Origin of the sequence: Vibrio sp. 661 (genome assembly GCF_033339315.1) — a bacterium.
Lineage (GTDB): Bacteria > Pseudomonadota > Gammaproteobacteria > Enterobacterales > Vibrionaceae > Vibrio > Vibrio alginolyticus.
In genome coordinates, this window is sequence record NZ_JAWOUJ010000007.1 from 57,672 (window position 1) to 115,342 (window position 57,671).

A 57,671-nucleotide genomic window follows, 5' to 3' on the forward strand; every position below is an offset into this window, starting at 1 on the left:
GAGAAAATTCGTACCCTTATTGGTGAAGACCTTGTCGACATTCACAATGTGAAAGAGACACCGTTATCACTAATGGCGGACTACGACTTATTACTCCTTGGCATCTCAACTTGGGATTTTGGTGAAATTCAAGAAGATTGGAACGCGATTTGGCAAGACATCGCGACCACACCACTGAAAGGCAAAGTTGTAGCGCTGTTTGGTCTGGGTGACCAAGAAGGTTACGGAGAGTGGTATTTAGATGCGATGGGCTTACTTCACGATGAATTACAAGCCACAGGCGCAACCTTTATCGGTTACTGGCCAAATGAAGGCTACGAATTTGAAGCATCGAAAGCACTGATCGAAGATGGCAGCAAGTTTGTTGGACTTGCGTTAGATGAAGACTCACAGTACGAACTGAGTGATGAACGCATCGAAAAATGGTGTGAACAAGTTCTTGTGGAATTCCACGACACGCTTTAATAGCGCAAACACGTCATCATTAAAAAGTAAAAAGCCCGATGAAGTAATTCATCGGGCTTTTTATTATCTTGATAACGCGAAGTGATTACGCGGTTTCTTGTGCTAGTTCTGGGCGAGGTTTCGCGATGAAGAACATGCACACGATAGCCGCAAATGTTGGAAGCACCCAACCCATGCCGACTTCGAATAGTGGCAACATGTTAAACGCAGAAACATCAATACCCGATACTTTTGCCGCATCAACCAACGCAAACAACAGAGATACAAGCAGTACCGCGCGGTAAGCAAAACGTGGATTTGGCAGTTTGCTGCGCACAAATGTTAGTGCAACCAACGCAATCGCCACAGGGTACAGCGCAAACAATACTGGCACTGACAGAGAAATCAGCTGTGCAAGACCAACGTTTGCAACCAATGCACAAACAGAACCATTAATCAGTACCCATTGCTTGTATGACAGTGGTGTTTTCGAGCTGAAGAAATCTGAACACGCAGAAATCAAGCCAATCGCGGTTGTCAGACACGCTAGCAATACGATGACAGACAGAACGATTTGACCGTATGGACCAAACAACGCTTGAACGTATTGGCTAAGCACTAGGCCACCATTATCAGCACCAGCAGCAACCGTTGCACTCGTCGCACCTAAGTAAAATAGTGAGATGTAAACAAACGCAAGACCAGCAGCAGCAATACAACCTGCATAGATCAGATATTTAGTAGTTGCAGAGCGCTCAGTAATGCCTTTACCGCGCAGTGCATCAACCATCAGCATACCAAACATCAATGACGCGAACGTATCCATTGTGTTGTAGCCTTCTAAGAAGCCTTTGGTCAGAGGCTGCGTTAGGTATTCACCGTGCGCGCCAATCATATCGCCCTGAGGATCAAGGAAGACAGCGACAGCAAGAATGATCAAACCAACGAACAATGCTGGTGTCAGTACTTTACCGATAAGATCGATCAAACGGCCTTGGAACCATGAGAACATCATCGCTGCGATAAAGAAGATCACTGAGAACGCTGTCAGATGCGTTTGTGATGCCTCAAGGAAGAAAGGTTTCACCGCCATCTCGTAAGCCACTAGGCCAGTACGAGGCGCAGCAAACGCAGGACCAATGATGATGAAAATCAGTGCAGCCATAAGAACTGCCGCTTTTTTCGGAAGATCTTGCGTCAAGTGATCCCAAGAACCACCAGCAACAGCAATAGCAACGATAGTAATAAGAGGTAGACCTACCGCTGTTAGCAAGAAACCAAACATAGCTGGCATTAAGTTTTCACCCGCTAGCTGACCCGCTAGAGGAGGAAAGATAATATTGCCCGCACCTAAAAAGAACGCAAATAGCATAAAGCCTACTGCGATAATATCTGTTAGTTTTAACGTCTGCTTCACAGATAACCCTTGTCTTTTAATTAATGAATGTTGTGTATGCGTAGACCACTTTTTGTATACCTAAAGTCAATAAGTACACGTGGTTCAATCTATAAAATTTTCGCCGCATAATGACGAAAGACTCATCATTTGGCAACCTTTAAGAAAAAAACACCATATTAATTTAGTTTTCAAACTTAAAAGCAGTGGATATAACCAGATCCAAATAACAGACCAGTTCTTTATCTCGATCAATTAACAATACAATTTAATAACCAACAAAACAACAATCTATACAATTAATAAACAATAGAGCAATCCACTTAATTATTGAGCAAATATAAAACAATCATGAAGAACAAAAAACTGAAAACTAAAGGCTTCAATTTTAAGCAATTTTGTATTGAGGGCGGCGAGAGTGGTATGCCAGTCAGCACAGATGGGGTAATGCTTGGTGCTTGGATTCAAAGCCCTAACGACGCTAAAATTCTCGATATTGGCACTGGCACTGGCCTGCTTGCCCTGATGTGTGCTCAACGCTTTACAGAAGCTCAAATAACCGCGGTCGATATCGAATTAACAGCCGTTGCTGCCGCGCAAAAAAATATGGCCCAGTCTCCTTGGTCAGATCGTGTAAGTGTGCATCACACCGACATACTGCACTTTACGCCGACACATCCATTCCAACGCATCATTTGTAACCCGCCCTACTTCAACAGCGGCGAGCAATCGAAACACAGTCAACGTGCAACCGCGAGGCACACTGATACGCTAGGCCATAACGCATTGCTACAGCGTTGCTATCATTTGCTTGATGACGAAGGGAGAGCTAGTTTTGTGTTGCCAATCACCGAAGGCGAGCAGTTCATTGAGCTAGCATTAAACCAAGGTTGGTATCTATCGAGGATCTGTCGTGTGCAACCATCAGAAAAGAAACCAGTACACCGATTGTTATTTGAACTGTCAAAACGACCTTGCGATTCGCAAACGTCACATTTAATTATCCGTTCAAATGACCGCTATAGTGATGATTTCATCCAGTTAACTCGCGAGTTTTATCTTAAGATGTGAAATAACATGTGATCCTTATCACCAATCACTTTATAATGTGCGACCTTTTTGTATTCTATGCTGTTGTGGCGAACCATTAACCAAGCTTTGCTTGTGGAGAACTCATTGTGATCAGAACCTTTGCTGAACTTGATCTAGACCAAAACCTACTTGAAGCCATTGAAGAGATGGGTTACGAACGCCCAACAAAAATTCAGGCAGAAGCGATTCCACAAGCGTTGGACGGTCGTGACATTCTAGCGTCAGCGCCAACAGGAACTGGTAAAACGGCCGCCTTCGTCCTGCCAGCATTGCAATACTTGCAAGACTTCCCTCGTCGTAAGCCTGGGCCTGCGCGTATTTTGATCCTAACGCCTACTCGCGAACTGGCGATGCAAATTGCCGATCAAGCACGTGCTTTGGCAAAAAATACCAAACTCAACATTTTCACCATCACTGGTGGTGTTCAGTACCAAGAGCACGCCGACATCCTTGCAACAACACAAGACATTGTGGTTGCGACACCTGGCCGTTTAAAAGAATACATTGATGCAGAACGTTTTGATTGTCGTGCAATCGAATGGTTAATCCTTGATGAAGCAGACCGTATGCTAGATATGGGTTTTGCTCCTACTGTCGATCGCCTATCTAACGAATGTCGCTGGCGTAAGCAAACCCTTCTGTTCTCAGCAACGTTAGAAGGGAAAGGCGTAGAAGGCTTTACCGCTGATCTGTTGAATGATCCAGCAGAGATCGATGCAAAATCACCTTTGCGTGAGCGTAAGAAAATTGCTCAGTGGTATCACCGAGCTGATGATGCTGAACACAAACTAGAATTACTAAAACACATTATTACTCAGCAAGCTGAGCGCACTATCGTCTTTTTAAAGACTCGTGAGCGTTTGGCTGAGCTACGAGCGCAGCTTGAAAGTGCACAGATTCCATGTTCTTGGATTCAAGGTGAAATGCCGCAAGATCGTCGTAACAATGCAATTTCTCGCTTCCGCGATGGAACTGTGAACGTGCTGCTCGCGACGGACGTTGCTGCGCGTGGTATCGATCTTCCGGATGTATCACACGTTATCAACTACGACATGCCGCGCACGGCTGATGTTTACCTTCACCGTATCGGCCGTACGGCTCGCGCGGGTAAAAAAGGTAACGCTATCTCAATCGTAGAAGCACACGACCAACCAATGATGGATCGCGTTGCGCGCTACGTGAAGGAAGACATCAAAGAGCGTTTCGTGAAAGAGATGCGTCCTAAACACAAAAAGCCTGTGTTTAAGAAGAAAAAGAAAAAAGACGACAAGAAAAAAGTAGCGAAAAAGAAAACCGCTAAGAAGAAGTAACCTTGTTGGGGCGAAGTAGCTCAAGCTAAAAAATAACAAAGGGTTGGCAATGCCAACCCTTTTTCGTTTGTGCTGATAGAGATTAACGTAGACTACGTCTCAATCAGCTTTATTTTTGCTCTTCGCGTTTAAATACTAACTCTGTTGGCGTCGATTCATCTTCCACAAAGTAGTAACCCGCCGTATCAAACTTAGTCAGGTCTGCCACGCTCTCAACACGGTTTTCAATGATGTAACGCGCCATCATACCGCGCGCTTTCTTCGCGTAAAAACTGATGACCTTGTATTGACCATTCTTACAATCTTTGAAAACTGGCGTGATCACTTGCGCATCTAAATTCTTTGGCTTAACCGCTTTAAAGTATTCATTTGATGCAAGGTTGATAAGGACATTATCACCTTGAGCAGAAATCGCTTCGTTAAGCTTGTCCGTAATAACATTGCCCCAAAACTGGTACAAGTTCGTACCTTTGTCGTTTGCAAGCTTGGTACCCATTTCAAGACGGTATGGCTGCATCAAATCAAGTGGTTTTAGTAAACCATAAAGACCCGATAGCATACGCAGATGATCTTGAGCATATTCGAAGTCCGCTTCAGATAAACTTTCGGCGTCTAGCCCTGTGTAAACGTCACCTTTAAATGCAAGAATGGCTTGTCGTGAGTTTTCAGTGGTAAACGTTTCACTCCACTCTTGGAATCGACCCACATTTAAATCGGCAATCTTGTCGCTCACTTTCATTAAAGAGGCAACATCAGCAGGAGTCAGTTTGCGGCAAACATCGATAAGCTCTTTTGAGTATTCGACCAACTCAGGTTGAGTAAATTTTTCTGTCGCTAACGGAGACTCGTAATCAAGAGTCTTCGCTGGAGAAACTACGATAAGCATGACTTTCCCTTCTCTAATTTTGTTTTTAATAGGGTACAAAAAAAGCCATGCATTGTCTGCATGGCTTTTTACATCGTACTAATAGCTTTCAACTATGAGTGATAGCTCACTTAGTCTTTTTTATCGTTGTACCAAATGCCTTCTTCAAGCTGAGATTTCAGCTCTGGGAAATCATTCGCATCAAATGTTGGCACTTTGCCTTCACCAAGCTGGCGGTTGTAATCTTTGGCCAGTTTAATCACGATGCCAGATAGCAAGATGATCGCCACCAAGTTGACTATCGCCATCAGACCCATAGAGACATCAGCAAGCGACCATACGACTGGTAACGAAGCTAGTGCACCAAACATCACCATACCAAGAACAATAACGCGGAAAATGCTTAAGCCCGCTTTATGATTGTGCTCTAGGAAGATTAAGTTCGTTTCAGCATACGAGTAGTTTGCAATGATTGAAGTAAACGCAAAGAAGAAGATTGCCACAGCAACAAAGATGCCGCCCCAATCGCCAACTTGTGAGCTCAATGCACGCTGAGTTAGCTCGATACCCGTCACTTCTGTTGCTTGACCGACATACTCACCAGACATCAGGATGATAGCCACTGTTGCAGAACAGATAACGATCGTATCCATGAACACGCCTAGCATCTGTACGTAACCTTGAGACGCTGGGTGTGGTGGGTAAGGTGTTGCTGAAGCTGCCGCGTTAGGTGCAGAACCCATACCTGCTTCATTCGAGAATAGACCGCGCTTGATACCGTTAATCATTGCCTGTGCAATTGCGTAGCCAAGACCACCTGCTGCTGCTTCTTGCAGACCAAATGCACTCTTAAAGATAAGCATCAATACATCAGGTAATTTCTCTAGGTTAGAGAACATGATGAACAGCGCTAGGGCTAGATAAAGTAGTGCCATGATCGGAACGATCATCTCAGCAACTCTTGCGATACGCTTGATGCCACCGAAAATAACAATTGCAGACAGTAAAACAACGGCAATACCGACATACAGGTTATTCCAACCAAATGCGTTGCTCATTGCATTGGCAATTGAGTTAGCTTGTACGGCGTTGAATACCAAACCAAAAGCGATGATTAGGAAAACTGAGAACAACACGCCCATCCAACGCATGCCCAGGCCTTTTTCCATGTAGTAGGCAGGGCCACCACGGTAGTTGCCATCATCATCTTTGGTTTTGTATAACTGCGCCAGTGTGCTCTCAGCAAACGATGTTGCCATACCAAGCATTGCAATCAGCCACATCCAGAAGATCGCACCAGGACCACCCGCAGTCAATGCAACTGCAACGCCCGCCATGTTACCTGTACCAACACGTGCAGCAAGACTAGTACAAAGCGCTTGGAAAGAGGAAATACCAGCTTTGTCTGCTTTACGGCTGTTCTTAAGAACAGAGAACATGTGGCCGAAATGGCGGAACTGAATGAACCCTAATCGAACGGTGAAGTAAATACCAACACCAACAAGAAGATAAACCAGAATCGAGCCCCAGAGGAGATCGTTCATCAAATTGATTAAGTCTGTCATGTGTACCTCAAAGTGAGTTGCGCCAGTCTATGCGTCCTAGCCATCCACCAAATTGCCTGCTAAGTGTCAAAGTGTGCTTAGCTTTTTAAGTAATGTTTATGGGCAATCTAGAATCGTAAACGTCGCTTCATGCATCCATTTTACGTACCAGCGTATTTTTTGACGGGCGGATAATGCAACCTAGGAGCGCAAAAATCAATATGCAACAACAAGAATAACATTGTTATTTTTCACTATAAAGTCACCAAAAAATAACATAAATAGAAGACTTAACACTCAAACTGCGCAACATTTCAATTACCAAACACCAACATAAATAATTATTCTTCATTAAATGGAATGGTAAACCGTATAAACAAGAACAAGCTAGTATTCACAAGGTGTTACATAAATTTACGCTAGTGACTTACCATCTAATTGAACACTATTTCATCAAACTGATTTTATGCAACTTTAACCTTTGCGCAGTGCACCCATTCATCAAATCGAATTAACATAGAAAATCTCTCTATTTAAACGTTTTTTTGAGATCGTTTGTGCATTTTTTATCCACATCGTTGCAATAAAAAGTGTGATTTTGAGAATATTTTTGCACGAAAATGTCATGCTACCGACACAAATGCGAAATATATCATGGTTATTCTCACGGCTATTGTGGTACTAAAAAAAACTCCACAAGGACTGGTTACAACAGTTTAGCTTAAGAAAGGTAAAGGTGGCTTATGGAAGGCTTTCAACTAGATGACATTTTTAATCTGGATACTACCTCAACAACCAAATCTCGTGCCAAACCAGTAAAGCGAAAGTGGCGTGAAATAGAAGAGATGAACGACAGACGCAATTTGCTTAAAGAGCTGCGCGAACTTGATGTTTGTACCGATTATAACTTGGAAGACATTAAACTCTAATTCAAACAAAAGGCACCTTACAGGTGCCTTTTGTTTTTTGTTTACAGTGACCGTAAACACCGTGAGTTTATGTACCAAGGTTTAAGTATGAATACCATTATTACTCAATGAGAATCTTCCGTACTTTTTGCCGAGAAATATGCACACTAAATTTTCGGTTGATTCCCAATAAATAAGAAATGTATCTCACAAACCCGAGAGACGGCTTTCGCTCGCTCAGGTTTCATCACTCAGGCTTAAACATACTCAGTATCACTTTGACGAACACGTTCGGCCAACTGCTTATAACGATCAGCAATCGTGTCACCAAACACAGGATCATCCTCACTGACGCTCCATAAGCTCTCGACATGCTGCCAATCTTCTGTGGTAAATAACTCTTCAATGAGAGGCAAAATTTTTCGCTCTTCTAGCTCCAAGTGGTGCCTTTGCGATTCTATGAAATCTTCTAGGTGAGCGACAAACATGTCTTGTGGCACAACAGCATCCTGAAGGATCATCTCTATCACGGATGAAAACTCTCTGGTTTTACTCGCTAACTCTAGATGTTCTTTCTCTAAATTTTCCATGGTTTGTTGCTTACCATAGTGTTCAAGAAAGTGGTGATAGAGGATATCTTCTTTCGGGTGGTGTACTTTCTCCGAATGATTAGAGAGGTAATCAACAATCTCGCTTACTAACGCATAGTTGATTACACGTTCTTTTTTTATCTCATTAAGCTTATGGCGCAGTATCGCCAACAGACGAACCATATAACCATGTTCGCGTCGAATTCTTTCGATCATCATAGCGTCTCTCCTTAACACCTACTTTTAGTAAGTGTACATGAGAAATTTACTATCAGCCTCGAGCGTGCTCAAAAAAACAGCGATCATACCACCCATGATCGCTGTCTCTTCATTTATACCGTTAATGGCAAATGCCAGTTAATTGGTGCTTTTTCTTGTGATGTAAGCAACTGGTTTGCTTGAGAGAAATGCTTACAACCGAAAAAGCCTCGATGTGCAGAAAGTGGCGATGGGTGTGGGGCAGCTAACACATGGTGCTTGTTGCGATCGATAAAGCGCCCTTTCTTCTGCGCGTGTGACCCCCACAGCAAGAACACTACACCTTCTTGATGCTGATTAATGGCTTCAATCACTCGGTCAGTAAACGTTTCCCAACCTGTCTTTGAATGTGAATGCGCTTTACCTTGCTCCACCGTTAATACCGTATTGAGTAACAATACGCCTTGTTCAGCCCAGCTTTGCAAAAAACCATGTTGAGGGATTTGGAAACCTTCAATATCTTGCGCCAGCTCTTTATACATATTAACCAGTGACGGTGGCGTTTTAATGCCAGGCAGTACAGAGAAACACAGGCCATGCGCCTGATTTGGGCCGTGGTATGGGTCTTGTCCTAGAATCACGACCTTAACGTCTTTGAACTCGGTAAAACGAAACGCGTTAAAGACATCTTTTGCGGGAGGAAAAATAGCTTTGCCTGCGGCGCGTTCGGCTTCAACAAAATTCAAGGTGTCTACAAAGTAGCTCTGCTTTTTCTCTTCGCCGATCACATCGTGCCAAGTGGGTGACTGATTCATGGAAAGTTCCTGTCCTAAATTTTGCTTCTATTCTAACGAGCGAAACTCAAACAAACAAAAACTTACCACGAACTTGAGACAAGTAATAAAAGACTAATGCTTCTGTGGCGTTCGAAAATGCCCCTGTCCGGTAATGTGACGATTAGGCATCGGTAAGCGAAGCACGCGACGAGTGTAAGCATAAGGAGTAAAAGAGAGTGGTCGAGACATGTTGGCATCCTTCTTTGCTAATTCAGAGATTGATGTTCAATGACTAAGAAAGAAAGGTGCCAACTTTGTGGTTACGCCATTAACTGTCAATGGCCGCTAAATGGAATTGACGCAACGTGTTGATCTCTCGCTGCCAAATATCTGGATCAATTGTTTCTAAAATCAGAGGGATACCATCAAAACGAGGGTCTTTCGCGATGTACTCAAAGCAATCCCACCCGATCTCTCCTTTACCAAGAGAATGGTGGCGATCTACTTTGCTGGCAAACTCTACTTTTGAATCATTTAGATGCATTGCTCTTAAATAGTGCATACCTACTATACGGTCGAACTCTGCAAAGGTGCGCTTGCAATCTTCTTTTGTACGTAAGTCATAACCAGCCGTAAAGGTATGGCAGGTATCAATACAAACGCCGACACGATCTTTATCTTCCACTTGCTCGATGATTTCAACAAGGTGCTCAAACTTCCAGCCTAAGTTAGTGCCTTGACCTGCCGTATTCTCGATAACAGCGATCACATTCGGCACCGCTTTATGCGCAAGATTGATCGACTCGGCGATCGTCGCGAGGCACTCCTGTTCAGAGACTTTCTTTAGGTGACTACCCGGATGGAAGTTAAGCAAAGTCAGCCCCAACTGATTACAACGCTCCATTTCATCAATAAATGCCGCGCGGGATTTATTCAGCTTTTCTTCTTCCGGCGCACCCAAGTTAATCAGATAAGAATCATGGGGAAGAATATGTTCTGCTCCGAAACCCAGCATTTTACAGTTCGCTTTAAACGCACTGATGGTTTTTGATTCTAAAGGCTTCGCCGCCCACTGGCGTTGGTTTTTTGTAAATAGTGCGAATGCATTCGCGCCAATTTCACGAGCTCTCAACGGAGCTTGATCGACCCCACCAGCAGCAGAGACATGTGCACCAATGAGTTTATTCCCAAGCTTGTTTTTCATGTTTGTCATTTAATCACTTTAGACTTTCAGTATTGCTACCTAAATACAGATAGTTGCGTTAACCAGTTTAAATTTTAATCTCAATTTGTAGTAAATTTACAACAAAACCAGTTATTAAATATTTTTTATATTATCAAATAAATTGTAATTAGTTTGTTTTCAAAGGTTTTATTGATTTAACTCAATAAAATTACCTTAATAAAAATAATGTTTTTGGTTGTTTTTTGACTTAAATCAATATTAAAATAGTGGATATTAGCTATATAATACTCAGCTCAACGAAAATTCGAAAATTAACACCAATAATCACCACGTAAGTGGTCTAGGAGATAGTGATGATCCAAGGTATCCAAATTACAAAAGCGGCAAACGACGACCTACTAAACTCTATCTGGCTATTAGATAGCGAAAAAAATGAAGCTCGTTGTGTTGCTGCAACTGCTGGCTACGAAGCAGACCAAGTTATCGCAATCAGCGACCTAGGTGAATACGAAAGCCGTGAAGTTGCAATCGAAACTGCTCCTCGTATCGAAGGCGGCCAACACCTAAACGTGAACGTGCTTAAACGCGAAACACTAGAAGATGCAGTTGCACACCCAGAGAAATACCCACAACTAACTATTCGTGTTTCTGGTTACGCAGTACGTTTTAACTCGCTAACTCCAGAGCAACAACGTGATGTAATCGCTCGTACTTTTACTGAGACTCTATAATCTCTCAGTAAACTAGCTCGCTAGAATTTAAAAAGCTTGGTCAGCAATGACCAAGCTTTTTTGTTTCAGAATCCTTCTAACCCCTTTCTATAATGGAAAGCAACTCGCCTCTAAGGTGCATTTCTTTGCGAAGGATCTTTCTGAAACGCTTGCGCTACAGAGGTTGGATCAAGCCTATCTCTTTGCAGTGACGCCCCTTCTGCCCACCAAATCAATTGATGCATAGTGCGATTCATATAGTTGTCCCACTGCGTCTGCTCCGACTCATCCGCAGCAACGCCCTGTTCATCAAAGACTTCTTGCGCTTTCGGAATGTGGATCATCGCAGAGACAGGTAGACATCCAAGTTCAGATAAGAAGGTACGCATAGAAACGGCAGCTCTAACACCACCCCATTGTCCGGCAGAATAGGTCACGATAGCACTCGGCTTGTAAGAAAACAGCGAACTGCCGAAATGGTTAAGCATGTTCGCCAAAGCAGGACTCATCGAATGGTTATATTCCGGGCTAACCATCACATACCCATCCGCATGTTTGATTTTGTCTGCTAGCTCACTTAGGTGCTGCGGAACTTTAGAGCGGTGATAAGCAAACTCGGGCTTAAACACATCACCAAAGTCGTAATTCAAAGGGTCGATGATTTCGACCGTATGTTGCGAATGTTGACTCGCGATGAGTTTTTCACACGCTTTACTGACTCGCATTCCTAAACGGGCTGGTCGTGGTGGAGTGCTGTCTCTCACTGAGCCAAGAAAAATCAAAAAATGCATGCTTCTCTTTCCATCTCATTTAGTTAAGTTCGTTTCTCAATCATAAAGAGAGTCAAAACTTACCGACAATAAAAAAGGTGAATGATTACTCATTCACCTCTCGTTATTTCTGTTTTTGATACTTACTGCACGCGGCGCAGTACTTGTTTCAATGCGTCAAAGTCTGCGTCGAGCTCTTCCGATAGCAGCTCCATCGCAGCGTGCTTCGCTAGTGGCGCAGGAAGCTCGATATCGGATTCTAGAATATCATCCACGACTTCTTTGAACTTCGCAGGGTGAGCAGTACATAGGAACAGACCGGTTTCACCGTCTTGCAATTGTTCTTCAAGCACTCGGTAAGCAATCGCACCATGCGGTTCGCATAGGTAGCCTAGAGCATGTAAATCTTTCACTGACTGTGCGCTTTGCTCATCAGATACTGCGCCTTTACCTAACGTCTCCAAGCCCCACTCTTTCACGCGGCACAGCTCTTCAATACGAGGCCAGTTGTTTGGTTGGCTCACGTCCATCGCGTTCGATGTTGTTGCGACTGTTGGTTTTGGCTCCCACTTACCTGTTTCTAGGTAGCGAGGAACCGTGTCATTGGCATTAGTTGCAGCGATAAAGCGTTTGATAGGCAAGCCCAACGCTTTTGCCAATAGACCAGCAGTTAGGTTACCGAAGTTACCGCTTGGTACTGATACCACTAGGTTTTCACGCTCTTGCTTGCTCATTTGCGCAGCTGCTTCAAAGTAGTAACAGATTTGCGCCATCAAACGGCTGATGTTGATTGAGTTTGCAGAGTTCAGACCGATCTCTTCACGCAGTGCAGAATCATCAAAAGCTTGCTTAACCAGTGCCTGACACGCATCGAAGTCTCCATCGATCGCGACAGTATGGATGTTCTTACCAAGCGTACAGAATAGCTTCTCTTGCAGTGGGCTGATCTTACCTTTCGGGTAAAGAATCACAACGTTGATGTCTTCCATACCGTAGAAAGCATGCGCAACGGCTGCGCCAGTATCGCCGGAAGTTGCAGTCAGAATAGTGATCTTGCCGCCGTCCGAAACCGCAGCAAGAGATTGCGCCATAAAGCGACCACCAAAGTCTTTAAATGCAAGCGTTGGACCATGGAACAGTTCCAGAGCGTAAACACCGTCTTTGACCTGATTAATTGGCGCAGGGAATTGGAATGCAGCATCAACAAGAGCATTCACTTGCTCCTCTGTAAGTTCATCTCCAATTAACGCCGATAAAATCTTAGTGCTACGAGAGACAAAGTCTTCTGCAAGCAGCGCATCGATATCTTCAAATTTTGGTAATTCCGATGGGAAAAATAGACCTTGGTTACGGCCTAACCCTTGGCGAACGGCTTGGCCAAAGGAAACTTGTTCATCATTTTCTTTTATATTGTAAAGCTTCATAGCTCACTTCCTGTTACTTTCGAACCCTGCTTATCTAGACGACAAACGTGGACGAATCCTTCTTCGTTTTGTACGTAGTTTTGTTCTAACCAGCGAGCAACTCGCTCAGCGACATCTTTCTCTTTGCAAATACTGAACAGTGTCGGACCACTGCCAGAAATACCGGTTGCCAATGCACCCGCAGACGCTGCGTATTGACGTGCATTCGCAAAACCTGGAAGCAGTTTCTCACGATACGGTTCTGCGATCACGTCTTTGATCATTTTTGCAGCAAGTTCTGGCTGACCAGAATGACACGCATGAATAAAGCCCGCAAGGTGACGACCATGAGCAATGATATCTTGTCGGCGGTATTGAGATGGTAGGATCTCACGCGCTTCCGCCGTTGATACCTTGATACCCGGATACGCCATCACCCAGTACCAATCATCAAAACAAGGCACTTCTTGACTGATGATACCCAACTCTTCAAGCATCAACTGGACACCACCAAGGTAACACGGTGCAACGTTGTCGTAGTGAATACCACCAGAGATCTTGCCTTCCATCTCTCCCATCAGCGCTAGTAATTCTGTCTCGTTAAGTGGCTGTCCATGGAATCGGTTCAATGCATCTAATGCAGCAACGATAGAACATGCACTTGAGCCTAAACCAGAGCCAATTGGCATGTTCTTTTCTAGCGTCATCTCAAGTGGTTTTAGCTCAACGCCTTTTTTGTCTAACTCACGAGCAAACACGAGCCAACAGTCGTAGACGATGTTCTCTTTTGGTTCAGTTGGCAATTTCTCAACAAAATCACCCGCCGTTTTAAGGCTGAACGGATCAGCCCCAGATTTCACCAATACACGGTCACCCAATAGTGTGCCATCCACTGGAGACACGGCAGCCCCCAGCACATCAAAGCCAACGCTTACATTACCAATTGATGCTGGGGCATAAACCACTACATCCATATCACTTGAACTCATTATTGTTATACCCCTAGTTTCCAACCTAAAGTACGCATCACGTCAGAAAATACACCCGCAGCCGTTACTTCGGTGCCTGCACCATAGCCACGTAACACTAGTGGGATTGGCTGATAGTAACGGCTGTAAAATGCCAGTGCGTTTTCACCGTCCTTGATTTTATACATTGGATCGTTTTCATCCACCGCTGCGATGCTTACTGTGCACTTGCCCTCATTAATCTCACCAACGTAGCGCAGTACTTTGCCTTCTTCCGCTGCCTTTGCAGATAATTCTTTAAAGTAAGCGTCTGCTTCAGGTAAACGCGCCATAAATTCATCAACGCTACCAGAATCATCAAAACCTGGTGGCAGTGCTTGATCAACCACAACGTCTTCTAGTTCTAGAGACATGCCTGCTTCACGAGCTAGGATCAGAAGCTTACGCGCGACATCCATACCAGAAAGATCATCACGAGGATCCGGTTCAGTAAAACCATTTTCTTTTGCGATATTAGTAGCTTCACTTAGGCTCATACCTTCATCTAACTTACCGAAGATGTATGACAGAGAGCCAGAAAGAATACCGCTGAAGCGCTCTAGCTCATCACCCGCTGAGATTAGGTTTTGCAAGTTTTCGATTACCGGTAAACCCGCCCCCACAGTTGTTTCGTACATCAGCTTGCGACGAGAGCTGCGCGCAACATCGCGAAGCTGATGGTAGTAAGCCATGCTTGCTGTATTTGCTTTTTTATTTGGTGTAACGACATGGAAACCAGCAGCTAGGAAATCAGCGTATTGATTCGCAATATCTTCACTTGATGTACAGTCAACCAATACTGGGTTGATGATGTGGTTACGTTGAACCAAAGAAATCAAACGCGCTAGGCTGAACTCTTCTGTCGCTGCCGACATACGATCACGCCAATGATCGAGTGGCAGACCTTCACTATCAAGCAGAAGACCTTTGCTGTTTGCCAAGCCACACACGCGAATAACGATGCCTTTTTCCGCAAGCTTCGCCTGTTGACGCTCGATCTGATCCACCAGCTCACCACCAACGCCACCAATACCAACCACGAATACGTCTAAGAAGTGCTTAGAGTTGAATAGGTTTTCGTGACACGCTTTGATCGCTTCAGAGATTTTATCTTCAGGAATCACGGCTGAGATAGCACGCTCAGATGAGCCCTGTGCGATGGCTACAATGTTTACGTTCACTTCAGCAAGAGATGAGAAGAAGCGAGATGCAACACCGCGCGATGTACGCATGCCGTCACCAACCAACGTTATGATTGAAACATTATCAATAAACTCGACCGGCTCTAATAAGCTATCTTTCAGTTCCAACTCAAACGCATCGGCCAGTACTTGTTGCGCTTTTGCTTTATCTTCTGCCTCAATACAGAAGCTAATGCTGTACTCAGAAGAAGACTGAGTAATAAGAACAATAGACACACCAGCGGAAGACATTGCGCCAAATACGCGGCTTGCCATGCCAACCATACCCTTCATACCTGGGCCGGAGACGTTAACCATAGTTAGGTCGTTTAGCGTCGTGATACCTTTGATCGCCAGATTGTCTTCACCAGTGTCTTGCCCAATCAAAGTTCCTGCACCTTGTGGGTTAAAGCTGTTTTTGATCAGACATGGGATGTGGAACTGTGCGATTGGGGCGATGGTTTTCGGGTGCAGAACGGAAGCACCGAAGTAAGAAAGCTCCATCGCTTCTTGATAGCTAAGAGATTTAAGTAGGCGAGCATCTTCGACTAAGCGAGGGTCACAGTTGTACACACCATCTACGTCTGTCCAGATCTCACAGCAATCTGCGCGCAGACACGCCGCAAGAACCGCCGCCGAATAATCAGAGCCATTGCGACCAAGTGTTACCAATTCACCTTTCTCGTTACCTGCGGTAAAGCCAGGCATGATGTTCACATGACCTTGAGGAAGAGGATTCTGGCGGAAGTTCTGAGTCGAAACTTCAACATCGACCATGGCTTCAAGGTGATCACCTTTTGCGTATAGGTATTCAACTGGGTCGATAAGATGTGCAGGCTGGCCTTTGGCTTCTAACACCGCTTTCATCAATTGAATCGAAACGCGTTCGCCTTTGCTAATAATACGTGCATTAACATTGTTTGGGCACATGCCAAGAAGATTGATGCCATGAACGAATTGGCGTAATTGAGAGAGAGAAGTTTTCACTTGGTTATCGAAAGCTGAACCATCGATATTGGGTAGTACTGCTTGGACTTGAGTGAAGAGCGTTTTAAACGACTCCTCCAACTCTTTGATTTGTAGTTCTGCTTCACCATTGCGCAATGCGCCTTCAATTACCGCAACCAATTTGTTTGTTGTTTTACCAGGAGCGGAAAGAACAACCGCCACTTCTTCTTGTTGAGCGTTATTGGCAATAATGTCTGCCGCTCTCAAAAAGCGATCTGCATCAGCTAGTGATGATCCGCCAAACTTCAATACTCGCATCCCTTCCTCCGGTATATCTTCTTAAATTTGTCTAAATTCTGGATAAAAAAGCATAAAAAAAGGCCTGTATCTTGTTGGATACAGGCCTTTTTTGTGAATTTCTTTCGCTCAGCAGCCTGCCCCAACATGTGTCGTGTCGGTAATAATAATGGTCGTGGTCATTACTACTAGGCTGTTAGATGGCATAAATAAATATTCAACGTTAATTGTGTTTGCTTAACTCTACGTTTACCGAGTTTCTGATACATAGTCAACAAAAAATTGTTTGTTTTTCCATCTTTCAGAGATTTCTGCTAAGCAATGTCATTGATATTTATAGTTAATTACACATTATTGATCATTTGGAAATCTACAGTTAGTTTTTGTAAAGGACTTAACTATCATCACCAGTTCGGTTTTTTATCTAATAACTAGTCTAATCTTTGCCATAAAACGTACGATCAAATAATTCGAGAGGGTTGTGACACATAACAACAACTTAACTGTGACTTATGTTCATAGGATCGAATTATTTAGAAAATAGGTGAGCTAGCTTTCATATTCTATGCTTTAATAGTGAGAAGCTTTGGGCGCATACTAATAAAAAAGTTGACACAAGGAGTGGTGAACATGAAAAGAGGGCTTTTTCTGTTGCTGTTTTTTGTGCCTGGTGTTTGTCTAGCAAACGAACTTCCGCCGCTTCCAGGTAAAACATCCCCTTCTCCTCATAAGCTATTCATTTCCAGCGACAGTTATCAGTCTGACAGTTTTGATGTTTGGAATATCGATACGGGTTACGCTTACGAGCTTTTTGATTCGGTAGATGTTTATGTCGGTGCGCGAGTCAATAACTCTCCTACCCAAAATCAAAGTGGTTTTTTGAGCGGGATCAGCTATCACTTTAATGATCGTGTCACGCTGAAAAGTACAGTTCGCTCTTACAAGAACGAAACAGTGGAAGGTATTCGCCAAGACGACAGTAGCCTCGCGGCTGAAGTCTCAAGTCGCGTAAAAATTACCGATAAACTGGATCTTCACGCGACTCTTGATTACCAAGATTGGCAACAAGGCTTTGAGGTTGGTTTAGGCTTTCGTTTTTAGAAGTCCAGCTTTTGCTTAGAAATCAATACACCGTTCCAGTCCGCGTAAACGTAGTGCTTAGGTTGAACGATTTGGTTTTGCATCGTTAAGGTTACGTTTACCTCTCCTATCCCGCGTTTCTCTGTTTTAAACGGGTTGGTGCCAAGAGCTTGAACGCCAATGTCCATTTGAGATATTTGTGCTACATCGCGTATTGCACCATAGACAATGATGCCTTCCCACCCATTTTCTATTCCGAGTATCGCTAATTGATCGCCGAGTAATGCTCTCTGACACGATCCATGTCCGTCAACAATCAATACTTTACCCGTTCCATCTTCGCCCAGTACTTCACGCACTTTCGAGTTATCGTGATAGCAGCGCACCGTAACGATTTCACCGTAAAAAGCGCTACGTTGACCAAAGTTCTGCAATGGTAAAGTAAGCAAGCTCACTTGGTCTTCAAATTGGTCACAAATATCGGGTGTAATGTCTCTCATATTTCCTCCGTGAATTTTCTCACCCAAGCGTTGCTTCAGTGAGCAGTATCCTTTTCTATACCTTTTATACGAGCCGAGGCTTAATGGAGCCTAACGTATGCAAAACTTTCGGCTGCGAGCACGCAATAAGATAAAGTTGGTCATTAATGACGTAATAAATCGCGTTTTGTTGAAAGTCATTCGCCAATTCAACGGCTACCTCTAGCGACAACTCGACGGCAAAGCTTTCCTCATACCATGTAAAAGCGCTATCACCTACCGTGACAGGCGCGTAATTAACGTGCTGTAGCTGTTTTTCTAACGCGTGATTGTTTATGCTGTTCTCTTCTTTGGACCTCAAGTTACTGTATGGGTTCCAAGCGGTTATCACAGCATAGTTTGAAACACGCCACTCGGCTTCGAATCTGAAAAAAGATTCTGAATAAGCATTCCATAACGATGCGTCTATGTTCTTATTACTTTTTTCTATCATAAGTCTTAAACGATTAATAACAGTTACATTTCATCAATTGATATAAATCAACAAACTGAATGGAATTAACATTTGAGCATTGTTAGCATGCTGTTAACAATATAAAATCCGCTCAATATCTTAGGGTGTTTACGTTTCAGGCCCCACTGAAAGCAGGAAATGAAAGGTAAACAAGCCCTTTAGAATAAACGTCGCCATTGGATACTGGTGAGTTGGCAAAATTCCATGGAGGGCGGATAACTGAAAGAAGTGTTTTTTTGATCAACTTGATTTATTATCAAAATCACATTACCTGTATGTTATATTTTTGCCTAGAATTTATTCTATTAGCACAATTTTGTCACAAATTTAGGTACCGCCAATGCAAACCCCGCAGATTCTTATCGTTGAAGATGAGCAAGTAACTCGTAACACTCTTAAGAGTATTTTTGAAGCAGAGGGATACGCTGTTTTTGAAGCCAGTGACGGTGAAGAGATGCACCAAGTGTTGTCTGATAACTCAGTCAACTTGGTTATTATGGACATTAATCTTCCAGGCAAGAATGGCCTTCTACTAGCGCGTGAATTACGCGAGCAAGCGAACATTGCTTTAATGTTCCTGACAGGCCGTGACAATGAAGTAGACAAGATCCTAGGTCTTGAGATTGGTGCAGATGACTACATCACTAAACCATTCAACCCACGTGAACTAACTATTCGTGCACGTAACCTACTTAGTCGCTCAATGAGCTCTAACGCGGTGCAAGAAGAGAAGCGCTCGGTAGAAAAGTATGAATTCAACGGTTGGGTACTAGACATCAACAGCCGCTCTCTAGTAAGCCCTGCTGGTGATAGCTACAAGCTACCTCGCTCTGAGTTCCGCGCATTACTGCACTTCTGTGAGAACCCGGGTAAGATTCAAACTCGTGCAGATCTTCTTAAGAAGATGACTGGTCGTGAACTTAAGCCACACGACCGTACTGTAGACGTAACGATTCGTCGTATCCGTAAGCACTTTGAGTCTGTTTCAGGTACGCCAGAAATCATCGCCACTATCCACGGCGAAGGTTACCGCTTCTGTGGCGATCTAGAAGACTAGATTTAACCGCTAATATGCAAAGGGCTTGCTCATTGAGCAAGCCCTTTTTGTTTTAGGTCTAACGACTAATGCAACATCATTGCGGTTAATAAACCTTGTTAATCTTCACGTACTTTTCGACTAACCAACGCTGTTTACCCGCATCGTCTAGAAGCACTGCGATATCAACCGATTTTTCTGTGTTCACATCAATGTGAGACGAGAACGCCACCTCCCATCGGCTTTCACTGTGCGTTCGAGTATCTAAAGACGCACTGTCCACCAACCACTCTTTTTGCCCCTGTTTAATAATAAGAGCTTCTGCCGTTAGATTTGCAGGAAGTAACTGATCTCCTTCGAGGTAAAGTGCACCTTGAATACTTTGCTCTTCCACGTCCCCAATATTCGGCATGAGGTTCACCCATAAATTACTTTTGAGCTCAACATTAACCTCATTAATCGTAATCTGACTGTTTTGTTGCCAATTCACATTTGGAACGGAACTACAGCCTGCCATCAATGCCATGGCTAATGCCAATGGTGCGATTCTTTTCATGTTATTTCCTTTGTTCCAACCAACTTTTGAGGACTTGAATATCGTTTTGGTATTCATTTTTGATCTCTTCAACCCAGTCTGAAATGTTTTCCCACCATGCTGGCATATCGGGCGATTGCGCTTTTTGCGCCACACTTTGGATACGTTTCAGGCCAATTGAACCTGCAGCACCTTTGATTTTATGCGCTTCAGAAACAATCCCATCTTGATCTTTCGCTGTCATGTTCGAATCTAAGACATCGATATAGTCTGGCATCATATCTTCAAACATTTTTATGCTGTCGTAGACAGGTTTTGCACCAACAATGTCGACGTAAGACTCTAACATATCCATATCGAGCAAATGTGTCTCAATCACAGGAGAAGGCACTGGCTCTTCCACTGTTTCGGGACCGCTCACCACTTCCTTAGGTTGTTCTAACTGGTGAGCGAAGAATTTATCAATCACTGACTGAATAGCATTCACTGCCAGCGGCTTACTGATCGCATCATCCATGCCGTTATCTAAGTATTCACGACGATCTTTCATTACATTAGCAGTTAAGGCGACCAATGGAGGAAGATTGTTATAATGCTTGCGGTAATAATTGGCGACATCAAAGCCCGTCATATCAGGCAGTTGGATATCCAACAACGCTAAGTCGTATTTTTCTGGCACAAAGTTCACTAACGCTTCTTGGCCCGTCATTGCCACGGTGACAGAGTGCCCTAGGCTCTCTAGTAACGATTTAGCCACAGTTACGTTAAGCTCGATGTCTTCGACCATAAATATGTTGAGGCGCACATTGTCGCGTTTCGCATCAATGACTGGCTCAGCTAGTTCAACAATCGGAACGTGGATCGATACAGTAAAAGTGCTACCAAAGCCTTCCTCACTGGTAACCGTAATGTCACCATCCATCATATTGATCAGTTGCTTAGATACCGCCAAACCAATACCTGTACCGACCGCATGCAGGTTGTCCTTGCCTGATTTCACTTGGTAGTACATCGCAAAGATCTTATCTAGCTCTTCGTCTGGGATACCAATACCTGTGTCTTCCACTTCCATAATAATGGTCGCAAAATCGTCTTCGACATCCGCGCTCACTGTCATCACAACGCCACCTTCCTTGGTGAACTTCATTGCGTTGCTGACCAAGTTCCAAATCACCTGACGTAGACGGGTTGCATCCACTTCAATTGCTTTTGGCAAGTCGCTTAAACGTTCTAAGTCAAAGCGTAACCCTTTTTGTTCCGCCATCAGAGCTGAGATACTCTCAATCTCTGCGACGAAGTCTTCGAAGTTAAGTGGCGCAGGTAATAGTTCTAACTTACGGCGATCAAATTTATCCATATCGATAATATCGTTGAAGATGTTACCTAGAGTAATCGCACTCACATTGATGGTCTGCATGTGTTTACGCTGCTCTTCTGTCAACGGACTATCTAGAAGCATACGACTTAAGCCTACAATGCCATTCAGCGGCGTTCGCAGCTCATGACTGATGGTTGAGATGAAGGTAGTTTTGTCGCGGCTTGCTTTCTCTAACGACTCTTCATGGCGCTTACGTTCAGTGATATCACGACCGAACCCAACGAGACCAAGGTGGCGGCCATCTTTGCTGTAAAATGGCACTTTACGCAGCTCAAAGTAATGCTTGCGACCATCTGGGTATTCGAGCCATTGCTCGTAAGTAATTGCTTGATTATCGGCAAAAACCTTTTGGTCAGTATCAACGATATGCTCGGCGATTTCTTTGCTATACACATCCCAAGGGCTTAATCCGACTAACTGGTGCTCTTTCTTGCCCGTTAGCTCTTCCATCGCGCGGTTACAGCCAGAGAAAACACCATCCGCATTGCGGTAGTAAATTAAGTCTGGTGAGGCATCAATAAATGAACGCAGTAATGCGGTACGTTCTGCCAACTCTAATTGAGTACGTTCGCGTTGGAACACCTCATTTTCGAGGTCTTGCATCGCCTCTTCACGTGCTTCTTCCGCTTTAATACGCTCTTCAATTTCTTGGTTAAGCTTTTCAATGTTTTGTTGAAGTTGGTAATTCAGCTCTTGATCTCGCGAACGCATGTCCTTCAGTTTGGACACCAGCTTAGTTAAACGCTGGCGAGACTCTTCTAGTTGATCGACAACCACAGAGAGGAAGTAAACCGCCCAAGGGGTGATCAATAGACCAAAAAACACCGAACGGACAATGTCGATATCATCTACTCGCCCTTTGAGAGCTAAAGTAATCCCTACCTGCACCACAACAGCTAATGCCACCAGCGCAAGGGCTAGCAAAATAGAGAAGCGAACAATCCCCAGTTTGACTAGCAAGTCGACATAATACTGGGCGAGATTTTTCATGGGTTTCATTAACTACTCCATGGTGGTGGCTAGATAGCGCCATTCGATGATGAAAAACAGGTAAATGCACTCGACCTAACGCAATTTAGGTCTGTTTGATTAGTGAAAAACACACGGTGCGATCTGCTCTTGTGATACGAGATAAAAAGATAAACCAACGAGCGCACAGGCTTGTGTAAGTTTAACGTGTTTAATACGGTGATTTAAACAATCAGCTATCAACTTAGAGCAAGCGGTCACAAAGCGTTAGCAAGAACTGGGGTGAATACAAGTGCGATTACGTCCATCAGCTTTAGCTTGATATAACGCACTGTCAGCCATAGCGATGCCCATTTCGGGTTCATCACCATGCTGAGGAATGTAAGAGACCAGACCGATACTGACGGTAAGGCGTTCAGATGCTTCTGAACTGTCGTGTTCCATATCAAGCTGTAGAATTTTCTCATGAATACGCTGTGCTACGTTGCGCGCACCTTCCGTGGTGGTATTCGGCAAGATAAAACCAAACTCCTCGCCACCATAACGCGCAACACAATCCGAAGAACGATTGATGACTTGTGTAAACACGGTAGCAACACTGACTAACGCTTCATCACCTTGTTGGTGACCGTAACAGTCGTTGTAATCTTTGAAAAAGTCGATGTCACATAACATGATGGTGAGCGGCAGCTTTTCTCTAGCATGGTGGTACCACAATACCTGCAGTTGTTCATCGAAACGGCGTCGGTTCGATACTTGAGTTAAGCTATCCATAAAGCTCAATTTTTCTAACTCTAGGTTGGCTTTTTCCAACTTTTGTTCTGCAAGATAACGCTCAGAAATATCACGCGCCATGATCAGCACACCATTCGTTCCTGATGCTTTATCTTTAAAAGGCGATTTCACCACATCAAACCACGTACTTTTACCATCACTACTCACGACTTTATCTATGTATCGAACTGGCTCTAACTGGCGTAATGCTTCTAAGTCACTGTCTGCTAAGCGCGCGTACATCTCTTTAGGAATCACGTCTTGGAGGCGCTTACCTATCAAATCAGAAATTTTTGAAATTCCTAACGCCTTAACAAAAGGCTGATTACACGCTTGATAGACCATGTTCTCATTGAAAATACCAATAGAGTCCGGACTGGCATCCAGAATCGTTTGTAAGATAGTATCTCTTTGCGCTAGCGCCACCTCTGTATCTTTGCGACGCTCCATTTCATCTCGCAGATTCTGTTGCATCTTGTGCCATTCAGTCACGTCATGACTAATAGACAGCGTACCGATAAGCTCACCACTCGGCGAAACAAGAGAGTTTTGATTGACTTCCAGTAAGCAACTTCGACCTTGTGGATCCGTTGTCCATTTACGTTCGCTTTTTCTGGTCATCTCACCCAAGGTCTTGGATGCGCAAGCTTCTTCCCTTCGCCCTTGCCAGAATTGATCAAATGCTCGATTGGTCGTTAACAGATTGCCTTGGCGGTCTTGGGTACAAATCAGCTCTGAAAGTGAGTCTAATGCCGAACGTGCGATGATTAATTGGGCAAGTTCTTGTTGCTGCTCTTGGTGAGTGGCTTGATATGGCTGAGCATAAAGAATCCAAACTCGATGATTGCGCAATAAACTCTTTCTGCCTGACAGCTCCACTTTAATAGATTCACTATCAGATAGTCGCCAGTCAAAAGCCTGCTGACGAAAATGACGACTAGAGAAGCGATCGAGAAACTGCTCAAGCTCATGAATATCGAATAAAGCAGGATACAAATATCCCGTTCCCAAAGAGCGAATGCCTAATAACTGCATCGCAGCCCGGTTAGATAGCAAGAGCTGAGCATGGCTAGTGTCCACCACTATGACTGGATAGGGAGAATCCGTTACTAGTTGCTTAAGTGACGTCTGAAAGTGCAAATAGATCAGTGCTAACGCGCACACGCCTGCGATTAATAACAAGACGACATAGCCATAACCGCCTTGACCACCCCAAAGCCAATTGAGTAACTGATCCATCGTTTAAACCTTCAAAGAACACTGGTTAAAATATATCAGTTATTTATTGAGCGATCTGCTATTAATTCCGGTTTAGTATAGATAAAGGCATTCCCCGTAAGGCTCCCTTGAGCACCATGAGCACTGAGATCTCGACCAATTTCCGTCATCGCTAGCCAACGGTTTTCACACCACAGAGGCGATAATAACGTGGGCCTCCTGGCTGCTGATGAAACGCGATGATAAATCACATCTGGTGGTGTCATACGAATCATTTCACTGGCGATCGCAACATATTCTTCTAATTCAGGGGCTTCTAGCTTTCCAGCACGCCAAGCTTTCGCCATGGTGCTACCTTCAACAATGTGCAAACCGTGTAGCTTAATGCCATCGGTGCCAACTTCGAGCACTTTACGCATCGTTTCAAAGTTGTCGTCGCGAGTTTCTTTCGGTAAACCAACGATCAGATGGGTACACACTTTAATGCCCAGAGCACGAGCGCGTTTGGTGATTTCTGCGTAGCACTCAAAGTCATGACCACGATTGATACGTTTTAGGGTGTCATTGTTGGCGGTTTGAAGACCTAGTTCTAGCCAAATTTCATAACCTTGCTGTACATAGCCCGACAGTAAATCCAATACCGCATCAGGGACGCAATCAGGACGCGTCCCCACACAAAGACCAACCATGTCTGCAGCCTTTAGTGCTTCCTCATACATGTTTTTGAGAACTTGTACTTCTGCATAGGTACTGGTGTAGGCCTGAAAATAAGCGAGATACTTCTTCGCTCTGTGAATTTCACCTGCGCGATCTTTTAACTGTCCGTGAATGCTTTTTATCTGGACTTCTTCATCTGCAAACGAAGCTACATTGCAAAATGTACATCCTCCCCGACCAATCGTGCCATCGCGGTTAGGGCAACTAAATCCACCGTGCAATGTTAACTTATGAACCTTTTCACCGTATCGACGCTGAAGATCTTGGCCGATTGTATTGACCAACTCATGTAACTGCATAAATTCTCACCATCAATAAATCGTAATCAATCTCACTACGATCTGTGTAAATAAATTACATCCCTGCAAGAAAAAACACACAATATTAATCAATTCAAACACCCATCATGCGGGTCAAAATCAATAAACTTGCATAATTAAAGACAAAAATCGTTCATGTTGCGTAAATGTTAAACTAAAAATGCATAATTAAACGAAAAAATTGGGTCACAACGCCGACTTTTTCATTGCATTCTGAAGTGACAAAATTGTAGGATACTTACACAACCCCGTTATTTTTGTGACTTTTATTACAAAGCACACTGCGGGATTTGTCGGTGTTATCCCACTCCTACCTATATAAATCACTGAATAGTGATAATAAATAAAGGGATACCACCAAGGATTGTTTTTCTCGCAAAACTTTTCCTGCGAGATACGGAAAGGAATCAAGACCGGTCAACCTAGATCGGTGGCGATAATAAATATAAAGGACAAGACGTAATCAATAGTCTAGGTAGTATTTGCTGCCCGGTACTTTTTGCGTCGACATTGAACTGGAAGGATGTATCTATGGTAGATAGAGAGCAAAATCCACAGGGTCTGTACACTCCGGAACTGGAGCATGACGCTTGTGGTATCGGTTTTGTTGCTCACCTTAAAAACCGTAAATCTCATGAAGTAGTGACTCAAGCATTGGATATGCTGGCTCGCATGGAACACCGTGGTGGTCAAGGTTGTGACCCATGCAGCGGTGACGGTGCGGGTATCTTGCTACAAAAACCTCATGAATTCCTATTAGAAGAAGCCGTTAAGCTAGGCATTAAACTGCCTTCGTTTGAAAAGTATGGTGTTGGTGTCGTTCTTTTCCCGAAAGACGAATACAAACGCGAGCAATGCCGTGACATTCTAGAACGTAATGCACAACGTCTAGACCTTGAAGTTATCGGCTACCGCGTATTGCCAACCGATAACTCAATGATCGGTGCAGACCCACTAAGCACAGAACCTCAGTTTGAGCATGTGTTTATCTCTGGTGGCCCTGGCATCACACCTGAAGAGCTAGAGCGCAAACTGTACGTACTTCGTAACTACACTGTACGTGTTTGCCTAGAAAGCGTTTCGAACATTGGTGACGACTTCTACATTAACTCAATGTCTTACAAGACATTGGTGTACAAAGGTCAGTTAACGACCGAGCAAGTACCTCAGTACTTCCTTGATCTGCAAAACCCGACCATGGTGACTGCACTAGCACTGGTACACTCTCGCTTCTCTACCAATACCTTCCCGAAATGGCGTCTTGCACAGCCTTTCCGTTACATTGCCCACAACGGTGAAATCAATACAGTTCGCGGTAACTTGAACTGGATGAAAGCCCGTGAAGCAATTCTAGAATCAGACCTGTTTACTCAGGCTGAAATCGACATGCTTCTTCCAATCTGTCAGGAAGGCAGCTCAGATTCATCTAACTTTGACATGGCACTTGAGCTCCTAGTTCTTTCTGGTCGCAGCCTGCCACACGCATTGATGATGATGATCCCAGAAGCATGGCAAGAAAACAAAAACATGGATCCTAAACGTCGCGCGTTCTATCAGTACCACGCGAACATTATGGAACCATGGGATGGTCCAGCTTCAGTATGTTTTACTGATGGTGTTCAAGTTGGTGCGACACTAGACCGTAACGGTCTGCGCCCTTCTCGCTACACAGTGACCAAAGATAACTTCCTAGTGATGGCATCTGAATCTGGTGTTGTGGATATTGAACCAGAGAACGTAGAGTTCCGTGGTCGCCTACAGCCAGGTCGTATCTTCGTTGCAGACCTAGAACAAGGTCGAATCATCTCTGATGAAGAAGTGAAAGACACCATCGCAACGGCACAGCCTTACGAGAAGTGGGTAGAAGAAAACCTACTGAGCTTGAAGAAGCTGCCAGATGCGAGCAACCAGTTCAGCCAACCTAAGCCAGAACACCTTCTACACCGCCAACAAGCGTTTGGCGTAAGCACTGAAGAAGTGAACGAAATCATCGTTCCAATGGCGAATGACGCGAAAGAACCATTATCAGCAATGGGTGCCGACTGGCCTCTTGCGGTTCTATCTCATCAATCTCAGCACCTTTCAAACTACTTCAAGCAGCTGTTTGCACAAGTAACTAACCCACCGATCGACCCGATCCGTGAGCGCATGGTTATGTCGCTGAACACTTACTTGGGTAAAGACCAAAACCTTCTGACTGAAACACCACTTCACTGTCAGAAAGTAGAATTGGAATCGCCTGTTCTAGCCAACTCTGAGCTTGAAAAATTGCGTGCGATCGATAACGAGCACCTACAAGCGAAAACGTTGGATATCGTATTCCAAGCTAGTGAAGATCAAGGCAAACTTGAGCGTGCATTAAAACGTATCTGCCAATACGCAGAAGACGCGGTTATCGATGGTTATTCAATCATCCTACTCACTGACCGCGCAGTGAATTCAAACCACGCGGCGATCCCAGCAATGCTGGCAGTTGGCGCAGTACACCACCACTTGATCCGTAAAGGTCTACGTGCGAAGTGTGACATCGTGGTTGAAACTGGTGACGCGCGTGAAACGCACCACTTTGCAACGCTACTTGGTTACGGTGCTAATGCGGTTAACCCTTACCTAGTGATTGAAACCATCATTGAACTTCAACGTACGAAGAAGTTGGATCCAGAAGCGAACCCTCGCGATCTGTTCAACAACTACCGTAAAGCGATCAATGGCGGTCTTCTGAAGATCTTCTCGAAGATGGGCATCTCTACGCTACAGTCGTATCATGGTGCGCAAATCTTCGAAGCATTGGGTATCCACAAATCCGTGGTCGACAAATACTTCACAGGGACGGTTTCTCGTATCCAAGGTCTAACCCTTGATGATATCGCCAAAGAAGTACTTATCCGTCACCGCATCGGTTACCCACAACGCGAAATCCCAATTCAAATGCTGGATGTTGGTGGTGTTTACCAATGGAAACAGCGTGGTGAGAAGCACCTATTCAACCCAGAAACCATTTCTCTACTGCAAGAGTCTACGCGCAACAAGAACTACGATCAGTTCAAGCAATACGCGACTGCTGTAGATAAGCAAGGTGACAACGCGGTAACCCTGCGTAGCCAACTTGAGTTCATTAAGAACCCCGCTGGTTCTATCTCTATCGACGACGTCGAGCCAATTGAAAGCATCGTGAAACGCTTCGCGACGGGCGCTATGTCATTCGGTTCTATTTCTTACGAAGCACACTCCACACTAGCTGTTGCGATGAACCGTCTTGGCGCGAAATCGAACTCTGGTGAAGGTGGTGAAGACCCAATGCGTTTCGAGCGCAAAGAGAACGGCGATTGGGAACGCTCTGCAATCAAGCAGGTGGCTTCAGGTCGTTTCGGCGTAACCTCTTACTACCTAACTAACGCTGAAGAGCTGCAAATCAAAATGGCTCAAGGTGCGAAGCCAGGTGAAGGTGGTCAGCTACCAGGCGATAAAGTAGATGACTGGATCGGTGCAACGCGTCACTCGACTCCGGGCGTTGGCCTTATCTCTCCACCACCACACCACGATATCTACTCAATCGAAGATTTGGCTCAGCTTATCTACGACTTGAAGAACGCGAACCGCGCAGGCCGTGTAAACGTGAAGCTGGTATCAGAAGCAGGCGTAGGTACGATCGCTTCTGGTGTAGCGAAAGCGAAAGCGGACGTTGTACTAATCGCAGGTTTCGACGGCGGTACAGGTGCATCACCAATGTCTTCAATCCGCCATACCGGTCTTCCTTGGGAACTTGGCTTGGCAGAAACGCACCAAACGCTACTGAAGAACGGTCTACGTAACCGTATCGTGGTTCAAGCAGATGGTCAGATGAAGACACCTCGCGACCTTGCAGTGGCAACACTACTTGGTGCAGAAGAATGGGGCGTAGCAACCGCAGCATTAGTGGTTGAAGGTTGTATCATGATGCGTAAGTGTCATAAGAACACTTGTCCTGTTGGTATCGCGACTCAGAACAAGACGCTTCGCGAGCGCTTTGATGGCCGCGTAGAAGACGTCGTTACCTTCTTCCAATACATGGCACAAGGTCTACGTGAAATCATGGCTGAGCTTGGCTTCCGCACTATCGATGAAATGGTCGGTCAAGGTCAGAAACTGAAGATCCGCCAAGACATTTCTCACTGGAAATACAAGAACCTAGATCTGTCTCCTGTTCTCCACGTTGAGCAACCACGTGAAGCTGATGGTGTATTCAACCAAGCTCAACAGAACCACAACCTAGAAGAAGTGCTAGACCGTAAGCTGATTCAAGCAGCGATTCCTGCACTAGAGAAAGGCGAAGCGGTGAATGCCGAGTTCCCTATCGTCAACACGGACCGCTCTGCAGGTACCATGTTGTCGAACGAAATCTCGAAAGTGTACAAAGATGCGGGTCTACCTCAGCCAATGAACGTGAAGTTCAAAGGTTCTGCGGGTCAGTCATTCGGTGCATTCCTAGCTAAGGGCGTGAAGTTCGAAGTGGAAGGCGACGCGAACGACTACTGGGGTAAAGGCTTATCTGGCGGTACCTTAGTACTTTACCCAGATGCAAAATCAAGTATTGTCGCGGAAGACAACATCGTGGTTGGTAACGTGTGTTTCTACGGTGCAACTTCGGGTGAGTCTTTCATTCGCGGTATGGCTGGTGAACGTTTCTGTGTTCGTAACTCAGGCGCGAAAGTAGTAGTAGAAGGCGTCGGTGACCACGGTTGTGAATACATGACGGGCGGTGCAGCAATTATCCTAGGTTCAACAGGTCGTAACTTTGCCGCAGGTATGAGTGGCGGCGTGGCATACGTATGGGATAAATCAGGTGACTTTGAGTCGAAACTGAACCCAGAGCTAGTAGACCTAGATCCAATCGAGCAAGAAGACAGAGATCTATTACTCGACATGCTAACTAAGCATGTTCAATTCACAGGAAGTGAAGTCGCTCAGTCTTTCCTAGACAATTTTGAAGCTAGCCTAGCCTCTATGGCTAAGGTAATGCCGCGTGACTATAAAGCGGTTCTTCAAAAACGCAAAGCTGAAGCACTGTCTCAAGGAAACGAAACTCAAGTGGAGGCCGTATAATGGGTAAGCCTACTGGATTTTTAGAGCATGGTCGTGAACTACCACAGAAGATCGACCCAGCTGAACGCATCAAGAACAACAAAGAGTTCGTTCTGAACGAGGAGTTTGGTGACAAGATCAATACTCAGGCTTCTCGTTGTATGGATTGTGGTGTGCCGTTTTGTCATAACGGCTGCCCTATCGGTAACATCATCCCAGAATTTAACGACGCGGTTTATCGTGATAGCTGGGAAGAAGCATGGAACATTCTAAGCTCAACCAATAACTTCCCAGAGTTCACTGGTCGTGTTTGCCCTGCTCCATGTGAAAGTGCTTGTGTACTTGGCATCAACCAAGACCCAATCACTATCTGTAATATCGAGAAAACCATCGTAGAAACGGCGTATCGTGAAGGGTACGCCAAGCCAAAAACGCCACGTTCTCGCACTGGTAAAACGGTGGCGATCATTGGTTCTGGACCTGCTGGTCTTGCGGCTGCTGAGCAGCTAAACAGCGCAGGCCATACCGTGACAGTATTCGAGCGAGACGAGAAAGTGGGCGGTCTGCTACGTTTTGGTATCCCAGACTTTAAACTGAGCATGGAAGTCATTGATCGCAAGATCAATCTAATGGCAGAAGCTGGCATTGAGTTTAAAGTAAACCAACACGTTGGTGTTGATGTGAATGCTCAGCAGTTGCGTCAAGAGTTCGATGTGGTTCTACTAACGGGTGGTTCAACCGTTCCTCGTGATTTGCCCGTTCCGGGTCGTGAACTAAAAGGCGTTCACTTCGCGATGGAATTCCTAGGTCAAAACAACCGTCGCGCCAATAACATGGACCTGAAAACGGAAGAAATTCACGCTGCGGGTAAACATGTTGTGGTTATCGGTGGTGGTGATACGGGTTCAGACTGTGTGGGAACATCAAACCGTCACGGCGCAGCAAGTGTAACTCAAGTGGAAATCATGCCGATTCCACCAGAAAAGCGTCCTGCCAATATGCCTTGGCCACAGTACCCGATGATCCTACGTACTTCGACATCTCATGAAGAAGGCGTTGATCGTCACTGGAACATCCTAACTAAAGAGTTCATCGGTAACGACAAAGGTGAAGTTACTGGTCTTCGTTTGGCTGATATCGTTTGGGAAGAGGCGAAACCTGGCGAGCGTCCAGGCTTTAAAGAAGTTGAAGGCAGCGAGCGGGTGATTCCATGTGATATGGCATTCCTAGCGATGGGCTTCCTTCATCCTGAACCAACGGGCGTACTTGCTCAACTGGATATCGCGCTAGATGATCGTGGTAACGTAGCAACTCAAGGTTTTGCTACAAACCAAGAAGGTGTATTTGCTGCTGGTGATATGCGAACAGGCCAATCTTTGGTGGTTCGTTGTATCAACGAAGGCCGTGAATGTGCCCGTGCTATCGATGATTACTTAATGGGTGGCACAAACCTAGAAGCAAAAGCAGATTCACTGATGCTTTCTGCTTAACGAAGCAGTCATGCTTCTCTCTTTCAATTGCCTAATAGCCATCAGCAATATCGATGGCTATCGGTGAAGAAAGAAAACAATTCCTTCCAATCTTTCTATTTTGACCAGCATTTTATGCTGGTCTTTTTTATCTCCCACAGAATCAAATGTTACTTTTTTGTAACAATCAATTTTCTATCTATTTGAAATTATTAAACTATTTTAGCTTATTAAATGGTAAATCGCATATTCACGTGATGATCCACTAATAACTTGACCTTTTTTACAATAAGCTATAGCTTGTGAAGTTGATGAAAATAAAACACTCAAAAAATGTTAAATATTTCACAACTTTTACTGAATAATTATACATAAAGCTATAAAGATGACGCATAGTTAGTCATCGATATCAACGTAAGCAGTGTTGATATATCTGTCGGGATGACGGATAAGCAAAGGGAGAATTGCAATGGCTCTTTATGATCCAAGTCTTGAGAAAGACAACTGTGGATTTGGCTTGATCGCGCATATGGAAGGCGAACAAAGCCACAAGCTGGTACGTACAGCAATTTCTGCACTTGACCGCATGACTCACCGTGGTGGTATCGCCGCCGATGGTAAAACTGGTGATGGTTGTGGTCTTCTATTACAAAAGCCCGATTCCTATTTACGTCTTATTGCCGAAGAAAATGGTTTCAACCTTGGCAAGCAATACGCCGTAGGGATGATTTTCTTCAACCAAGATCCAGTCAAAGCTCAACTCGCTAAAGACATCGTCAACAAAGAACTGGCGCAAGAGACGCTAACTGTGGCTGGTTGGCGTGAAGTACCAACTAATTCAGAAGTACTCGGTCCAATTGCGGCCAACTCGCTTCCAAATATTCAGCAAGTCTTTATCTCTGCACCGGCAGGTTGGCGCGAGCGTGACATTGAACGTCGTCTCTACATCGCACGCCGTCGCATCGAGAAACAAATCACCGAAGATCCGGATTTCTACATCTGTAGCTTGTCGACTCAAGTTTTGGTGTACAAAGGCCTATGCATGCCTGCGGACTTACCGCGCTTTTATCTTGATCTTGCCGATCTACGTATGGAATCTGCTATCTGTCTGTTCCACCAGCGTTTCTCTACCAACACTCAACCGCGTTGGCCATTAGCTCAACCGTTCCGCTACCTTGCTCATAATGGTGAGATCAATACCATTGAAGGTAACCGACAATGGGCACGCGCTCGTGCTTATAAGTTCTCGTCACCACTGCTGCCTGACCTACAAACTGCAGCACCGTTTGTGAACGAGACAGGATCAGACTCGTCTAGCTTAGATAATATGCTAGATCTCTTTTTAGCTGGCGGCATGGATATCTTCCGTGCCATGCGTATGCTTGTGCCGCCAGCATGGCAAAACCACCCTGACATGGATCCGGATTTGCGTGCGTTTTACGATTTCAACTCCAAACACATGGAACCATGGGATGGTCCAGCAGGTATCGTACTGTCCGATGGTCGTTATGCTGCTTGTAACCTAGACCGAAACGGTCTGCGTCCAGCTCGTTATGTAATTACCAAAGACAAGTTGATCACTCTGGCATCTGAGGTAGGGATTTGGAATTACGCCCCAGATGAAGTTGCCAAAAAAGGTCGTGTAGGTCCGGGGGAATTGCTCGTCATCGACACTCGTAAAGGTAAGCTTTGGCAGTCTAGCGAGATCGATAATGACCTGAAATCTCGTCACCCTTATCGCGAATGGATGGAGAACAACGTTCGCAAACTAACACCGTTCTCTCAGCTGCCTGAAGATCAAGTAGGTGAGCGCAGCTTTGATGAAGACTTGCTTAAGACTTATCAAAAGCAGTTTGCCATGAGCAATGAAGAAGTCGATCAAGTATTGCGTGTCCTCGGTGATATGGGGCAAGAAGCCGTCGGTTCGATGGGTGATGACACCCCGATGGCGGTTCTTTCTTCGAAAGAGCGCTTGGTGACTGATTACTTCCGTCAGAAGTTCGCGCAGGTCACCAACCCACCAATCGATCCGCTGCGTGAGAAACACGTCATGTCGCTGGCGACCAGCATCGGCCAAGAGATGAACGTCTTCTGTGAAACCGATGGCCACGCGCATCGTGTAACCTTTGATTCTCCAGTACTGCTCTATTCAGACATGCAGCAACTACTAGAGCTGAGTGACGATCATTACCGTAATACCATTCTCGATATCAACTACGATCCACAACAGAAAGATCTCAAACAAGCCATTGATGATCTGTGTGAGCAAGCAGAGCAAGTCGTTCGTGAAGGCACGGTTTTAGTGGTGCTTTCGGACAGAGCCTTGATCAAAGGTAAGTTACCAATTCCGGCAGCAATGGCAGTCGGCGCCGTTCAAACTCGTCTGATTGACGCGAACTTACGTTGCGATGCCAACATTGTTGTCGAAACCGCAACAGCCCGTGATCCACACCAATTTGCCGTCTTGCTTGGTTTTGGTGCCACTGCGGTTTACCCATACCTTGCTTATGAAGCGTTAGGTAAACTGATTGATGATAAAGCACTAGAGAAAGACTACCGCGATGTGATGCAAAACTACCAATACGGCATCAACAAAGGCCTGTACAAGATCATGTCGAAAATGGGGATCTCAACCATCGCCTCTTACCGCTGCTCACAACTGTTTGAAGCAGTTGGCTTGAGCCAAGATGTGGTCGATCTGTGTTTTAAAGGCGTCACAACTCGAATTGAAGGCGCGAATTTTGACGACTTCCAGCAAGATCTTACAAACTTATCTCGTAAAGCATGGGCGAAACGCAAATCGATTGATCATGGCGGCTTGTTAAAGTACGTCCATGGAGGTGAGTATCATGCTTACAACCCGGATGTCGTTGGCACGCTGCAACAGGCCGTTAAATCTGGCGAAAGTAACGACTATCAGAGCTTTGCTAAGCAGGTAAACCAACGCCCTGTTGCCATGCTGCGTGACTTAATGTCGCTGAAAAAATCAGACTCACCGCTGCCACTTGAGCAAATAGAACCACGCACTGAACTGTTCAAACGCTTTGACTCAGCGGCAATGTCCATTGGCGCACTTAGCCCAGAAGCGCATGAAGCACTTGCAACGGCGATGAACCGTCTTGGTGGTTACTCTAACTCGGGTGAAGGCGGTGAAGATCCTCGCCGTTTCGGTACTGAGCGTAACTCACGTATCAAACAGATTGCTTCTGGCCGATTTGGTGTAACGCCGCATTACCTAACTAATGCGGATGTACTGCAAATCAAGGTGGCACAAGGTGCGAAACCGGGTGAAGGTGGACAGCTACCAGGACACAAAGTCACCGCAGAAATCGCAAAACTGCGTTATTCGGTACAAGGCGTGACTCTGATCTCCCCTCCTCCGCACCACGATATCTATTCGATTGAAGATTTGGCCCAGCTGATCTTCGACCTTAAACAAGTCAACCCGAATGCGCTGGTTTCGGTAAAACTCGTCTCCGAGCCAGGTGTCGGCACCATCGCAACGGGCGTAGCCAAGGCTTACGCTGATCTTATTACCATTTCGGGTTACGACGGTGGTACCGCAGCAAGCCCATTAACTTCGGTAAAATACGCTGGTAGCCCTTGGGAGTTGGGGTTGGCAGAAACACAACAAGCACTGGTAGCTAATGGTCTGCGTCATAAGATCCGCCTACAGGTAGACGGTGGTCTAAAGACTGGTTTAGACGTAGTTAAAGCCGCAATTTTAGGTGCAGAAAGCTTCGGTTTTGGTACTGCGCCAATGGTCGCTATGGGTTGTAAGTTCCTACGAATTTGTCACCTCAACAACTGTGCAACTGGGGTTGCGACTCAAGACGAGACACTGCGTAAAGAATACTTCAAAGGTCTACCAGAAATGGTGATGAATTACTTCATCGGCCTGGCAGACGAAGTGCGCGGATTACTCGCAGAACTTGGCGTTGAAAAGCTGACGGACTTGATTGGTCGTACCGATTTACTTGAGGCAGTAGAGGGATTTACAGCGAAACAGACCAAGCTGGATCTATCCAATATTCTAGAAGCTCCAGTATCACCTGAGGGTCATCCGCTATTTTGGACAGAGCCAAACAAACCGTTTGATAAAGCTGAGCTCAACCAAAAGATCATTGATGATGCCATGCATGCGGTCGAAAACGGTCAATCGGCAAGTTTCTTCTACAATGTCATCAACACTGATCGTTCTGTTGGTGCACGCTTATCTGGCGAAATAGCAAAACGCTATGGCAACCAAGGATTGGCGGCTTCCCCTATCAAAATCTATCTTGACGGCACCGCAGGTCAGTCCTTTGGTGTTTGGAACGCAGGTGGTGTAGAGCTTTACCTCACGGGCGATGCGAACGACTACGTGGGCAAAGGCATGGCGGGTGGTAAAGTGGTTATCAAACCTCACCTTGGCACCGCATTTAAATGCAATGAAGCAACTATCATTGGTAACACCTGCCTGTACGGCGCGACCGGCGGTAAACTATTTGCAGCCGGTAAAGCAGGTGAGCGTTTCGGCGTACGAAACTCAGGTACGATAGCCGTCATTGAAGGTGCTGGCGATAACGCTTGTGAGTACATGACTGGCGGTATTGTTGCCATTCTTGGTGCGACAGGTGTGAACTTTGGCGCGGGTATGACTGGAGGCTTTGCCTATGTTCTGGATGAGAACCAAAGCTTTGAAGGTCGAGTTAATACTGAGTCTGTCGAAGCCATCTCATTGTCCGATCTTTACATCCACCAAGAACATTTGCGTGGCCTAATTGCGGAACACCTTGAAGAAACAGGGTCGAGTCATGCAGAAAATATTTTGGCGAACTTTGATGAATGGATTCCAAAGTTCTATTTGGTGAAACCACAAGCGGCAGATCTTCGCACGCTACTTGGTCACCAGAGCCGCAGTGCCGCAGAGCTGCGTGTTCAAGCACAGTAATCATGGAGGATGTTTGAATCATGAGCCAGAACGTTTATCAATTTATCGATGTGCAGCGTGTAGATCCTGCGAAAAAGCCTATAAAAGTTCGTAAGATCGAGTTCGTTGAAATCTATGAACCGTTCACTAAACAACAGGCGACTGCACAAGCGGATCGCTGCTTAGATTGTGGCAACCCATATTGTGAATGGAAATGCCCAGTCCACAACTACATCCCTCAATGGTTAAAACTTGCCAATGAAGGTCGTATTCTTGAAGCGGTTGAACTATCGCATCAAACCAATAGCCTACCGGAAGTATGTGGGCGCGTTTGTCCTCAAGACCGCCTATGTGAAGGTTCATGCACGCTTAATGATGACTTTGGTGCCGTCACCATCGGTAACATAGAAAAGTACATTACCGACAAAGCGTTTGAAATGGGCTGGAAGCCAGATATGTCCAAGGTGGAGTGGACCGATAAAAAGGTTGCAATCATTGGAGCAGGCCCAGCTGGCTTGGCTGCCGCGGATATCCTAGTGCGCAATGGCGTTAAGCCAGTCGTGTTTGACCGCTACCCTGAAATTGGAGGCCTTCTGACCTTCGGTATTCCTTCCTTCAAGCTTGAAAAAGGCGTGATGGAAAACCGCCGCCGTGTGTTCACTGAAATGGGCGTCGAGTTCCGCATGAACATGGAAGTAGGCAAAGATGTCCAAATGCAAGAGCTGCTTGATGAATACGATGCTGTTTTCTTGGGCGTTGGCACCTATAAATACATGCGTGCAGGTCTAGATAATGAAGATGCGCCGGGTGTGTATGACGCGCTGCCATTTTTAGTTTCGAACACCTACAAAGTCATGGATCTTGAGAGTAACCAACCCTTTATCGATATGGCAGGAAAGAAAGTCGTCGTACTGGGTGGTGGTGATACAGCAATGGACTGCGTTCGTACCTCAATTCGCCAAGGTGCCTCCAACGTAGTTTGTGCTTATCGTCGTGATGAGGCCAACATGCCGGGCTCTCGTCGCGAGGTAAAAAACGCAAAGGAAGAAGGCGTGAAGTTCATGTTCAACCTTCAGCCTTTGGGAGTTGAAGTGGATGCGTCAGGCAAAGTCTCGGGGGTCAAAGTGGTGAAAACCGCACTTGGTGAACCTGATGAAGCGGGTCGCCGACGTCCAGAGCCCGTTGAAGGCAGCGAGCACGTTCTACCAGCAGACGTTGTTATCATGGCGTTTGGTTTCCAGCCGCACAAAATGGACTGGTTAGCACCGTTTGATGTCGATTTGGATCAATGGGGTCGTATCAAAGCCCCAGCTAAGCAAGAGTTCCAGTTCCAGACCAGCAACGAAAAGATCTTCGCGGGTGGCGATGCGGTACGAGGTTCTGATCTTGTCGTAACCGCAATTGATGAAGGACGAAAAGCGGCAGAAGGCATTCTCGATTACCTCGAAGTTTAATCACTGTTAACGTCTCAAAAAGGATCCTACTATTGGATCCTTTTTTCTTTTATTACATATAATTAAATTCCTATGATAAGGGATAAAACCAATGAAAAAAGCCGCTCTCCTTTCCATTACTTTGCTCGGCTTAACCGCTTGTAGCCAAGGAGTCACAACCATGACGGATCGTTCTCAATCACCTTGTGGTGACAAACCAAACTGCGTCTCCACCCAAGACACGCGAGAAAAATACAACCTAACGCCATTCATCTTAGTGGATTCAGCGAACATCGACGCTATTGAGCAAGTTGCGCTTGAACTGCCAGGCGCGAAAACCGCGGTGAAAGAAAGCAACTACCTTCGTATCGAGTGCACATCTAAAATCATGCGCTTCGTGGATGACCTCGAACTAAAAATAGCAGGAGACCAACTGATTGTGCGCTCGGAATCTCGTGTGGGCTACTCTGATTTTGGCGTAAACAGAAAGCGCGCCGATCAATTACGAGAAAAGCTCACTCAAGCTAAGCTCATCAAATAGAAAACTGCCAACGGGGAGTGCTATACTCTCGGCCAACTAAAATATTTACCTAAAGAGAGTGTTATGAAAGTTGGTATCATCGGTGCGATGGAACAAGAAGTGACCATCCTGAAGCAAGCAATTACAAACTGCAAAACTGTAAATAAAGCAGGTTGTACGTTTTTCTCTGGTCAAATTAACGATGTTGAAGTCGTCGTACTACAATCGGGCATCGGTAAAGTTGCAGCGGCAGTGGGCACGACAATCCTTCTTGATGAATACCAACCAGACGTTGTGATTAACACAGGCTCTGCTGGCGGTTTCGATTCAAGCTTAAACCTTGGCGATGTAGTTATCTCTACAGAAGTTCGTCATCACGATGCAGACGTAACCGCTTTTGGTTATGAGATTGGCCAAATGGCCGGTCAACCAGCTGCATTCAAAGCGGATGACAAGCTAATGGACTTAGCCGAAAAAGCCCTAGCACAAATGGAAAACACTCATGCGGTTCGCGGCCTAATTTGTACTGGCGATGCGTTTGTTTGTACTGCTGAGCGTCAAGAGTTTATTCGTAAACACTTCCCGTCAGTTATCGCTGTAGAAATGGAAGCATCTGCTATCGCTCAAACTTGTCACCAATTCAACACACCGTTTGTTGTTGTGCGTGCAATCTCTGATGTCGCTGATAAAGAATCACCAATGAGCTTTGATGAGTTCCTGCCTCTAGCAGCAAAAAGCTCTTCCGAAATGGTATTCAAAATGCTGGAACTCATTAAGTAAACGACTCATTCATGGAAGAAGTTTTTCAGTCATTTTATGCCAACGGTGCGCTCCTCATTATGTGGGGTGCACTGATCTTGCACCTTTTAGTGCCAATCCCCCATTCAGCGCACCCCATCACTTTATGGCGAAAGCTAGCAGAGCAGCTAGCTAACAAAGTGAACAATAATCACAATTACTCACAGAGTGTAATCTCAGGCAGTCTTGCATTAGGCTTGATGCTGTTTCCTTGCTTGATATTACTGATTGCAGTAAAGCCATTTGTTTGGCAAATCCCTTTATATGAACTGGTTCTATTGATCCTTGCGCTAGACTGGCGCAACAGCGAAACGTTAACGAAACAGCTCGTCACAAGTATCTCTTCGGAAGACAAAGCCCAATGTCGAGCATTACTGCAACCATATCTTAATCGCGATACTGGTAGCCTCTCGCTCGTTGGCATAGGTAAAGCTGGCTCAGAAACCCTGATTATGGCATACAGCCGCAACGTGATCGGTGTGCTATTTTGGTACGCACTAACAGGTGGTATTGGTGCGTTAATGTATCGACTCACAACAGAATTAGCGCGAGTGTGGTCCCCTAGCCGACGCCAATATTTGCCCTTTGGTAAACCTGTGGTTCAACTGGTTGCTACTCTGGATATTATTCCACTTCGTCTCTTTGCCATACTTTTAGCTGCCGGAAAGAATACAAGTAATGTGCTCTCTGGAATACAACAGCAAGCGAAGTCTTGGCCCTTACCAGGACCTAGTTGGGTGTTATGTACTATCGGACACAAACTACAACTGTCTTTATGCGGCCCTGCTATCTATCAAGGTGTGCGTGCAGAGCGCGCAAAAATCGGTGGGCGCATTGCGCCATCGGCTATTCACCTTTCACAAATACATACGCTGCTCGTTTGGCGCGTCCTGGCTTGGATCGCAATCCAAAGTTTGCTTTTAGGAATAATTTATCAAGGATTATGATGAATAAATTATGCTTCGCATTAACGCTGTTTGTTTCGACAGCGACCGTCGCTCAACCCGCTCAACGCATTATAAGTTTAGCTCCACATGCCACCGAAATTGCCTTTGCTGCAGGGCTAGGAGACCAGCTTGTTGCTGTCAGCGAAATGAGCGATTATCCAGAACAGGCAAAGCAGCTAGAAAGAGTCTCAAATTATCAAGGAATTAAATTAGAGCGCATTATTGCTCTTCAACCGGACTTAGTGATTGCTTGGCCAGCCGGAAACCCCGCTAAAGAGTTGGAGAAAATTAAACAGTTCGGTATTCCTATCTATTACTCCACTACAGGTTCATTAGAAGATATCGCCAATAATATCGAGCAACTCAGCCAATACAGCGAAACTCCACAAGTAGGAAAAAAGGCCGCTGAAGATTTTAGAACGCAGCTGAGTACACTAAAAGAACAGTACAACACGAACGAGAAAGTTCGTTACTTTTATCAGTTGAGTGAAAAGCCTATCATCACTGTCGCTGGAAAGAACTGGCCAAGTGAAGTCTTTACTTTTTGCGGTGGTGAGAACATTTTCGCCGCATCCAGCGCGCCTTATCCTCAAGTTAGCATCGAACAAGTCATTACTCGCCAGCCAGAGGTTATTTTTACTTCTCGTCACGCAATGAGTAACGATGGTATGTGGGCTGAGTGGAGTAATGAGCTTCTTGCCCTTAAAAACAAACACATCTGGTCCCTAAACTCTGATTGGATTAACCGTCCGACACCACGCACATTGAACGCGATCAAGGAAGTGTGTGAGCACTTTAAAAGCGTTCGTCAAAAACGCTAACGATTTCGTGGCAAATACCGTACAATTTCCGCCCATTTTTTCTCACACTATTTAAAGGTACTAAGTAACATGGACTCCATGCTGCTTTATATGATCGATTTGTTCGGTACCGCTGTTTTCGCCATCTCTGGCGTATTACTGGCGGGCCGTTTAAAAATGGATCCATTCGGCGTTATCGTGCTCGGCAGTGTGACTGCTATAGGTGGCGGAACAATCCGAGACATGGCGCTTGGTGCCACTCCCGTATTTTGGATAACAGATACGACTTACTTATGGGTGATATTTGTTACGTGTCTACTAACCATGCTTGTTATTCGAAGACCCAAGCGACTCTCATGGTGGGTATTACCCGTTTGTGATGCCATCGGTCTCGCTGTATTTGTGGGAATAGGAGTAGAAAAGGCACTCGCCTACAATGCTTCTGGGATGGTCGCGGTGATAATGGGGGTTATTACTGGCTGTGGCGGTGGCATTATACGAGACGTGCTGGCTCGCGAAGTTCCTATGGTATTAAGAAGTGAAGTCTATGCTACGGCATGTATTATTGGCGGCATCTTCCATACGATGGCGGTAAACATGGGTTATGACCACTCAACGGCTTTACTCGCTGGTGTAATCTCAACGCTCATTATACGTCTCGGTGCGATTCGTTGGCATCTATCCCTGCCAACTTTCGCCATTAACCGTTAAACACCAACAACATCACTCACCATGGAGTCGACCAAGTGTCGGCTCCTCTCATTTATGCTCATTTGATTCGCCAATTCTTGGGCAATTCGCTAAATTATCTCAACCATTCCTAACTTTCATTAATCATTATGTTGCTTGAAGGTATTGAAACGTTACTTGTCCTCAGTAAAGAAAAAACCATGAGCCGCACAGGCAGTCAACTCTATATTAGTCAATCTGCCGTGAGTAAACGTATTTCAAATCTAGAGAAGAAGTTAGGAAAAAAATTGATAGAGCCGAATGGTCGGCACATAAAGCTGACCTCCGATGGCCTTGCCCTCATAAACACAATAGAACCCACGTTCAATGAGTTAAGAGGAAAAATCCACGATCAACAACAAATAGAAGATACTTCTTTAATCAAAATGGACTGCTCTGAAACCTTAGTGGCGGGATACCTCAGCATGATCATGGCAGAACACTTTGCCCATGATCAGTACATACGAATATCGACCAATCATACGCCACGCATTATTGAGAATGTGAAATCAGGCAAAGCAACATTGGGATTTTGCGCTGGCTATCTACCACCTCATCATGGATTAATGAGCCTTCACCTCGCCGATGAACCTTTCTCAATTGTCAGTCGACATTCACTTTCACAACTACCTAAAGCTATTTTGACCAATGACTTAACTAACCCTGCCAACACATATCAACAAGCTATTTTATCCAAACACGGAATCGAACCTTTGATGGAAATGGATTCGTATACTGCGGCAGCACAACTGGCTTTGGGAGGTGTGGCTCCCGCTTTAATCCCTAAATCTATCCTAACGACACTTAATATCACATCTAAGTTCTGCTATGACTTTGAAGAGCTAGATCAGTTAGTTCGACCAATACATATCTGCTTACGTCACAGCACATATCGTAGCGAACGAGTTAAAGCACTGACAGAATCCATTGCTGATGTTGTTGCCAAAGAAGTTTCGTTGCCATAAGCATCGACATCACTATAACTAGAGGACGAATCCATTTTTGTCCTTTACTTACCACGACCTTCGCTCCTAACTGAGCACCAAGAAAACCGCCAACAGCCATGGTTAAGCCAAGCTTCCACACGGGCAACCCAGCGAAGATAAAAAAGAGTAGTGCCGCAATGTTTGACGTGAAATTGAGAATTTTGGTTCTAGCAGTGGCTTCGACCAAAGAAAAGTGACCTAGTGCAACAAAACAAACAGTAAAAATAGATCCAGTCCCAGGGCCAAAAAAGCCATCATAGAAACCGATTCCGCCACCAATGCATAGCGCAAACATCGCTTCAGATAACTTTGGTTCTCCATCGATTTTTCGCGTACTTGGCGCGAGTAAAAAATAGAGGGAAATGGCTATCAAAAGAACAGGGATCAAACTGGTGAGTACGCTAGCATCAATAAACTGCACAGCCTCGGCACCGATTGCAGCGCCTATAAAAGTGCAGAGTATCGCAAAACGCATTTCCTTTAAGCTGACAATACCGTTACGCACGAAATACCAGCTAGCAGAGAAACTGCCAAACGAACTTTGTAACTTATTGGTTGCTAGAGCTTGAGTCGGACTCAACCCCGCAGCCAAAAGCGCAGGGAGCGTAATGAGCCCCCCCCCACCAGCCATCGCATCAATAAAGCCTGCGGCAGTCGCAACCAAAAATAAGGCCAACAAAATCTCAACCGTGATTTCCACTACACTTCCTTTTTGAAGAGGTATCAAAGAGGAAGAAACGGTAGCACTTATTCACAAAACTACCAATGGAAAGTCAAGACACCAATCTATTCCTAATTTTCATCAGTCAATAAATCTAGAGAATGATACATTAAAAATATCAATTACATCCAAATATAGAGCCTCACCTCAAGAGCCTCTTAATATTTTGATAGAAAAAGAAAATGCTGTCTTAATAGGAAATATTTAATCTGATAAAAAACGAAAATAATGGAAGCCTTACTGACTCGACCATCAATAAAAGAACAGCAATTACGCTTAAAAATCGAACAGATAGTGAATGTTAATCAGCTATTCAACGTTATTGACGCTAAACCAGAGACTAGCGGTGCGGGTGTAATTTATATTGATAACAAATTCACCGTTGTACGCTTAAGAGACTTTAAATCCACATGCCATATCAATCCTACCTTTATCATTCTACGAGAACCGATAAAATTACAATCATCTCAAGAATTTGCAAAAAAAATAAAACAGGAAGAATCAAAATCAAGATTCAATCAAGAGCTTCTATCAGCGAGCATTAGCTGTATTGGTGCAGCAATTGGCTGGATTGGAGTAGTTGGTTCGGGGCTAACAATACCAGTAAGTGGTCCTGTGGGCGTAACTATGTCCTATATCTCACACGCCGCTACTGTTGCTGCCACAGCCCAATGTGCTATTGGAGTAGCAAGAACCCGTATGGTATCTAAATCACCAGATAAATTATCGGATATAGACAGTAATGAGTGGTATCAAAATACAACTAAAGCTTTAGATTACATATCCTTAGCTGGAGCGGGTGCTAGCGGATATCAAACGATAAAAATGGTTCAATCTCTTAAGCAAACCACTAAGAAAGGCGTTCCCGAGATTCTAAAAGGCTTAAACAGACAAGAGAGAACAAGATTAACTAAAGAAATCATCCGTAAAAACCTTCCGAGTATTTCGAATAAAGCTCGTAAACAGCTAATGTTGTCAGGAGAAATTCCTAAGAGGTATTCGCAAGCAACAATATCCGCATCCATTTCTCATCAGCTTCTAGATGCAATTGGAGGCTCAATTAGCATAGTAGGAAGTGGTTATTCGGGAGAGTTAAGAAATCTTGCAATTGGAATCTATGAGGAATTGAAAGTTGAATACTAAATCAATTAGCATAGCAAACATCTCACTAAGTATATGTTTATACTTGGCATTGACTATTGGTCTGGCTATTAGCTTGAGCATTTGGAATGACTGGTTTTCTTTCACTCAACACATTGCTCTAGATACTTACCTTCTTACATTGGGAGCTATTACGGTTGTTGTTGTATGCATTCCAAACATTCTGACAATAAGCAAAGGATTAAGTATTGCTGCAAAAATAAACTTACTTACTATCTCTTTTATCATTCTCACTTGCAGCATTAATTTTTTTGCAGCAAGTGGTAGTACTATTTCTTCATCTTTGGGTACATTGCTTGCCATCATTAGCTTAATGATCTTCAAAAGCGAAGCATACCAATCGTTCCTAGCACACTTTAATGCTCTTCATTTTAGAAAAACCTCGATATAAAAAAGCCCGCTCAAATGAGCGGGCAATGAGGTTGTCATGTAAGCCCTGATTAATGAGCTTACTGATTTTTATCTGTTACGCGTCTAGACTCGCTTTCACTTTAGCGTGCAACTCTTGAACCGAAGTTACTGACGCTTTTGCGTCTGCAGTATGAGACATACATGTAGCGAACGCTGCATTCAGTGTCGTTGTGTAGTTCACTTTTTCTGCCAGTGCACCACGGCGTAGAACTTTCGAATCTTCAATCGCTTGACGACCAGCAGCCGTGTTTACGATATAGGTGTATTCGTTGTTCTTGATGCGGTCAAGAATGTGTGGACGACCTTCGTGTACTTTGTTTACCAAACGTGGGTTAATACCCGCTTCGCCCAGAATTACAGCAGTACCGTGTGTCGCATCCAACTGGTAACCCAGTTTCACTAACTTAGAAGCTAGGTCAACAACACGCTCTTTATCACCTTCACGTACAGACAGTAGCGCACGACCACCTTCAGGATAAACCGCACCACAACCTAGCTCTGCTTTCGCGTAAGCTTCTGCGAACGTTGCACCCACACCCATTACTTCACCTGTTGAGCGCATTTCAGGGCCCAATAGAGGGTCAACACCAGGGAATTTGTTGAACGGCAGAACCACTTCTTTCACTGAGTAGTAAGGAGGGATAATCTCTTTAGTAAAGCCTTGTGACTCTAGAGATTGACCCGCCATTACACGTGCAGCGATTTTCGCTAGAGGAGCGCCTGTCGCTTTCGATACGAATGGTACCGTACGAGCAGCACGAGGGTTCACTTCAATTAGATAAACGTCGTTGTCTTTCACAGCAAACTGCGTGTTCATCAAACCGCGTACACCGAGTTCGAATGCTAACTTCTCAACTTGCTCACGCATCTTGTCTTGAATTTCCTGACTTAGCGTGTATGCAGGCAGTGAACATGCAGAGTCACCAGAGTGAACACCCGCTTGTTCGATGTGCTCCATGATACCACCGATAACGACGCGTTCACCGTCACAGATAGCATCAATATCAACTTCGGTTGCATCATCCAAGAAACGGTCTAGCAGAACTGGAGACTCGTTCGATACGCTTACTGCTTCGTTGAAGTAGCGACGCAGGTCTTGCTCGTCGTATACGATTTCCATCGCACGACCACCGAGTACATAAGATGGACGAACAACTAATGGGAAGCCAATTTCTTTCGATTTCTCAACCGCTTGCTCCATCGTTGTTACTGTCGCGTTTTCTGGCTGAAGTAGACCTAAACGGTCAACAGCGGCTTGGAAGCGTTCGCGGTCTTCCGCACGGTCGATAGCATCTGGGCTAGTACCAATGATTGGCACACCAGCCGCTTCTAGAGCACGAGCCAGTTTAAGTGGCGTTTGACCACCGTACTGAACAATCACACCTTTTGGTTTTTCAACGCGAGCGATAGACAGTACATCTTCCAGAGTTACTGGCTCGAAGTACAGACGATCAGACGTATCGTAGTCAGTAGATACCGTTTCTGGGTTACAGTTAACCATAATGGTTTCGTAACCGTCTTCACGCAGCGCAAGTGATGCATGAACACAACAGTAATCGAATTCGATACCTTGGCCGATACGGTTTGGACCGCCACCAAGAACCATGATCTTATCTTTGTCTGTTGGGTTTGCTTCACATTCTTCATCGTAAGATGAGTACATGTAAGCCGTGTCAGAAGAAAACTCTGCTGCACATGTATCCACACGTTTGTAAACCGGATGAATATCAAACTGCTCACGAGCACGGCGAATTTCACTTTCAGCGACACCAAGCAATTTAGACAAGCGAGCATCAGAGAAGCCTTTGCGTTTCATCTGACGAAGCACTTCTTTGGTCAAACCTGCGTAGCCGCCCGCCTTGACTTGTTCTTCGAGTTTTACAATTTCTTCGATTTGAACCAGGAACCAGCGGTCGATTTGAGTCAAGTTGAACACACCGTCGACTGACATACCCGCTCGGAATGCATCGGCGATGTACCAGATACGCTCTGCACCTGCTTCTTTAAGTTCGTGACGAATCTTAGTCAGTGCATCTGGCGCTTCCAGATCGACCATCTCATCAAAACCAGTTGCGCCAACTTCTAGGCCACGCAGTGCTTTGTGAAGAGATTCTTGTTGGTTACGACCAATCGCCATTACCTCACCAACCGATTTCATCTGAGTTGTCAGACGATCGTTTGCACCAGCAAATTTCTCGAAGTTAAAGCGAGGGATCTTAGTTACGACGTAGTCGATAGTTGGTTCAAATGACGCAGGTGTTGCACCACCTGTGATGTCGTTTTGTAGTTCGTCTAGCGTAAAGCCAACAGCCAGTTTCGCGGCAATTTTCGCAATTGGGAAGCCTGTTGCTTTTGATGCTAGCGCAGAAGAGCGAGATACACGCGGGTTCATCTCGATGATGACCATACGACCATCTTTCGGGTTGATACCAAACTGTACGTTTGAACCACCTGTTTCAACACCGATTTCACGCAGAACAGCTAGCGATGCATTACGCATAAGCTGGTATTCTTTGTCAGTCAGTGTTTGTGCTGGAGCAACCGTGATTGAGTCACCCGTATGGATGCCCATTGGGTCAAAGTTCTCGATTGAACATACGATGATACAGTTGTCCGCTTTGTCACGAACGACTTCCATTTCGTACTCTTTCCAACCGATGAGTGACTCATCGATAAGAAGTTCGTTGGTCGGAGATAAGTCCAGACCACGACGACAGATTTCTTCGAACTCTTCTTTGTTGTACGCGATACCACCACCAGTGCCACCCATGGTGAACGATGGACGGATGATACAAGGGAAGCCAACCATATCTAAAACTTTGTAAGCTTCTTCCATGCTCTTCGCTGTATCTGCGCGAGGACACTCAAGGCCGATAGACTTCATCGCTTTATCAAAACGAGAACGGTCTTCCGCTTTGTCGATTGCATCAGCCGTTGCACCAATCATCTCTACGCCAAACTCTGCGAGAACGCCGTGCTTCTCTAAATCTAACGCACAGTTAAGTGCTGTCTGACCACCCATAGTTGGCAGAACTGCATCAGGACGTTCTTTCTCGATGATCTTGCGTACAACTTCCCACTGAATCGGCTCGATGTAAGTCGCATCTGCCATCTCTGGGTCAGTCATAATCGTTGCTGGATTAGAGTTAACTAGGATAACTCGGTAGCCTTCTTCGCGAAGAGCTTTACACGCTTGTGCGCCAGAGTAGTCAAACTCACATGCCTGACCGATAACAATCGGACCAGCACCAAGAATTAGAATACTTTGAATGTCAGTACGTTTTGGCATTATCTACTACTCCGAATTAAGCGCTGTGTTTTTTGATTAGTTCGATAAAGTGGTCAAATAGCGGTGCCGCGTCATGTGGACCAGGGCTCGCTTCTGGGTGACCTTGGAAGCTAAATGCTGGCTTGTCTGTGCGGTGGATACCTTGCAAAGAGCCATCAAATAGCGATACGTGAGTAGCACGTAAGTTTTCCGGTAATGTTGCTTCATCTGCCGCAAAGCCGTGGTTTTGCGAGGTAATCATCACAACGTTACGCTCTAAATCTTTTACTGGGTGGTTTGCACCGTGGTGACCAAACTTCATTTTCACCGTTTGCGCACCTGATGCTAGCGCCAGAATTTGGTGACCTAGACAAATACCAAAAATTGGCAGGCCTTTTTCTAGGAACACTTTGGTTGCTTCAATCGCGTAAGTACATGGTTCTGGGTCACCAGGGCCGTTTGATAAGAATACGCCATCTGGATTTAGTGCCAGAACTTCTTCCGCTGACGTTTCTGCAGGTACAACCGTTAAGCGGCAGCCACGGTCAACCAACATTCGTAAGATGTTGCGTTTTGCGCCGAAGTCGTAAGCGACAACGTGGTATGGCAGCTCGCTGTCATCTTTCGCCTCTGGAAGTCCGCCTTCAAGCGTCCACGAACCTTGCTTCCATTGATACGCTTCTTTTGTTGTAACTTCTTTCGCAAGGTCCATTCCTTTTAAGCCTGGGAATTCTTTTGCTTTCGCTAGTGCCAAAGCTTCGTCTAGGTTGTTGCCCGCAACAATACAGCCGTTTTGAGCACCTTTTTCACGCAGGATACGAGTGAGCTTACGAGTATCGATATCAGCGATGCCAACGATATTTTGAGACTTAAGATAATCAGAGAGGGATTGTTCGTTACGGAAGTTAGAAGCGATTAGAGGAAGATCGCGAATCACAAGGCCTTGTGCATGAATGGAAGAGGATTCTTCATCTTCGGAAGTGGTTCCGGTATTGCCAATGTGAGGATAAGTGAGAGTGACGACTTGCTGAGAATAGGAAGGATCAGTGAGGATTTCTTGATACCCCGTCATCGAGGTATTAAAAACGACTTCACCAACGGAAAGACCATCTGCCCCTATGGACACTCCGCGGAACACTGTCCCATCTTCTAGGACCAACAGTGCTAATTTACCCAAGACAACCTCCAGAATAAAAATGCAAAAAAAATAAATCAAACTGCAAACATGCCTTCCTTTACCTATAAAATCTACATAAATAGGTATTTCAGACAAATTGGCGGTATTCTAAAGTTGGACTCGAAACCTGTCAACCTACAATCAAAAATAAATGATTAATTTCTAGCGAGTAAGGTCATTTTGAATCAGTAAGGCCCAAAAAGATAACTTTTACATGCTATTACATAGAGAGGCATAGAGGTTTAATGAATTTTACAAATTTGAACTTTTTAGAGATCACAAAAAAGTATGAGTTTTTCACGCAAACGTTCACCCAACAAAAAAGACATTAGTTTTTAGACATCAAAACCCAAAACACCCACAAAACAACCAAAACAACAACAAAAGTAAGCACCAAAATACTTTCTGTTAGAATCATTTCATTTACAACTAATTCTATAGATATAAAAAAGCCGGCTACCGCCGGCGAATAATTATGTATTTAGAGTTCATTCAATCCCAAAACATCTGTCATGGTATAAAAGCCCGCTGGTTTGGCACTCAACCAAACAGCGGCCTTGACGGCGCCATTAGCAAACGTCATACGATCGGTCGCTTTGTGCGTTATCTCCACTCGTTCCCCGATATCAGCAAACATGGCTGTGTGCTCACCGACAATATCGCCAGCGCGAATTGTAGCAAAGCCGATCTCATCTTTAGTACGTTCACCTGTGATACCTTCTCGCGCATAGACAGCTACATCATTCAGCTTGTTGCCCATCGCACCAGCAATGGCTTCGCCCATCCCGATAGCGGTACCAGAAGGAGCATCAACTTTATGACGATGATGTGCTTCGACAATCTCAACATCACAGTAGTCGCCCATCACTTTGGCTGCTTTCTCAAGAAGCTTAAATACTAGGTTCACACCAACAGAGTAGTTAGGAGCCATGACAACAGGCACTTGCTTAGCGGCTTCGTCAATCAGTTCACGCTCTGCATCACTGAAACCAGTCGTCCCAATCACAATACTCTTTCCATGCTTCTTACACAGTTCAAGATTCGCCAACGTACTTACTGGGGCAGTAAAATCGATGATTACATCAAAATTATCGACGTCTTTAGCAAGATCATCCGTTAAGAACACATCGAATTTGCCTTCACCACAAAGTTCACCGATATCGACACCGACAAGTGAGGACTCAGGTCGTTCTGATCCCGCGCTCACTGTCGCCTCTGGGTTAAGGTGTGAAGCTTTAACCAAATTACGGCCCATTCGGCCTGCTGCTCCTGCGATTGCAATACGAACCATTGCGCTTTCTCTCCTTCTCTGGATAACGAGGTTTGCTCTCGTTCTCTCGTTTCGCTTAATCTGTTTAAACTAACAACATACCGTGGTTACCACAAGCAAGTTCATCAGGCTTAAGCGAACTCTTTTACGACACGCTCCAAGATAGGCACGTTCGCTTCAGGAAAGGCATAGTTACCCAATTCTCTTATCTCGACCCAGCGACCTTCTTGACCTTCTCGGCCGTAAGGCTCATTACTGAACTTAGATACCGTAATAAAATCAAACTTAAGTGATTTGTCTGGATAGTCATATTCCAAATGCTCGAAAAGGGCTTGCTCAGTAACTTCAATTCCTACTTCTTCTTCAAGTTCTCTTGCTAGAGCATGTTCAATACTTTCTCCTGACTCGACTTTCCCACCGGGAAACTCCCAAAACCCGCCCTTATGCTTGTCGTCTGGACGCTTTGTAATAAAAATTTTTGATTTGTCTTGGTTAAAAATAATAGCCGCGACTATGTGAATTCTTTTCATAGGGGTTCCTAACTCTCAAGCCGTTACACTTCAACGGTCTTTGAATCTCTAAAACTATCCGATGCTATCAAAACTTATGAAATTCGACAGCCACAGAATTTGCTTAAAAAAAGAGCCGCCTAGGCGACTCTTTAAAAAATTATCTGACTAATACGTTAGTCGATTTTGCCGTGGCACTGTTTATACTTCTTACCACTACCACAAGGGCAAGGCTCATTGCGACCTACTTTACGTTCATCACGTACCATTGGCTGACTTGAACCTTCTTCAGATTCTTCACCTTCAGAAAGAGGGTTTTGTGCTGCTGCGTGTTGCGCTTGAGCACGACGAGCGGCCTCTTCAGCTTGCGCACGACGTTGCTCTTCCATACGTTCAACTTCTTCTTGTTGCTGAACTCGAACGCGAGATAGAACAGTAATCACATCAGTTTTCAGCGCTTCTAGTAGACCTTCAAACAGTTCAAACGATTCACGCTTGTATTCCTGTTTCGGGTTCTTCTGCGCATAGCCGCGTAAGTGAATACCCTGACGCAAGTGATCCATTGCTGCCAAGTGCTCTTTCCAAAGCGTATCCAGAGTTTGAAGCATAACCGATTTCTCGAAGTTACGAAGCACTTGGGCACCCACCACTTCCTCTTTCTCTTTGTACACTTCAACGGCTAGATTGATGATCTTCTCGCGTAGCGCCTCTTCGTAAAGCTTATCGTCTTCTTCAAGCCATTGCTTCACTGGTGCATCAAGATCGAAGTCTGCTTTCAAGCGCTCTTGCAGACCTTCAACGTCCCACATATCTTCTAGTGATTGTGGCGGGATGTACTCATCAATAACCGCTGTTAGCACATCTTCACGGTTTTGCTCGATCATACCGCTGATGTCTTCAACGTTCATCAATTCGTCGCGCAGCTCGTAGACAACCTTACGCTGATCGTTCGCCACATCATCGTATTCTAGTAGCTGCTTCCGGATATCAAAGTTACGACCTTCCACTTTGCGCTGTGCTTTTTCAATTGAGCGAGAAAGCATTTTCGATTCAATAGCTTCACCTTCTTCCATACCACTTTGAATAAGGCTCGCCATACGATCAGAAGTGAAAATACGTAACAAAGAGTCTTCCATAGATAGGTAGAAGCGCGATGAACCCGCATCACCTTGACGACCAGAACGACCACGTAGCTGGTTATCAATACGGCGAGATTCGTGGCGCTCAGTACCAATGATGTGTAGACCACCAGCATCTAATACTTGATCATGTACCACTTTCCACTCTGCTTTAATCGCATCGATTTGTTCTTGAGTTGGGTTCGCCAAAGCTTCCACTTTTGATTGCCAACTACCGCCAAGCACAATATCCGTACCACGACCGGCCATGTTGGTCGCGATAGTTACCGCACCAGGCATACCCGCTTCAGCAACAATTTCCGCTTCCTTCTCATGGAATTTTGCATTCAGTACGTTGTGTTTGATCTTAGCCTTCTTCAATGCGTTAGAAAGAAGTTCTGATTTTTCAATCGATACGGTACCAACCAATGTTGGCTGACCTTTCGCAACGCGCTCTTTGATATCTTCAATGATTGCAGCAAACTTCTCAGCTTCGGTACGGTACACCACATCCGGCATATCGTTACGAATCATAGGTTTGTTGGTTGGGATAACCACCGTTTCCAAGCCATAAATAGATTGGAACTCAAACGCTTCAGTATCCGCAGTACCTGTCATACCAGACAGTTTTTCGTATAAGCGGAAGTAGTTCTGGAAGGTAATCGAAGCCAAAGTTTGGTTTTCGTTTTGAATCTTAACGCCTTCTTTCGCTTCTACTGCTTGGTGAAGACCTTCAGACCAACGACGACCTGGCATTGTACGACCAGTATGTTCATCAACAATTACTACTTCACCTTCGTCAGTAACGATGTAATCAACGTTGCGCTCAAACAACACATGAGCACGCAAAGCGGCATTCACGTGATGTAACATGCTGATGTTAGTCGGAGAGTAAAGTGTGTCACCCTCTTCCATAAGACCATTTTTCACCAACAGTTCTTCAACGTACTCTTGGCCCGTTTCTGTGAGGTATACTTGCTTTGATTTCTCATCAACAGTGTAGTGACCATCACCACGATATTCTTCAGAGTCTTCTTTGTCTTGCTTTTTAAGATGCGGGATCAAAAGGTTGATTCGGGTGTATAGCTCAGAGCTATCTTCAGCAGGACCAGAAATGATTAAAGGGGTACGAGCTTCATCAATTAGGATTGAGTCCACCTCATCGACAACTGCAAAGAAGCGTTCACGTTGTACGCGATCTTCGCTACGGAAAGCCATATTGTCACGAAGGTAGTCAAAACCAAATTCATTGTTCGTTCCGTACAAGATGTCAGCTTGGTACGCTTCTTTTTTCTCTTGAGGAGGCATGTTTGGCACGTTTACGCCAACAGTCATACCTAAAAATTCAAATAGAGGGCGGTTTGTCTCTGCATCACGTTTAGCTAGATAATCGTTCACTGTTACAATATGAACGCCTTTACCAGCTAGGGCATTTAGGTAAGCAGGAAGCGTTGCCGTCAGCGTTTTACCTTCACCCGTACGCATTTCAGCGATTTGACCCGCATTTAGAACCATACCACCGATAAGCTGGACGTCGAAGTGGCGCATACCGTAGACACGCTTAGATGCTTCACGAACCGTAGCAAAAGCTTCTGGAAGTAGTTTATCAAGAGTTTCACCCTTCTCTAGGCGCTCACGGAATTCAACCGTCTTTGCTTTTAACTCTTCGTCACTTAGAGCCTCGAATGTTGGCTCATAGTTATTAATTTCTTTTACAATTTTTCTAAGGCGGCGCAGTGTTCGGTCGTTGCGACTGCCAATCACTTTTGTCAGTAGCTTAGTTATCATTTTTCGTGAATCTCTCTTTATTCAGACCGTTCCCGATCTACTCATAATGCCTTCAGTCTCTGCCAGTTTGGAACTAAGAATACTGAGATAAATCATTTATCAAAGATATTGAGTTCAAACATCCATATTTCAAGGCTAAGTTTTGAAACAATGTGGCTTAGTGTAAGGATTTTTAATCGATACAACCATAAATAGACGTATTTGTTTGAAGCACTCTGAAGTTTTTACTTAAAGTGGTGACTGATTAGCCGATATTGCATACCGCAATATGTGTAATTCATCCAGAGCAAACTTTGCTTTTTACCTTGCTACATTGTAAAACTGAAGCTAAAGACGTTAATGTAAACTATACCTTGATAGAAAGCTGCTCTAGAATAGCTATATCTCAACAAAATTAGATTTTACCTATGCGTGATCACCGTCCAACCTCGACTGAAGATGTTATTGCTGAGTCACAGTTCAAGCAGATTCAAGAACATGCTGGAGAAATCTTACAGCTTAACCAAGCTTTGCAAGAGGTCTTACCCACGGGGACGGCCGATCATTGCCGAGTAGCGAATGTTCGTAACGGCCATCTATTGATCGATGTCTCTAGTGCCGCGATCAAAATGAAGATCGATTACGATCGCCTCATGATCCTAAATAAACTTCGTACTCAAGGCTTTGCCAAGCTGATGAGCGTTGAAGTGAGGATCAATCCTTCACTATATCGAAACCGCTTTCAACAAGACGACAGACCTAAGCGTCCACCACTAACCGAATCTGCAGCAAAGTCATTAATGACGATTGCCGACATGGCGCCACCGAAAATTCAAGAGCGTTTAAAACGATTAGCCGATATGGCAGAAAAGGAAGATCGTAAGTGAACGTTATTTCAATATGCTGAAAGCTTGAATGTTATTGATAAATCCAGGATTAAAGCCAAATAGCAAAAAACCAGGCATAAGCCTGGTTTTTTATTAATTCTAATGCCAAGTATTTACGCAAGCACCATATTTGGTTCTGCGAATGCTACTGGTGAGCCGACTTCTTCTTCGAATGTAGTCCACTCCCACGCTTCCTGATCTGCAAGAACAGCACGTAACAGTTGGTTATTTAAACCGTGGCCAGATTTAAAGGCACGGAATTCACCAATGATTGGGTGGCCACACATGTAAAGGTCACCAATCGCATCCAACACTTTGTGAGTCACAAACTCATTTTCAAAGCGTAGACCTTCTTCATTAAGAATACGGTAATCATCCAAAACGATAGCATTGTCAAAACTACCACCCAAAACTAGGTTTTGAGATTGTAGATATTCGATATCACGCATAAAGCCAAACGTACGTGCTCGAGAAATCTCACGAACAAAGCCTTTTGACGAGAAATCAAACAGCAAACGTTGCTCGTCTGATTCAATCGCTGGGTGATTAAACTCAATTTCGAAGTCCATACGGAAGCCGTTAAATGGTACAAATTCTGCCCATTTATCACCATCTTCAAAACGAACTGGCTTTTTGATGCGGATGAAGCGTTTTGGCGCATTTTGCGTTTCGATACCTGCTTGTTGTAGCAAGTATACAAATGGGCTTGCACTACCATCCATGATCGGAATTTCAGGTGCGTCTACTTCGACAACAATGTTATCGATGCCCATACCAGCAAGTGCCGCATTCAAGTGCTCAACAGTTGAAATACGCACACCTTCATCGTTTACCAATGCAGTACAAAGCATGGTGTCACGAACCGAAGCTGGATCAGCTGGAAAATCTACAGGTGGATTTACATCTGTACGACGGTAAATGATACCTGTATTTGCAGCAGCCGGGCGCAGAGTAAGTGTGACTTTACGACCAGAGTGGAGACCCACACCAGTTGTTTTCACTATTTCTTTCAGAGTACGTTGTCTGATCATCTGCTTGCCTCTCAAAAATTTGCTACAAAACACGGCCGTCTGTAACGTCGACCGTGAATGCTACCATAATTTTGAGCCATGTCAAATTTATGGGTTAAAGATTAATCAGCCTGACGACGCAAAAATGCCGGTATATCTAAATAACCACTTTCCTTTTCTTGCTTTGGAGCCGCAGAACTTTGGCTCGACGAAGCTGGAGAAGAAGGAGCAGTGTTTGTCGGCTGAGGAGTTACCTGTGGCTTCTCTTGCACTTGATTATTTTGCAAGGTCTGTGCCGGTTTTTCTTCAGCTTGCGTTGCCGCTGCTTGTTGCTGTGGTTGAGCTTGCGGCGTCGGTGCCACTTTAGCTTTACCACCCGCAACTAGCGTGATATCTGGCTTTTTCTCATTACCAATACCTGTCGCTACAACTGTTACGCGGATTTCGTCAGTCATATCAGGGTCTAGAGAAGTACCGATAACAACAGTCGCATTGTCAGAAGCGAATGCCTTCACTGTATTACCAACCGTCTCAAACTCGTCAAGACGCATATCCAGACCAGCAGTAATATTGACAAGAACACCACGAGCGCCCGCTAGATCGATGTCTTCCAGAAGTGGGCTAGAAATTGCCATTTCAGCCGCTTCTTCAGCTCGGTCTTCACCTTTGGCGATGCCGCTACCCATCATTGCGTGACCCATTTCAGACATTACAGTTCTTACGTCCGCAAAGTCGACGTTGATCATGCCAGGGCGAGTAATTAGCTCAGCAATACCTTGAACGGCATTCTTAAGAACATCGTTAGCGCTTGCAAAAGCTTCTAGTAGTGTTACACCACGACCAAGTACTTTAAGTAGCTTTTCGTTTGGAATCGTGATCAAAGAGTCAACATGCTTAGACAGCTCATCGATACCTTGCTCAGCAAATGCCAAACGCTTTTTACCTTCAAAACTAAACGGTTTAGTTACTACCGCTACTGTTAGAATGCCAAGCTCTTTAGCCACTTCAGCAATAACAGGCGCTGCACCAGTACCGGTACCGCCACCCATACCAGCTGCGATAAACACCATAT

Annotated in this window: 45 protein-coding genes and 1 other annotated feature (2 of these 46 cut by a window edge); of the genes, 20 read left to right on the top strand and 25 right to left on the bottom strand. The window is 44.9% G+C overall.

Annotation, left to right across the window (positions count from 1 at the left end; all coding sequences use genetic code 11):
- Window positions 1-465, top strand: the 3' portion of a protein-coding gene (gene fldB / locus R7P69_RS14105; RefSeq protein WP_005381790.1) for a flavodoxin FldB. 54 nt of this gene lie to the left of the window's left edge; the window shows 465 of its 519 coding nt (coding positions 55-519); its start codon lies beyond the left edge, outside the window; it ends in the stop codon at window positions 463-465.
- Window positions 466-550: 85 nt separating this feature from the next.
- Here fldB and brnQ read toward each other — a convergent pair whose 3' ends face one another.
- Window positions 551-1,861 carry a branched-chain amino acid transport system II carrier protein gene (gene brnQ, locus R7P69_RS14110; protein ID WP_005381792.1) on the bottom strand — a complete coding sequence of 437 codons (1,311 nt, stop codon included), beginning with the start codon at window positions 1,859-1,861 and terminating at the stop codon, window positions 551-553.
- Between the two features lie 330 nt (window positions 1,862-2,191).
- Between brnQ and R7P69_RS14115 the strand changes: the two genes are divergently transcribed.
- Together R7P69_RS14115 and srmB are read left to right on the top strand one after the other, a co-directional pair.
- Entirely contained in the window at window positions 2,192-2,911 is a 720-nt protein-coding gene (locus R7P69_RS14115) for a tRNA1(Val) (adenine(37)-N6)-methyltransferase (protein WP_086046534.1), read from the top strand.
- Window positions 2,912-3,018: 107 nt separating this feature from the next.
- Window positions 3,019-4,242, top strand: coding sequence for an ATP-dependent RNA helicase SrmB (gene srmB, locus R7P69_RS14120; protein WP_005381797.1), 1,224 nt, complete (start codon window positions 3,019-3,021; stop codon window positions 4,240-4,242).
- Between the two features lie 109 nt (window positions 4,243-4,351).
- On the opposite strand, the gene yaaA is transcribed toward srmB, so the two are convergent.
- Together yaaA and R7P69_RS14130 are read right to left on the bottom strand one after the other, a co-directional pair.
- A complete protein-coding gene (gene yaaA / locus R7P69_RS14125) occupies window positions 4,352-5,128 on the bottom strand; it encodes a peroxide stress protein YaaA (protein ID WP_005382848.1) in 777 nt (258 codons plus the stop codon).
- 110 nt (window positions 5,129-5,238) lie between these two features.
- Window positions 5,239-6,672, bottom strand: a complete 1,434-nt coding sequence (locus R7P69_RS14130) for an alanine/glycine:cation symporter family protein (RefSeq protein WP_005381800.1) — start codon at window positions 6,670-6,672, stop codon at window positions 5,239-5,241.
- A gap of 722 nt (window positions 6,673-7,394) precedes the next feature.
- Here R7P69_RS14130 and R7P69_RS14135 point away from each other — a divergent pair.
- Window positions 7,395-7,580, top strand: a complete 186-nt coding sequence (locus tag R7P69_RS14135) for a DUF3545 family protein (protein WP_005381805.1) — start codon at window positions 7,395-7,397, stop codon at window positions 7,578-7,580.
- Between the two features lie 236 nt (window positions 7,581-7,816).
- On the opposite strand, the gene R7P69_RS14140 is transcribed toward R7P69_RS14135, so the two are convergent.
- The 3 genes from R7P69_RS14140 to nfo form a co-directional block, all read right to left on the bottom strand.
- On the bottom strand, window positions 7,817-8,368 hold the full coding sequence (locus tag R7P69_RS14140) for a hemerythrin domain-containing protein (protein ID WP_005381807.1): 552 nt from the start codon (window positions 8,366-8,368) through the stop codon (window positions 7,817-7,819).
- A gap of 113 nt (window positions 8,369-8,481) precedes the next feature.
- Window positions 8,482-9,162, bottom strand: coding sequence for a uracil-DNA glycosylase (gene ung / locus R7P69_RS14145; protein ID WP_005382846.1), 681 nt, complete (start codon window positions 9,160-9,162; stop codon window positions 8,482-8,484).
- Window positions 9,163-9,451: 289 nt separating this feature from the next.
- On the bottom strand, window positions 9,452-10,336 hold the full coding sequence (nfo, locus tag R7P69_RS14150; protein WP_017635072.1) for a deoxyribonuclease IV: 885 nt from the start codon (window positions 10,334-10,336) through the stop codon (window positions 9,452-9,454).
- Between the two features lie 326 nt (window positions 10,337-10,662).
- On the opposite strand from nfo, the gene grcA reads away from it, so the two are divergent.
- Window positions 10,663-11,040, top strand: coding sequence for an autonomous glycyl radical cofactor GrcA (grcA, locus tag R7P69_RS14155; RefSeq protein ID WP_005381814.1), 378 nt, complete (start codon window positions 10,663-10,665; stop codon window positions 11,038-11,040).
- Between the two features lie 110 nt (window positions 11,041-11,150).
- Here grcA and R7P69_RS14160 read toward each other — a convergent pair whose 3' ends face one another.
- The 5 genes from R7P69_RS14160 to thrL all read right to left on the bottom strand — a co-directional run bounded on the left by R7P69_RS14160 (window position 11,151) and on the right by thrL (window position 16,832).
- A complete protein-coding gene (locus R7P69_RS14160; protein ID WP_017635073.1) occupies window positions 11,151-11,810 on the bottom strand; it encodes an NADPH-dependent FMN reductase in 660 nt (219 codons plus the stop codon).
- A gap of 122 nt (window positions 11,811-11,932) precedes the next feature.
- Complete coding sequence (thrC, locus tag R7P69_RS14165) at window positions 11,933-13,213, bottom strand: threonine synthase (RefSeq protein ID WP_005381818.1); 1,281 nt, start codon at window positions 13,211-13,213, stop codon at window positions 11,933-11,935.
- Window positions 13,210-14,166 carry a homoserine kinase gene (gene thrB, locus R7P69_RS14170; protein WP_017635074.1) on the bottom strand — a complete coding sequence of 319 codons (957 nt, stop codon included), beginning with the start codon at window positions 14,164-14,166 and terminating at the stop codon, window positions 13,210-13,212. Before thrB ends, thrC begins: the two co-directional genes overlap by 4 nt.
- Window positions 14,167-14,186: 20 nt before the next feature.
- Window positions 14,187-16,646: a bifunctional aspartate kinase/homoserine dehydrogenase I gene (gene thrA / locus R7P69_RS14175; protein WP_017821509.1), complete on the bottom strand. Its 2,460-nt coding sequence runs from the start codon at window positions 16,644-16,646 to the stop codon at window positions 14,187-14,189.
- Window positions 16,647-16,699: 53 nt separating this feature from the next.
- Window positions 16,700-16,819 (bottom strand) — a sequence feature (Thr leader region).
- Window positions 16,755-16,832: a thr operon leader peptide gene (thrL, locus tag R7P69_RS14180; protein WP_074192076.1), complete on the bottom strand. Its 78-nt coding sequence runs from the start codon at window positions 16,830-16,832 to the stop codon at window positions 16,755-16,757. Its footprint overlaps the feature before it by 65 nt.
- A 423-nt stretch (window positions 16,833-17,255) precedes the next feature.
- On the opposite strand from thrL, the gene R7P69_RS14185 reads away from it, so the two are divergent.
- On the top strand, window positions 17,256-17,726 hold the full coding sequence (locus R7P69_RS14185; RefSeq protein ID WP_017633634.1) for a hypothetical protein: 471 nt from the start codon (window positions 17,256-17,258) through the stop codon (window positions 17,724-17,726).
- Here the strand turns inward: R7P69_RS14185 and R7P69_RS14190 are convergent.
- Window positions 17,723-18,205, bottom strand: coding sequence for a putative 4-hydroxy-4-methyl-2-oxoglutarate aldolase (locus R7P69_RS14190; RefSeq protein WP_005381822.1), 483 nt, complete (start codon window positions 18,203-18,205; stop codon window positions 17,723-17,725). The two genes, R7P69_RS14185 and R7P69_RS14190, sit on opposite strands and share 4 nt — an antisense overlap.
- 64 nt (window positions 18,206-18,269) lie before the next feature.
- A complete protein-coding gene (locus R7P69_RS14195; protein ID WP_238952209.1) occupies window positions 18,270-18,677 on the bottom strand; it encodes a DUF3293 domain-containing protein in 408 nt (135 codons plus the stop codon).
- A 361-nt stretch (window positions 18,678-19,038) separates the two neighbouring features.
- Here R7P69_RS14195 and arcA point away from each other — a divergent pair, with 361 nt between their 5' ends.
- Window positions 19,039-19,755 carry a two-component system response regulator ArcA gene (gene arcA, locus R7P69_RS14200; protein ID WP_005381824.1) on the top strand — a complete coding sequence of 239 codons (717 nt, stop codon included), beginning with the start codon at window positions 19,039-19,041 and terminating at the stop codon, window positions 19,753-19,755.
- Window positions 19,756-19,840: 85 nt separating this feature from the next.
- Here the strand turns inward: arcA and R7P69_RS14205 are convergent, their stop codons facing one another.
- The 4 genes from R7P69_RS14205 to R7P69_RS14220 form a co-directional block, all read right to left on the bottom strand.
- On the bottom strand, window positions 19,841-20,290 hold the full coding sequence (locus R7P69_RS14205; protein ID WP_005381825.1) for a hypothetical protein: 450 nt from the start codon (window positions 20,288-20,290) through the stop codon (window positions 19,841-19,843).
- A 1-nt stretch (window position 20,291) separates the two neighbouring features.
- Entirely contained in the window at window positions 20,292-22,646 is a 2,355-nt protein-coding gene (gene arcB / locus R7P69_RS14210; RefSeq protein ID WP_005381826.1) for an aerobic respiration two-component sensor histidine kinase ArcB, read from the bottom strand.
- A gap of 237 nt (window positions 22,647-22,883) precedes the next feature.
- Window positions 22,884-24,629, bottom strand: a complete 1,746-nt coding sequence (locus R7P69_RS14215) for a GGDEF domain-containing protein (RefSeq protein WP_054728787.1) — start codon at window positions 24,627-24,629, stop codon at window positions 22,884-22,886.
- 35 nt (window positions 24,630-24,664) lie between these two features.
- Window positions 24,665-25,624, bottom strand: coding sequence for a TIGR01212 family radical SAM protein (locus R7P69_RS14220; protein ID WP_238952208.1), 960 nt, complete (start codon window positions 25,622-25,624; stop codon window positions 24,665-24,667).
- A 552-nt stretch (window positions 25,625-26,176) separates the two neighbouring features.
- Here R7P69_RS14220 and gltB (R7P69_RS14225) point away from each other — a divergent pair.
- The 10 genes from gltB (R7P69_RS14225) to R7P69_RS14270 all read left to right on the top strand — a co-directional run bounded on the left by gltB (R7P69_RS14225) (window position 26,177) and on the right by R7P69_RS14270 (window position 43,279).
- Window positions 26,177-30,727: a glutamate synthase large subunit gene (gene gltB, locus R7P69_RS14225; protein WP_017633630.1), complete on the top strand. Its 4,551-nt coding sequence runs from the start codon at window positions 26,177-26,179 to the stop codon at window positions 30,725-30,727.
- On the top strand, window positions 30,727-32,196 hold the full coding sequence (locus R7P69_RS14230) for a glutamate synthase subunit beta (RefSeq protein ID WP_064353628.1): 1,470 nt from the start codon (window positions 30,727-30,729) through the stop codon (window positions 32,194-32,196). The genes gltB (R7P69_RS14225) and R7P69_RS14230 overlap by 1 nt, the downstream gene beginning before the upstream one ends.
- Before the next feature lie 448 nt (window positions 32,197-32,644).
- Entirely contained in the window at window positions 32,645-37,108 is a 4,464-nt protein-coding gene (gene gltB, locus R7P69_RS14235; RefSeq protein WP_238952207.1) for a glutamate synthase large subunit, read from the top strand.
- Between the two features lie 20 nt (window positions 37,109-37,128).
- A complete protein-coding gene (locus R7P69_RS14240; RefSeq protein WP_005381833.1) occupies window positions 37,129-38,541 on the top strand; it encodes an FAD-dependent oxidoreductase in 1,413 nt (470 codons plus the stop codon).
- Window positions 38,542-38,632: 91 nt separating this feature from the next.
- On the top strand, window positions 38,633-39,061 hold the full coding sequence (locus tag R7P69_RS14245) for a DUF1499 domain-containing protein (protein ID WP_025768418.1): 429 nt from the start codon (window positions 38,633-38,635) through the stop codon (window positions 39,059-39,061).
- Between the two features lie 63 nt (window positions 39,062-39,124).
- Complete coding sequence (gene mtnN, locus R7P69_RS14250) at window positions 39,125-39,820, top strand: 5'-methylthioadenosine/S-adenosylhomocysteine nucleosidase (RefSeq protein ID WP_005381837.1); 696 nt, start codon at window positions 39,125-39,127, stop codon at window positions 39,818-39,820.
- 11 nt (window positions 39,821-39,831) lie between these two features.
- Entirely contained in the window at window positions 39,832-40,785 is a 954-nt protein-coding gene (locus tag R7P69_RS14255) for a cobalamin biosynthesis family protein (RefSeq protein ID WP_025768417.1), read from the top strand.
- Window positions 40,785-41,606 (top strand): vitamin B12 ABC transporter substrate-binding protein BtuF, encoded by an 822-nt coding sequence (gene btuF / locus R7P69_RS14260; protein ID WP_025768416.1) that lies wholly within the window; start codon window positions 40,785-40,787, stop codon window positions 41,604-41,606. Before R7P69_RS14255 ends, btuF begins: the two co-directional genes overlap by 1 nt.
- Before the next feature lie 69 nt (window positions 41,607-41,675).
- Window positions 41,676-42,296: a TRIC cation channel family protein gene (locus tag R7P69_RS14265; RefSeq protein ID WP_005387377.1), complete on the top strand. Its 621-nt coding sequence runs from the start codon at window positions 41,676-41,678 to the stop codon at window positions 42,294-42,296.
- Between the two features lie 128 nt (window positions 42,297-42,424).
- Window positions 42,425-43,279, top strand: a complete 855-nt coding sequence (locus R7P69_RS14270; protein ID WP_005381845.1) for a LysR family transcriptional regulator — start codon at window positions 42,425-42,427, stop codon at window positions 43,277-43,279.
- Here R7P69_RS14270 and R7P69_RS14275 read toward each other — a convergent pair.
- The gene (locus tag R7P69_RS14275; protein ID WP_005381847.1) at window positions 43,221-44,000 is read right to left on the bottom strand and encodes a TSUP family transporter; all 780 of its coding nucleotides are present in this window, start codon (window positions 43,998-44,000) and stop codon (window positions 43,221-43,223) included. The genes R7P69_RS14270 and R7P69_RS14275 overlap by 59 nt on opposite strands.
- A gap of 249 nt (window positions 44,001-44,249) precedes the next feature.
- On the opposite strand from R7P69_RS14275, the gene R7P69_RS14280 reads away from it, so the two are divergent.
- Both R7P69_RS14280 and R7P69_RS14285 read left to right on the top strand, forming a co-directional pair.
- Window positions 44,250-45,164 carry a hypothetical protein gene (locus R7P69_RS14280; RefSeq protein ID WP_005381852.1) on the top strand — a complete coding sequence of 305 codons (915 nt, stop codon included), beginning with the start codon at window positions 44,250-44,252 and terminating at the stop codon, window positions 45,162-45,164.
- On the top strand, window positions 45,154-45,573 hold the full coding sequence (locus R7P69_RS14285) for a hypothetical protein (protein ID WP_238952206.1): 420 nt from the start codon (window positions 45,154-45,156) through the stop codon (window positions 45,571-45,573). Before R7P69_RS14280 ends, R7P69_RS14285 begins: the two co-directional genes overlap by 11 nt.
- A gap of 75 nt (window positions 45,574-45,648) precedes the next feature.
- On the opposite strand, the gene carB is transcribed toward R7P69_RS14285, so the two are convergent.
- From carB to secA, 5 genes are all read right to left on the bottom strand, one after another.
- Window positions 45,649-48,882, bottom strand: coding sequence for a carbamoyl-phosphate synthase large subunit (carB, locus tag R7P69_RS14290; protein ID WP_005381854.1), 3,234 nt, complete (start codon window positions 48,880-48,882; stop codon window positions 45,649-45,651).
- A 16-nt stretch (window positions 48,883-48,898) separates the two neighbouring features.
- Entirely contained in the window at window positions 48,899-50,038 is a 1,140-nt protein-coding gene (gene carA, locus R7P69_RS14295; protein WP_238952205.1) for a glutamine-hydrolyzing carbamoyl-phosphate synthase small subunit, read from the bottom strand.
- Window positions 50,039-50,519: 481 nt separating this feature from the next.
- Window positions 50,520-51,329 carry a 4-hydroxy-tetrahydrodipicolinate reductase gene (gene dapB, locus R7P69_RS14300; RefSeq protein ID WP_005381860.1) on the bottom strand — a complete coding sequence of 270 codons (810 nt, stop codon included), beginning with the start codon at window positions 51,327-51,329 and terminating at the stop codon, window positions 50,520-50,522.
- A gap of 110 nt (window positions 51,330-51,439) precedes the next feature.
- Window positions 51,440-51,838 carry an 8-oxo-dGTP diphosphatase MutT gene (gene mutT, locus R7P69_RS14305; protein WP_005387387.1) on the bottom strand — a complete coding sequence of 133 codons (399 nt, stop codon included), beginning with the start codon at window positions 51,836-51,838 and terminating at the stop codon, window positions 51,440-51,442.
- A gap of 155 nt (window positions 51,839-51,993) precedes the next feature.
- The gene (gene secA / locus R7P69_RS14310; RefSeq protein WP_176311268.1) at window positions 51,994-54,723 is read right to left on the bottom strand and encodes a preprotein translocase subunit SecA; all 2,730 of its coding nucleotides are present in this window, start codon (window positions 54,721-54,723) and stop codon (window positions 51,994-51,996) included.
- 407 nt (window positions 54,724-55,130) lie between these two features.
- Here secA and R7P69_RS14315 point away from each other — a divergent pair, with 407 nt between their 5' ends.
- A complete protein-coding gene (locus R7P69_RS14315) occupies window positions 55,131-55,589 on the top strand; it encodes a DUF721 domain-containing protein (protein ID WP_033906094.1) in 459 nt (152 codons plus the stop codon).
- 113 nt (window positions 55,590-55,702) lie between these two features.
- On the opposite strand, the gene lpxC is transcribed toward R7P69_RS14315, so the two are convergent.
- Together lpxC and ftsZ are read right to left on the bottom strand one after the other, a co-directional pair.
- Window positions 55,703-56,620 (bottom strand): UDP-3-O-acyl-N-acetylglucosamine deacetylase, encoded by a 918-nt coding sequence (lpxC, locus tag R7P69_RS14320; RefSeq protein WP_005381871.1) that lies wholly within the window; start codon window positions 56,618-56,620, stop codon window positions 55,703-55,705.
- A 101-nt stretch (window positions 56,621-56,721) separates the two neighbouring features.
- On the bottom strand, window positions 56,722-57,671 hold the 3' portion of the coding sequence (ftsZ, locus tag R7P69_RS14325; RefSeq protein WP_017633617.1) for a cell division protein FtsZ. It continues 289 nt past the right edge of the window; the window shows 950 of its 1,239 coding nt (coding positions 290-1,239); its start codon lies beyond the right edge, outside the window; the stop codon is at window positions 56,722-56,724.

Excerpts from the sequence above, each read along its gene's own strand:
- R7P69_RS14115 (WP_086046534.1), top strand. The coding sequence starts at position 2,192 with ATGAAGAACAAAAAACTGAAAACTAAAGGCTTCAATTTTAAGCAATTT.
- thrB (WP_017635074.1), bottom strand. The coding sequence starts at position 14,166 with ATGGATGTAGTGGTTTATGCCCCAGCATCAATTGGTAATGTAAGCGTT.
- R7P69_RS14220 (WP_238952208.1), bottom strand. The coding sequence starts at position 25,624 with ATGCAGTTACATGAGTTGGTCAATACAATCGGCCAAGATCTTCAGCGT.
- R7P69_RS14195 (WP_238952209.1), bottom strand. The coding sequence starts at position 18,677 with ATGATAGAAAAAAGTAATAAGAACATAGACGCATCGTTATGGAATGCT.
- R7P69_RS14315 (WP_033906094.1), top strand. The coding sequence starts at position 55,131 with ATGCGTGATCACCGTCCAACCTCGACTGAAGATGTTATTGCTGAGTCA.
- R7P69_RS14230 (WP_064353628.1), top strand. The coding sequence starts at position 30,727 with ATGGGTAAGCCTACTGGATTTTTAGAGCATGGTCGTGAACTACCACAG.
- R7P69_RS14205 (WP_005381825.1), bottom strand. The coding sequence starts at position 20,290 with ATGAAAAGAATCGCACCATTGGCATTAGCCATGGCATTGATGGCAGGC.
- R7P69_RS14130 (WP_005381800.1), bottom strand. The coding sequence starts at position 6,672 with ATGACAGACTTAATCAATTTGATGAACGATCTCCTCTGGGGCTCGATT.
- grcA (WP_005381814.1), top strand. The coding sequence starts at position 10,663 with ATGATCCAAGGTATCCAAATTACAAAAGCGGCAAACGACGACCTACTA.
- arcB (WP_005381826.1), bottom strand. The coding sequence starts at position 22,646 with ATGAAACCCATGAAAAATCTCGCCCAGTATTATGTCGACTTGCTAGTC.
- nfo (WP_017635072.1), bottom strand. The coding sequence starts at position 10,336 with ATGACAAACATGAAAAACAAGCTTGGGAATAAACTCATTGGTGCACAT.
- R7P69_RS14185 (WP_017633634.1), top strand. The coding sequence starts at position 17,256 with ATGAAAAGAGGGCTTTTTCTGTTGCTGTTTTTTGTGCCTGGTGTTTGT.
- R7P69_RS14255 (WP_025768417.1), top strand. The coding sequence starts at position 39,832 with ATGGAAGAAGTTTTTCAGTCATTTTATGCCAACGGTGCGCTCCTCATT.
- R7P69_RS14270 (WP_005381845.1), top strand. The coding sequence starts at position 42,425 with ATGTTGCTTGAAGGTATTGAAACGTTACTTGTCCTCAGTAAAGAAAAA.
- R7P69_RS14245 (WP_025768418.1), top strand. The coding sequence starts at position 38,633 with ATGAAAAAAGCCGCTCTCCTTTCCATTACTTTGCTCGGCTTAACCGCT.
- gltB (WP_238952207.1), top strand. The coding sequence starts at position 32,645 with ATGGCTCTTTATGATCCAAGTCTTGAGAAAGACAACTGTGGATTTGGC.
- R7P69_RS14135 (WP_005381805.1), top strand. The coding sequence starts at position 7,395 with ATGGAAGGCTTTCAACTAGATGACATTTTTAATCTGGATACTACCTCA.
- thrC (WP_005381818.1), bottom strand. The coding sequence starts at position 13,213 with ATGAAGCTTTACAATATAAAAGAAAATGATGAACAAGTTTCCTTTGGC.
- R7P69_RS14215 (WP_054728787.1), bottom strand. The coding sequence starts at position 24,629 with ATGGATCAGTTACTCAATTGGCTTTGGGGTGGTCAAGGCGGTTATGGC.
- mutT (WP_005387387.1), bottom strand. The coding sequence starts at position 51,838 with ATGAAAAGAATTCACATAGTCGCGGCTATTATTTTTAACCAAGACAAA.
- R7P69_RS14190 (WP_005381822.1), bottom strand. The coding sequence starts at position 18,205 with ATGAGAGACATTACACCCGATATTTGTGACCAATTTGAAGACCAAGTG.
- R7P69_RS14265 (WP_005387377.1), top strand. The coding sequence starts at position 41,676 with ATGGACTCCATGCTGCTTTATATGATCGATTTGTTCGGTACCGCTGTT.
- secA (WP_176311268.1), bottom strand. The coding sequence starts at position 54,723 with ATGATAACTAAGCTACTGACAAAAGTGATTGGCAGTCGCAACGACCGA.
- ung (WP_005382846.1), bottom strand. The coding sequence starts at position 9,162 with ATGAATCAGTCACCCACTTGGCACGATGTGATCGGCGAAGAGAAAAAG.
- mtnN (WP_005381837.1), top strand. The coding sequence starts at position 39,125 with ATGAAAGTTGGTATCATCGGTGCGATGGAACAAGAAGTGACCATCCTG.
- thrL (WP_074192076.1), bottom strand. The coding sequence starts at position 16,832 with ATGCCATCTAACAGCCTAGTAGTAATGACCACGACCATTATTATTACC.
- thrA (WP_017821509.1), bottom strand. The coding sequence starts at position 16,646 with ATGCGAGTATTGAAGTTTGGCGGATCATCACTAGCTGATGCAGATCGC.
- arcA (WP_005381824.1), top strand. The coding sequence starts at position 19,039 with ATGCAAACCCCGCAGATTCTTATCGTTGAAGATGAGCAAGTAACTCGT.
- carB (WP_005381854.1), bottom strand. The coding sequence starts at position 48,882 with ATGCCAAAACGTACTGACATTCAAAGTATTCTAATTCTTGGTGCTGGT.
- gltB (WP_017633630.1), top strand. The coding sequence starts at position 26,177 with ATGGTAGATAGAGAGCAAAATCCACAGGGTCTGTACACTCCGGAACTG.
- R7P69_RS14140 (WP_005381807.1), bottom strand. The coding sequence starts at position 8,368 with ATGATGATCGAAAGAATTCGACGCGAACATGGTTATATGGTTCGTCTG.
- dapB (WP_005381860.1), bottom strand. The coding sequence starts at position 51,329 with ATGGTTCGTATTGCAATCGCAGGAGCAGCAGGCCGAATGGGCCGTAAT.
- R7P69_RS14240 (WP_005381833.1), top strand. The coding sequence starts at position 37,129 with ATGAGCCAGAACGTTTATCAATTTATCGATGTGCAGCGTGTAGATCCT.
- R7P69_RS14280 (WP_005381852.1), top strand. The coding sequence starts at position 44,250 with ATGGAAGCCTTACTGACTCGACCATCAATAAAAGAACAGCAATTACGC.
- lpxC (WP_005381871.1), bottom strand. The coding sequence starts at position 56,620 with ATGATCAGACAACGTACTCTGAAAGAAATAGTGAAAACAACTGGTGTG.
- yaaA (WP_005382848.1), bottom strand. The coding sequence starts at position 5,128 with ATGCTTATCGTAGTTTCTCCAGCGAAGACTCTTGATTACGAGTCTCCG.
- R7P69_RS14160 (WP_017635073.1), bottom strand. The coding sequence starts at position 11,810 with ATGCATTTTTTGATTTTTCTTGGCTCAGTGAGAGACAGCACTCCACCA.
- btuF (WP_025768416.1), top strand. The coding sequence starts at position 40,785 with ATGAATAAATTATGCTTCGCATTAACGCTGTTTGTTTCGACAGCGACC.